We start from the raw sequence: 57,671 nt of genomic DNA, 5'->3' as shown, positions 1-57,671 counted from the left end.
TACCAGTTCGGCTTTGGACAGCTCGCCCTTGTTGATCACGGCGATGCGGTCGGCAATCTCGAAAATCTCATCAAGATCCTGAGAAATGACCAGTACGGCTGCGCCTTGGCGCGCCAGATCAAGAAGAGCCTGTCGAATAAGTGCAGCAGCACCTGCATCAACACCCCAGGTTGGTTGGGAAACGACAAGAAGAGTTGGCCCACGATCGATTTCTCGTCCGACCACAAACTTTTGCAGATTGCCACCGGAGAGGCTACCTGCGTTTGGGTCCGGTGCACCTTTGCGGACATCGAAGGTTTCGGAAATGCGCACTCCAAGCTCTCCGGCATGAGTGCGTTTCAAAAACAAGCCATTTTTCAGGGGTTTATCAGACCCATGACGAGTAAGTATAACATTTTCACTGAGTGGTAAATCTGGCACAGCTGCATGGCCCAGCCGTTCCTCCGGTACAAATGCAGCACCAAGGCTCCTGCGAGCTGTCACACCCTTATGGCCGCTTTCAATGTCATTGATGATGACCGCACCGGTAGCTGTGTCACGCTCGCCAGAAAGCGCATCAAACAATTCGGCCTGTCCATTGCCTGCAACACCTGCAATGGCAACAACCTCTCCCCCCCTGACATTGAGAGAGATATCTTTCAATGGTACTGCAAAAGGTCCGGATGGGGGCAAGCAAAGTTCATTCAGTCGCAAACGAACTGGTGCATCAGAGACATCAGCCTTGCTTCTCTCCACAGCCTGCACACTACTCCCCACCATAAGGCGCGCCAAGCTGGCTGCCGTCTCATCTGAAGGGGTGCAATGAGCAACCAGCTTGCCATGACGCAATATGGTCGCCGTATCACACATTTTCTGAACCTCTTCCAGACGGTGGGAGATATAGAGAATGGAGCGCCCCTCGCCGGATAGGCGTTCCAGAGTCTCGAATAGAAGATCGGCTTCTTGCGGGGTCAGCACAGAGGTAGGCTCATCCATGATGATAAGCTCGGGATTTTGCAATAAACAACGCACAATTTCGATGCGCTGTCTTTCGCCGACCGATAGGTCGGCAACCAGATTGTCGGCTTTTAATGGAAGGCCATATTCGCGAGAGACTTCTTCAACCCTTTTAGCCAATAGTCCCATCTTGGTATCTTTGGGCAAAGCCAGTGCGATATTCTCAACCACTGTCAGGGAGTCAAACAGGGAAAAATGCTGAAATACCATGCCCACGCCAAGCTTTCGGGCTTGCGCCGGGTCGGAGAGATTCACCTCCTCACCCTTCCAGAAAATCTGGCCCGAAGTTGGCTGAAGAGCACCGTAGAGCATTTTTACGAGCGTGGATTTACCCGCGCCATTCTCTCCCAACAATGCGTGGATTTCACCCGCTTGAACCACCAGATCCACAGCGTCATTGGCCTTCAAGCTGCCAAATTGTTTGGTCAGACTTTTTGCTTGCAGGAGCGGAGCGTTGGTCATTGCTGATCACTCTCGAACTGGTACCAGAACGAGGAAGTCGCTCGGGCAGATTAAGTTGGCAAGGCGGGTGCGAAAGACCCGGCTTCTTTAAGTAACTATTGCGTGACATGCCACACAAAAAGACATCATTAACCGTATTCTTGATGCTTTATTCAGCCCTTTTATGCAGATGCTATATTTTTGATCTTTTATTGAGATCGAAGCACGCCTCACCGCCCTCAATAAAAGATCATTTTTCTGTTTTTCCCCGCCCTTTGGCCGAACCAGTGTGACGGGTAGATTGATCAATCTCTCCTTCGAAACAGTCCTAGTTGTTTGGAAACAGATCAGCAAAATGCTGGCGGGCATGGCTGACGAACATGGCGGGAGCCAGCTTCAACTGCCGTTGGGCATGGGTGATGATGGCTAAGCGGTTTTTCGGCAAAGCTTCATCATTTAACGGCAAAAACACCATATCGGCTTCCTGCATCTGATCTTCAAGGCCAATCCGGGTCTGGAAGCAAACTCCCAGACCTTTTTGCGCGAGCTTGCGCATCATTTGCAAAGTGCTGACTTCAGCAAAAACTGATGCATCTGTATTGGAGAGCATCTTGTCCAATGCAGCGCGTAGCGAAAGTCCTTTCGCTGGAAGAATAATGGGATATTCGACGCAAGACGCGAAAGACACGGTATCCTGCGTTGCCAATGGATGGTTTTTCTTTACGACTGCGCCAATTTCAAAATCCCGTTCATATCCGATCGAAAGGGTATCATCAGATCCGGGGTCGAATGTGAAACCGATATCAACTTCGGAATCGGTCACCAGACGCGTGATCTTGTTGGCGTGAGTGACTGTGATTTTCAGTTGGATATCCGGATATGCTTCACCAAAGGATGCAGCTAAATCGGTAAGCAATTCGGTTGCGACGCTCTCTACGCTGGCTATGCGAACGATACCACGCTTCAGGCCCTTCAGCGCATCGATCTCGGAGGCTGTTTCCTCAAAATCCCGCAGAACATGGGTCACATGACGCAAAAGGATATCACCAGCTGGCGAGAGTTGCAGACGTCGCCCTACCCGCTCAAACAAAGGCACACCAAGGCTATCTTCCAACCAAAGAATTTGTCTGTTAACAGCAGAAGATGCAACGTTGAGTTCGCGGCTGGCAGCCCGAATGGCACCATGCTCAGCGACTGCGGCGAAATAACGCAAAGCTGGAGAATATAAGAGGCGAGCGCGGTCCAGGATCTTGCTCCTTTGTCTGGTCACTCAAACTTTGCATCGGTGGCTGCGGACTATATCAGGTCCCTTGCCCCCTCGTGAAGGTTGAGTTCAGGTTACCCAGTCACTTCCGAACCTGTCAAAGGTCCGGAACGGTGGAACTGTTTCAATCTTTTTTAGTAAAAGGGCTTTGATTTTCCATTCAAAGGAAAAAATGCGATTTTGGCCAAATTGTTGCCAGTTTGGCTTAGTTATTCAGTCCTTTGTTGCTCTTTCAGGCTTTTAAGCTTGGCTCTGCGTCGTTTATCGAGGCTCATGATATTAAGGAACTCGACTAGAACCGAAAAGCCCATCATCGCATAGATATATCCGCGCGGAATGTGCAAGCCAAAGCCGTCGCCCACCAACGCAAAGCCAATCAGCATCAAGAATGCCAGAGCAAGCATCTTCGTGGTCGTATGACGTTCGATGAAGCTGGCTATGGGACCGGATGCCACATACATGATGACCATGGCGATCACCATCGCTGTGACCATGACCTCAATATGCTCGGCCATGCCTATTGCAGTGACAATTGAGTCAATCGAGAAAACCAGGTCGATGGCAATGATCTGGGCAATCGCTGCCCCAAAGACATATTGTGTCTTACCGGTGCGGATCTTTGCTTCATCTTCTTCTGAAAATTCCAATTCCAGATGAATCTCGTTCAGGGCTTTATAGACCAGAAACAAACCACCCGTAATCATCAGGATATCGCGCCAGGAGAAACCGTGATTGAAGAACTCAAAAACCGGTTTCGTCAGACCAATCAGCCAAGTCAGAGCGAAGAGCAGAATGATACGGAAGACAAGTGCCAGCAAGATCCCGATCATGCGCGCGCGCTGAGCCATTTGTTCGGGTAGCTTACTGACCAGAACCGAGATAAAGACGACATTGTCGATACCAAGTACAATTTCCATGGCCGTCAATGTCAGGAGCGAAGCGAGAATTGTCGGGTCGAGAAAAAAGTCGAGCATCATGAATGTTCCGCACTATGGTTTGGCGAGCATTTTATGGACTGGCTTTGATGTCCGGTCGTAGGATTTGCAGCAATCCACCAACAATGAAGAAATATATTCCAGTCAGTGCCAGGATCCATTGATCCAACGGAGTTGTCTGCATTCCGGCCAGTGTGACTTTCACTGCAAATGCACTCCAGACCGCAACCATTGCCATTGTTATCCAGCGCCAACGCACAACACGAACCGGATGGATGAATTCCACTGGAATGAACTGTGCGAGTGCCAGCAGGCATATCAGCACAAAGCCAACGCCCGGTGTCGGGGTGAAAATGAAGTAATAGAACAGCACCCCGTTCCAGACCGCGGGAAAGCCGCGAAAAGCCTTCGAAGAGGTCTTCATTCGGCTGTCGGCGAAGTAAAGTCCGCCTGACATGACAATGATGGACGCAGCAATCGTACCCATTGTTCCTGGCATGAGGTCCGCATAGACGAGTACAAAAGCGGGCAGGAAGACGTAAGTAATGAAATCGATCACGAAATCCAGCGCATCACCACTCCAGTTCGGCAGGGTTTGACGTACTTGAAAATGCCGAGCAATTGGTCCGTCAATGCCATCAACGAACTGCGCTACGAGCAACCAAGCAAACAGCATTGTCCAGTCTTTCTGGACGGCTGCCAAAAGGGCTAAAAGTGCGAAAGCCCCACCAGATGAGGTGAGGATATGGATCATGAATGCTATTACTTTTTTCATGCCCCTTGCTAACCCATTCAGTCATGGGGGGCAATTGAAGATGAAGTCGCCAAGCCTACTTTTGGCCTAATCCCACCGGTATTTTTGCTCTGGAGTGCCTATCCAATGCCCAATAGAGTGCGTCCAGCATCTGATATGGTAAAGATCAACAATCCCCAGACAATCAGGAAGATCCCGATTCCTCTTGTTACCCAGATATTGGGAACCATCTTCTCGATACCCATCAGAACACCCAAAATGGCCATCCAGATGACATTCATGACCCCAACCGCAAACATCACGGCCATGATGGCCCAGGTGCAGCCAAGGCAGAAGATGCCCTGCTCCAGCCCCATGACATAGGATCCGGTGAAAGACTGGAAGAAGCCTTGTTTGGAGCGGCGGTTGAAATATGGGAACGGCAACTGACACCGAATAAGACAAGCCAACTTTGCGGGTGTGAATTGATAGATACCCGCAAGAACCAGAATAGACGCAGAGAACACCATTGAAGCAGGAGCCATGACAGGCGACATGGTTTGTGCTTCTGTCAGTCCCCATTGCACAAGGGTTGCCAGCAGACCAAAACCGATCCAAATGGTCAGATAGCCAAGTGCCAGCAAAAGAACAGAGAAAGCCGTGATCTTGTTGCCCTTGGCTTCCTGAAAATTTGCATAGCTTTTCAGGATTGGAGCAGCTGTTGGCAACATCATGGCGATTGCCATCATCGACCACATGGCAAAGACAATAGTCAGATCCTCAAAACCCCATGCACCGAAGCTTGGCATGCCGAAATGACCGATAGCGGCAGAAGGCGCGCAAACTGCAGCGATGAATGCACGAGTGGTTGGATCCAGATTTCCGAAGCTGTTGAAGATATTGAAGGCATCCATACCTGGCCCCATGGCCCGCATATCCATATCTGGCGCCATATCAACAACCATGGCGAATAGATAAGTCCAAGCAAACAACGACGCAATAGCAATGAAAAGCACCAACATTATTCTGGGTTTTCCAGATGCCGCAACGAGAGCCGCATCCTGGTTGAACAGCTCTTGCCCCTCAATATCGGCCTGATTGAAGATCTTCCCCATCATGGTAGGCTTCCCCGTTACATCCTGTGCGCCTGACGAACTACGCGTTTTCCCTGCATCACGCGACTTCTGGCACGACTTCTGGTCTCTATCAAGATTGGAAGGCTGGCTGCGGCTTTTTGGCACAAGTCTTGTCCCCGGTATGGTACGTATGTCTTTGACCCGGAAGCGAGACTGGATTATTGCATAAAGGACCGCACAGCCCCAAATATTGTTTCATTCTATAATGAGGGGCAATTTGTCCGATAAGTGAAAGGTAGGCCATGAGCGAGATCAAAACAGCCGATGTTGCCGTTGTCGGAAGCGGCCCTGCTGGTCATGTGGCGGCCATTCAGATGGCAAAGCTCGGACTGAAATGCGTTTTGATTGGTCCCGCTCATTCCGGCACCGACGGTCGAACCACCGCACTCTTGGGAAGTTCTGTCACATATCTGGAGCAATTGGGGCTTTGGAATCAGGTCAGAGCGCAAGGGCAAGCCCTTAGAGTGATGCGTCTTTTCGATGATACAGGCCGTTTGATCCGTGCACCAATCACCGAGTTTGACAGCTCCGAGATCGGGCTTGAATCCTTCGGGTATAACATCGACAACAATAAGCTGGTCAAAGCCTTGCATGAGGGCATTGGCGATCTTGAAGATTTGATTGAAGATCAGCAATTTGCAACTTCGGTAAAACTTGAAGACGATCACGCTCTCATTGATATGCAGGACGGTAGTCAATGGCAAGTAAAACTGGCCATTGCTGCTGACGGACGCAAAAGTCTGGTCAAGGAAGCTGCCGGTGTTGAGATGCGCAAATGGTCCTATCCGCAAGCTGCACTTGTTCTGAATCTGCATCACAAGAGCCATTCTCACAATAACAGTTCCACCGAGTTTCATACGCCAAGCGGTCCATTCACGCTTGTTCCCTATGAGAATGCCAACACATCCAGTCTTGTCTGTGTGGTGACACCTGAAGAAGCAGAAGAGTTGAAGGTACTGGATCGCGAGGCACTTGCACTGGAGCTGGAAAAGCGGGCGCATCATCTCTATGGCAAGTTTGAAATTCTGACGCAGCCGCAAATCTTCCCGCTTGCTGGCATGATAGCCAAACAATTCCATGGCCCACGTGCTGCTCTGATTGCCGAGAGCGCTCACGTCTTCCCGCCAATTGGCGCGCAAGGGCTTAATCTGAGCCTTCGAGATATTGAAGAACTCTCAAGCCAGATTGGGCAAGCGCTGGGAGCTGGCCAAAAAGACGTTGGTGCAGAGAGTATTCTGGAGGCATATGACAAAGCGCGTCGCACCGATATCTGGTCTCGTACCGCTGGGGTTCACATGCTCAATATGTCCTTGCTCTCTTCCATCCCGGTTCTACAAGGTTTACGTACAGCAGGCCTTGCAGCCGCGAAGAGCTTCTCCCCCTTGCGCAAGCTGCTTATGAAAGCTGGTCTGGATAGTCCATCGCGTTTTTCCAAAGTAGGCGAATAAGGCATAAATTCTCTGAGAAGATTGCGAGGCTTCCCGTTTATAATTCCGGGAAGCCTTTTGTTTTTGAGTTCTGATCGCGAAACTGAGGCATGATGGGAACCACGGCCGCGCCAATGGTTTCGCCATTGCTTTGCTCAATGCGATAGTCGAACAGACCACGTTCAATGAAGTGAGGATCGTTCAAGGCTTCGTCGAACTTCTTGACGAGTGATACACAGCAATCGGCTTTGTCGAAATGCTCCATCCATTCCGATGATGGTTTGGTTTTGATCAGTTCGGCGCATTTGGCTTTGGTTGTCTCAGGGTCTTTCCAATCCTGTTTCAGGTCGTCGTCCAAACCGATGATGTCGGTGAACTTGTCCCAGAATTTCTGTTCCAATGCGCCACAGGCGATAATACGGCCATCTGCTGCGGGATAGAGCTGATAGCGGGGTGAGGCTCCTGTGAGTAGCCAATCGCCATTGCCCGGATAAGTACCGGTCGCCTGCCCTGCGGCATGAAGAAAGGCCGCAAAGGTGAAGCTGTTGTCAGCCATAGAGATATCGAGATTGGTGCCCTCTCCCGTCTGATCGCGCATACGGAGTGCCAACAGAATGTTGATCACAGCAGGCATGGTTCCACCGCCGATATCGCCAACCAGAAATGGTGGCAATGATGGCTTGTCATCCAATCCGGTCGAGAAGCTGAGCACACCCGCCTCTGAGATGAAGTTCAAATCATGTCCAGCCTGAGTGGCTTTGGGGCCGGTTTGGCCATAGCTGGAGATAGAGCAATAGATAATGGCTGGATTGATCTTGCGGACTGCCTCATAATCCAACCCAAGACGAGCCATGACACCGGGTCGGAATTGTTCAATCAGGATATCTGCTTGTTCTAAATGTGGCCGTAGCTTCTCCAGAGCACCCTCTTCCCGCAGATCAATCTCAAGGCTTTGCTTCCCTCTATTCATGAAAGCGAAGGGAGCTGACTGCTCTCCCCATTTGGGAGGATAGTTGCGCAGATCCTCTCCACCCGGTCGCTCGACTTTCAAGATATCCGCGCCAGCCTCTGCCAACATCAAACTTGCGAGAGGTCCCGGCAGGAGTGTTGAGAAATCCAGAACTTTGATACCGGAAAGGGGTTGAGCAGCCATTTGAATTCCTTTTCCCTGTAATGGGTGATTGCTTGTTTTTGTCTTTATAGCGGCAATAAGCCCTTGGTTATGAGATAGAGAAAGGTCGTAACTGTAGCGACGGAAAGCAATGTACCAATCATCACTGCGCTCGAAGCTCGCTCGACATAAACGTCATATTGCTGAGCAACCACAAAAACATTGGCTGCGGGTGGCAAGCAGGCCATGAGGATGGCAGTATAAACCCAGCTGTCGGGGATACCGTCAATCCGGCTCAAAAGCAGATAAACCAGCACTGGGTGCACTATCAGCTTGATGATGAGAAGAACCGGCATCTCGGTCGGCACTCGGCGCACCTGACGCAGGGCAACGGCCACCCCCATAGCAAACAAAGCACAAGGCGCTGCAGCGTTGGAGAGATAGGTCAGCATCTTGTCGATCCAGCCAGGAGGTTGGAACTGAACGGCTGCGGCCAGCACACCAATGATGGTGGCAATGATGAAGGGATGCAGGAAAACCTTCCTGAGCACATATAGAATCGTCTGCTGCCAACTTAGTTTTTCTGTTCCAGACAATGCCATCATGACCGGAATCAGAGTGAACAGAAGAATGGAATCAAAACAGAAGATCAGCGCTGTTGGCACTGTTGCGGCTGGCCCGAGAGCTGCGATCGTCAGGCCGGGACCCATATAACCGATATTGGAATAACTCCCCACCAATCCTTGAATGGTCGCTTCTGCCATTTTGCCCCGTGTCATCCAAAGACCGAAGGCAAAGGCCAGCGCGAATGCACTGTAGGTGGTCAATGTGGTGGACATGACAAAGGACCAGTTTGTCAGTTCTTCCAAAGGGGTTTGAGAGATCAGTCGAAAGAATAGAGCTGGTAGAGAGATATAGACGACGAAGAAATTGAGCCAAGCCAGACCCGCTTCAGGCAGTTTGACAATTTTTCCAGAGAGGAAGCCTAGAAAGATCAGCCCGAAAAAGGGCAGAGCCAAGGTGAATACGTCTCCCATATTGCCTCCCCTCTTTCTGCACGATCACTTTAGATGATTTCGTCGTTGTATGGACACTGTCGATAATTGTGATTCTTACGTTTTCGACGGATATTGATACAGATTTTCAAATTTGCCCAATTGCTTCTACCGCAACAGTACGGAGAGATGCAGCAGGTCAGAGGAATGTCTAATGTCGTCTGATTGGTAGTGTGCTTTCCACACCGGCAAAGTGCCTACTGAGCGGGTTTTTCTTGCGCTTTTCACAAGCTTCTCTAAAACCAGACAGAGTTCTGAACAACTGACAGAGAAGAAATTTGTCCAGCCCACAAAAAAAGCCAAGAAAGATCACGTTTTCTCATCGTCTGGAATATGCCGGTGTGATGCTCGTTATCAGTATTCTGCGTATGATGCCATTGGAAATGTCTTCTGCTTTCATGGGCTGGTGTTGGCGAAAGGTTGCGCCAAAACTTTCCAGGCAGAAGCGAGCCATGGATCATCTCCGGCAAGCCTTTCCCGACAAGACAGATGAAGAACTGCATTTGATCACTCTGGATATGTGGGACAATCTGGGGCGCACCTTTGCTGAAGGTCTGCTGGTAGATCGGTTTGAGAAGGCAGCCGCGAAGTTTCATAAAGACGAGAATTTTGAGAATATCGAGGCTTTGGTGACTAAAAAGGGCGGCGTGCTGGTCTCCCTTCATTCCGGCAATTGGGAACTTGGCGGCATTATCGCGCATCAACATGGCGTCAAGCTCTCCACCGTTTATCAGAAACTGAAAAACCCACTTGTTGATGGTTATGTCGTTAAAATGCGCAATTCCTTCTTCAAAGGGGGCATTCACGCCAAGGGAAACCGGGCAGGCACCAAGATGATGGCCTGGGTGCGTGATGGCAATATTGCCGCCATCATGGGTGATTTGCGCGATGCCGGAGGGCTGAAAGTTCCCTTCTTCGGACGCCCTGCCCCAACCAATATCTTCCCCGCTCGTATGGCGAGAAATCTCAATGTTCCTCTTGTGGCTGGACGAATTGTACGGCGTAATGGGCTGGAGTTTGATCTGGAGTTTGAAGAGATCAATGTACCCTATACTGATGATGTTGACGCTGATGTGAATGAGGCAACGCGTCAGGTTCAAGCAATATTTGAAAATTGGGTCCGAGCACGCCCAGACCAATGGATGTGGGCCCACAAGCGCTGGGGGTGAGCACTAGAACGACCATTATCATCCATATTTCAATCACCCATTCACAAAAATCATGCTGTCTTCACCTTCTTGCCTATTGCGCCGCAGCAATTTTTGCGGTGCGATATACCCAAATCACTTTTGCTGGCCGTGACGGATCACATAATATGATGGCCAGAGGACAAAACAGGAGGCGGGCATGAAGACCCCACGCGCATTTTTCAAACCCCTGGCCATTGGCGCCCCCGAGCCATTCAAGGAATTGCCAACCCGTGTCGAGCGGATGATTCATTTCGTCCCGCCTCATATCGAGAAGATGCGTGCCAAGGTTCCTGATCTCATCAAGAAGGTCGATGTGGTTCTGGGCAATCTGGAAGACGCCATTCCTGCCGACAATAAAGAAGAAGCCCGCGCTGGTTTCATTCAGATGGCCAAAGATAACGACTTTGGTGAAACCGGTCTCTGGACACGCGTCAACTGCCTGAACTCCCCCTGGTTGCTGGATGATATCACCGAGATTGTTTCGCAAGTTGGCGACAAGCTTGATGTGATCATGCTTCCAAAAGTGGAAGGCCCCTGGGACATTCATTATCTTGATCAATTGCTGGCGCAGCTGGAAGCCAAGCATGACGTGAAGAAACCAATTCTCATTCATGCAATTCTGGAGACTGCTGAAGGCGTGAACAATGTTGAGGCGATTTGTGGTGCTTCGCCGCGTATGCATGGTATTTCGCTTGGCCCAGCCGATCTGGCGGCCTCTCGAGGTATGAAAACCACGCGTGTAGGCGGGGGACATCCCGGCTATCGTGTTCTGTCCGATATGGAAGAAGGCAAAACCCGCTCCATTTACCAGCAGGATCTATGGCATTTCACTATTGCCAAGATGGTCGATGCTTGTATGGCTCATGGTTTGAAAGCCTTCTATGGCCCGTTCGGCGATTTTGCTGATCTGGAAGCATGCGAAGCTCAGTTCCAGAACAGCTTTCTTCTTGGCTGCATGGGCGCATGGTCTCTGCATCCAACCCAGATTGATATTGCCAAGCGAGTTTTCTCCCCTGAGGTTGATGAAGTAAAAATGGCGTTGCGCATTCTGGAAGCGATGCCAGATGGCACAGGAGCCGTCATGATTGATGGTAAAATGCAGGATGATGCTACCTGGAAGCAGGCCAAGGTGATCGTGGATTTGGCCAAACAAGTCGCAGCCAAAGACCCTGAGATGGCGGAAAAATATGGCCTCCAGGCGTGAACAGCTAACTGCGCAGTTTTTTAGCTTGACAAATTGGCCCCCTCATGGCCTCTAGCGCTTCTGCAATCAGCCTGTTTGGGCTGATTGCCTTGAATTCAAGTGAGCGGAGCCAGAACCATGACAGAGATGAAAAGAGCCAAGTTTCAGATTGGTCAGGTCGTCAAGCATCGCGTCTATTCTTTTCGCGGTGTCATTTTTGATGTCGATCCGGAATTTGATAATAGCGAAGAATGGTATGACGCTATTCCAGAAGATGTGCGTCCGCGTAAAGATCAGCCCTTTTATCATCTTTTCGCCGAGAATGATGAAACAGAATATGTAGCCTATGTCTCCGAGCAGAATTTGCTCGAAGATGATAGCAATGAACCCGTCCGTCATCCCCAGGTGCGACAGATCTTCAAGGGCCGAAAAAGCGGCATCTATCAACCAATCGACGATTTGTTGAATTGACGCTCTGATAGCGAAACAATGTACCAATCGTTCAGATACGCTCGAAAAACAAAACCCCGCTCAGAAATCAATCTGGCGGGGTTTTTGATTTTTGATCAGGATAGCTAGACAGACTTAGTTGCCGTCTGCCTTCTTTTTCTGTTCCAGCAGTTTCTTGCGTTGCTCTTCGGCGCGCTTGCGCAGTTCGCTCTGCAATTGTTCCTGCTCGCTGACAGCTTTTGCAGGATCCAGAGATGGACCATCATAGGCAGCTGTAAAACCAGAAAGGGTCATGTCAAAACGTACCGGCTGAGCCTGCTGGTTCAGGGTGGTCAAAGAAAGCTTGGAGCCCTTTTTCATCTGAGCGATGTAATTGGCATCAACAACAATCTCCGCGTAACAAGCATTCGGGAAGCAAATGCCATAAGCACCTTTGTTCTGTTTACCCTTGTCAATCTGAACAGAAAGACCAGGCTGCAGCAGCATGCCTGGCGTGATCGCAATGACCACGCTTTTGCGCTTTTTGCCTTCAATCTCCCGAACTGCGACAGATGCCAGAAACTGACCGGTTTCCGCGCGCAACTCCTGTGCGATCATGCAGAGGTTTTTCTTGCTTTTGGGATCTGGTGAGCAGATTTTGACCCAAGTTTTTGCAGCTTGTTCAAGCGCTTTGGTTTCGGTTTGAGCTTGGGCTGGAGCTGTAGCAGCAAAAAGAATGGTTGCCAGCGCACCGAAAGCAAATGGCCTGAGCAGCTTTGAGGCCTTGTCAATCATGACCATGAATTGAAATCCCGTATGTGTTTCAATGTTTCAGGAAGAGGTTAGCCCAATTCCGTTATATCTTATCTAAGCCCACCATCTGAGATGATTTGGGCAGAATAGTGGCTCTTTGGGCTCTGTTCTACAAGGTGCGTACGAAAAATTCCAGTATGTAGACATCACATAGACACTGAGGGGTGGATATTCCAATCTATGATAGTGTCAATCGACGATTCGAGGCCTTGATCAGCTCGTCATACAAATAGGATAAAGGTGCCCAAATGTTGAGCGAAATGTGTCCAGCTGTTCTGTCTCAGCTGAAGTTGTTCTTACTTTCAGCAAAAGGGCAATTTTCCCCTCACCTATCGGTTAATGACAAATCCTTGAAGCACAGATTTAGACATGCCTGTTTGGGATTTTTATTGCTTATGTCAAGCGGAACCTATGTTGCGGCAGAGCCCAGCCACGGCATTGCCATGCATGGAATTCCAAAATATAATAAAAGTTTCAGCCACTTATCTTATGTAAACCCGGACGCCCCCAAAGGAGGTCGTATTTCCTATGGCTCGCATGGTAGCTTCGATAGTCTTAATCCGTTTTTGCTGAAAGGCGTTGCACCGCGTGGTCTCTGGGATGTCGAGTATGGCCGCAACGTTTATGAATCCCTTCTTACTCGCGCCGATGATGAGCCATTTTCCTTATATGGTCTTTTGGCAGAGTGGGTAGACCTTCCGGAAGATCGCTCTTCAATTGCTTTTAAAATTCGTGATGAAGCGGAATTTTCCGACGGCCATCCAATAGACGCCGACGATGTGTTGTTCACAATCGATCTCCTGCGAGAACACGGCCGTCCCAATTACAAAAACCTGATCAAACGAATCAAAAATATTGAACGCGTGTCCGATAGTCAGATTCGATTTGTATTCAATGATGGAGGTGATCGAGAGCTCCCACTATTAATTGGTTTGTTTCCTGTTCTACCAAAGCATGCAATAGACCCCGAAAAATTTGCAAAATCCGGTCAATATCAATTCATTGGTTCCGGTCCCTATCTGATAGATCGGGTTGATCCTGGAACAAGATTGCTTCTGAAGCGAAACCCTAACTATTGGGCGCAAGACCTTCCGATCAAACGTGGCATGGACAACTTCGATGAAATCAGCATTGAGTATTTCCGTGATAACACGGCCATGTTCGAGGCCTTCAAGAAAGGTGCATTCGATATGCTGCCGGAATCAGATCCTGCACGCTGGGCCAAACAATATGATTTCACAGCCGCCAAAGAAGGCAAGGTGCTTCAAAAGACATTTGTATCGCGTCTCCCCAAAGGAATGTCCGGTTTCGTTTTCAATACCCGTAGGGATGTTTTCTCCGATCGTCGAGTAAGACGGGCATTGGCAAGTCTTTTCGATTTTGAATGGGTCAACAAGAACCTTTATCATGGCCTGTTCCGTCGCTCCGGTAGCTATTTTCAAAATTCCGACTTATCAGCTTTGGGATTGGCAACCAGCGCCCTGGAAAATACACTTCTTGGTCCCTTCAAGTCAGAATTCGACACGGATATTCTGGATGGCAGCTATATGCCTGTCTCTGCCAAAGACAGCCGAGAAATGCGAAAAGTTATGGGGATTGCCCTCAAGCAGTTAAATGAGGCCGGTTATAGTCTTGTCGACGGAGTGATGAAATCTGCAAAAGATGGAAAGCCACTTGCATTCGAATTTTTGGCGACAACAAAAGAACAGGAACGTCTCGCTCTTGCTTATAGCCGCATATTGGAACGGTTAGGCATTACCATGTCCATTCGAACGGTCGATAGTGCGCAATATTGGGAGCGACGCAAAACCATGGATTTCGATATGATGAAAATGTCTTGGTCCGCCTCTCTCTCCCCTGGAAATGAACAATATTCCCGCTGGCATTCTTCTCAGCGTAACAAGGATGGTTGGTTCAATCAGGCAGGCGCCGATGATCCGGCAGTAGACGCCATGATTGATGCACTACTCGCAGCCAAGTCGTCTGAAGAGTTTACTTCGGCTGTCCGTGCCTTTGACCGCAGCTTGATGAACGGATATTATGTAGTACCGCTCTTTTATAAGGCAGACAGCTGGCTCGGTGTCTGGTCTCATATCGGTATCCCGAAAGGCAAACCGCTTGGTGGTTATGCCTCGAAAACATGGTGGGACAAACGAGCTGAATAAACCTAAAATTTGCGTTCTTCAAAGGGTTTATCCAAATCTTTGACATTCGATTTGGCCTTGGTTCGTGTATTGGGACGGGAATCAGCTACACTGATTATAGATAGTTAACAAAATATGTTTGCGACCTGGGTTTCGTGAGGTGGATTGATGCTGCTGTCTAGTCAGGAAGAACGTGATAAGTACCGATCAAATGGCGTCTGGCAAGATTCCCGTCTTGACCAGATCTTGCTGTCTCATGCGCAAACGAGGCCGGACAGTCTGGCTTTTATTGACGACCCTGAGCTCCCAACGGTGAATGGTAGGCAGCCTCAATGTCTTACTTATCTTCAAGCTTCCAAGAAACTCCTCAGCCTTTGTGATTTTCTCTCCGGCATGGGTCTGAAGCGCGACACCGTGGTGGCCATGATGCTCCCCCCCGGGGTCGATGGGGCTCTGATCGTTCTTGCAGCCAGCCATCTGGGGTTGATTATCGCCCCCTTACCTTTGACACTGGGCGAAACAGACCTTCTGGAACGTTTTGAGGATATTGGCGCAAAAGCTGTCATCTGTACCAGTCATTATGAGAAGGATCCGGTCGGCGAACGGGTCCGTAATGTCGCTGCTACCATGTTCTCGATCCGGTTTGTCTTTTGCCTTGGTGAAGATGTTCCTGATGGTCTGGTTGATCTTGGCCCCGTCATGGATGAGTTGGATGACAATATCGAGATTTCCGAAGAACAATTCGTCTCTTCAGGCGATGCAGCGGATGAACTTCATAATATTGTCTGGAGTACGGCCAATAATCATCCATCCATGCCCATTGCTCGCAATCATAATCAGTTGCTCTCTGTCGCAAGACACCATATTTCGCAAACGGGTCTAGGCGCAGATGAATGCGTTCTCATGAGCCATCACTGGTCTGGGCTCCCCGGACTTGGTGCCAGTTTTGCGGCAGCCCTTCTTCAAGGTGCGCGACTTCAGTTTCATCACTTCCAGACCTATCAACGTCTTGAATCCTGTTTGGCAGAATATGGCGTGCAACATGCGATGATTCCAGCACATGGCTGGGAAATCTTTCACTCCCTTTTGTCGGCTCAGGTGCGCGAACAATTGCTCAGCATATCATTGATTTGGGTGCGCTATCATACCGGCGTAGAAGTCTACCGGAATAATGAAACAGCTGCACGCCTGATAGATGTTACCAATTTCAATGAGTTAGCCTTGCACTCACAGATCAGACGTGAGCCAGGACAAATCGGCAGCATCCTGTTAGGTGAAATTGCATCAACTCAAACCGACGGATCCAAGCTCGTCTGGTTGGAAAGCGATTTGTTCGGCCTTGAAGAAGCAAAGGCCCAATTTGATTCCTCATTGGTAGGTGGGGAACTTTGTGTTTCGGGTCCCATGGTTCCAAACCTCGCCTTCCCTGTTGCAGGCAGCCAGGACGGGCGTATATTGCCAAGCAACCGAAACGGGTTCATCCATACCGATATTGGATGCCGTGTCACCGAACAAGTTGAAGAGCAGATATTTTTTGTACCCTTGGGGGATTTGAGCGATATCCTGCCTCTGGGCGCCCTGTCGGTTCAGGCAAGTGAATTGGATAATCTTTATCAATCTTGTGATGGCATCGAGGATGCCGCAGCCTTTGTGCGACCTGCCCAATATGGTGGTAATGAACTGATGGTGGCTGTTGTTGCGGACGATACCTATAGCCTTGATCAACTGCATTCGGAACTCGAAAACAAATCGGTTTCCGCTCACAAAATACCATTGGGACTGGTGCATGTTGCATCCATTCCTCGCCAAGGAGATGGCAAGGTGCATCGCAGCGGGCTGATGAACCAAAGTGATGATAAAAAAGTTGCCTGAACAAGGCCTCGATTTGCAGGTAACAAATACCTCTGTCGGACTTCAAAAAGAGATAAGTTGAATGGGAAAGCAAGCGCTCATCTTGACCGAGCAGGATTATGGTTTTGATATTCCTGATTGGGCCGGGTTGCTGATACAAAAAGAATTCGAAGTCTGGTCCCATAGTATTTTGGGAACCGAGAACCCTTCCAAGGTTGAGTTGCAAGCAGATATCATCCTGCTTGATCTTCTGGATGTCGCTGCAAGCGATATTGATATTTTGATTGAACGGTCTGTTGCCCTGCGCGCCAAACACGGACTGGATCATGCAAGGGTGCCGATGGTTGCTATTGCAAGCCCATCCGTGCATTTGACGGAAGATCAACTCCTTCATTTCAGCGATATTTTGCAACCTCCTCTCACGGGAGATTTGATCAGCAATCGCTTGATATCCCTTATGCGGTTAGCAACCATGCGGCGCGAGGCAGAGAGACGAGCGCTCACCTTCAAGCGTTTTGGGGTTGGCCTGCCCGTCGTGCCACCACCCAGCGATTTGGCTGAGCAAAAGCTACTCTTTCTCGGGTCGGGCATGGCTTTTTTACCAGTACAAAGCGCATTGCCCGACAGCATTGATATTGTTGCTTCTCTAACGCCACAAATGGCGGAAGATATGCTGGAAGCACAGAAATTCGACGCCTTGATCATCGAGCTAAGCGATTACAATGCTCATCTTGTTGAGTTCACGAATGCGTTACGCCGTAATCCCAGTTACTTCTCACTCCCCATCATTCTGGTTTGCCATAAGAAGGCGACTGAAGATGGCTTGGCCGCATTGGCAGCAGGCGCCAATGATATTGTCTCGTTCCCTTTCTCAGAGCGGTTCTTTGAAAACAGAATCGATATCCTAGTTCGAGAGGAGAGATATAGACAACAGCTTCGAAAAATCTTTTCCGAAGCCCGTCTGCTGATGCCAACGGACGAAATTACTCGCCTATATTCCGAGAAATTTTTAAAAGCTCATTTGGAGGCCTTAGAGGGAGATACCGGTGCCACTTCAATGAGCTTTGCAGGGATTGATATCAGTTTTGACGTTATAGGCGACAATCAAGGACACAAGATCCATGAAAACAGTCTTTTGTCCCGGGTTGGTCGACTGATTTCGTCCTTGATGCGGGCAGAAGATTTGCTCGCACGACTTGATAATGGCCGGTTCGTTGCACTGTTCCCGGATACGGATCTTTATGAAACCCGCTCGGCTTTACGCCGCATTCGATCGATCATTCAGCTCTCACCCTTTATTGAGCAGAGCTCACAGAAAGGCGTGAAAGTATCTCTGGATTTCTCATTGCACTATAGCGATACCAAGAGTGAGATCACAGATGTAGATAAGATCCTGAAAGATTTATTTGAAAATCCGGTCATCCGATTCTAGGACTGCTCAAAGAACAACACGATGAGGGGCTGGATAGCGTTTGACAAATGCGTCTGCCCTCTTCTCTGCATCGTGCAGATATTGACGTGCTCCTAGCATATTGCGCTCGTTCAAGTTGGTAGTATCAAGCAGATCGAATTTGACCTCAACCAACTTAAAATCCCAACCTTCGTATCTCGCTTTCCAGCCAATCATCAGATGATTGAGCAAGCATTTCTTGTGGCAATATCCATGATGATCGAATGCAAGATCACCTTGCGCGACAAAGATATGATTGCCGTAATATCCCTCGTTTGGCTGGATCCAATGAGCCTTGAAGCCTTGATCTGGATATAGTTTCAGGAAAGCACCTGCCAGAATATGACAGGCTCCGTAGCCAAAGAAACAGCGGTCTTGTCTCGCCCATCGCCTGACCGGATCGCGTTTTGTTTCGGGATCTGGCCAATAGAGACGACCCACCATGATCAGGATGCAGCCAGTTTGGCTAGCTGGGTCATGATGATAGCAGTTCCCTTCAAGCGATCCATCGGTCTATCCCAATTGCGTATCAGGACTATTTTTTGATCCGGACGAATTTTTGCCAAAACACCCTGTTCCGTCAGATAGCCGACCAGTGCTGCTGGATTGGGGAACTCATTGTTGCGGAATGCGATGACAGCACCCTTTGGCCCTGCATCGATTTTCTCGACATTGGCTTTACGACAAAGACCTTTGATGAAGACGATTTTGAGTAGATGTTTGACTTCATCAGGTTGCGGACCAAAGCGATCAATCAGTTCTGCGCCAAATTCATCGATCTCGTCGGCTTCGACCAGATCTGCAAGGCGACGATAGAGACTGAGACGCAGTTGAAGATCTGCCACATAGCTATCAGGAATGAGTACTGGCGTGCCGATAGAAATCTGCGGCGACCATTTGTCTTCCATGACAGACATATCGCCGGATTTCAGGGAAGCGACCGCTTCTTCCAGCATCTGCTGATAGAGCTCGTAACCTACCTCCTTGACGTGACCGGATTGCTCCTCACCAAGCAGATTGCCTGCGCCGCGAATATCCAGATCGTGACTGGCAAGCTGGAAACCAGCGCCAAGGGTATCCAGGCTTTGCAGTACTTTCAATCTACGCTCGGCAGTAGCAGTCAAAACTTTCTTCGCCGGAACTGTGAAGAGTGCATAGGCACGCGTTTTTGAGCGCCCTACCCGGCCGCGGAGCTGATAAAGCTGCGATAAGCCAAACATATCTGAACGATGAACAATCAGCGTATTAGCCGTCGGTACGTCAATGCCCGATTCCACAATAGTGGTGGAGAGCAGAACATCATATTGGCCGTCATAAAAGGCCGTCATGATGTCATCGAGATGTCCTGCTGGCATCTGGCCATGGGCGACAGCGACTTTGACTTCTGGCACGTGCTCTTCGAGGAAGGCGTGGATTTCAGCAATATCAGAAACGCGTGGACAGACATAGAAGCTCTGACCGCCACGATATCGTTCTCGCAGAAGTGCTTCACGTATGGTCAGCGCATCGAATGGTGAAATGAAGGTACGAACTGCCAACCGATCCACTGGAGGGGTTGCGATCAGTGAAAGTTCCCGCACGCCAGTCAGTGCCAGTTGCAGCGTGCGCGGGATTGGCGTTGCGGAAAGGGTCAACACATGAACATCGGCGCGTAGCTCTTTCAGGCGTTCTTTATGCTTCACACCGAAATGCTGCTCTTCATCGATGATCAAGAGGCCCAGGTCACGGAAATCGACGCTTTTACCCAGCAAGGCATGGGTGCCAACCACGATGTCAACTGTGCCTTCTTTTATATCTCTCTTGGTCTGGTTCAACTCTTTGCCCGAAACAAGACGCGAAGCTTGCGCGACATTCAGCGGAAATCCTGCGAAGCGTTCAGCAAAGGTTTTGTAGTGCTGACGGGCGAGAAGCGTTGTTGGTACGACAACAGCAACTTGCTTGCTATTCATCGCTGCAATGAAGGCGGCGCGTAATGCAACTTCCGTTTTGCCAAAGCCAACATCGCCACAGATAAGGCGATCCATCGGACGACCGGATCCCATATCATCGAAGACCTGTTCAATGGCATTGAACTGATCATCGGTTTCATCATACGGGAAGCGTGCGGAGAATTCGTCATAGAGCCCATCTGGAGGTGTGATCCGTTCAGCCGTGCGCAACTCACGCTCTGCGGCAACCTTGATAAGGGCATCCGCCATCATGCGGATGCGGGCCTTCATCTTGGATTTACGCGCTTGCCAGGCAACACCGCCCAGCTTGTCGAGTACAGCTTCCGTATCCGCATTACCATAGCGCGAGAGCAGCTCGATATTCTCTACCGGCAAGAAAAGCTTGTCGCCGCCATGATAGTGGATCTCGAGGCAGTCGTGAGGTGCGCCGGCAGCATCCACCGTGTTCAGTCCTTCGAAGCGACCGATACCATGTTCGATATGAACGACTATGTCACCTTGTGACAGGCTGGTGGCTTCCGTCAGGAAATCGGAGCTTTTCTTACGGCGACGCTTATTACGGATCAGACGATCACCAAGGATATCCTGCTCGCCAATGACAGCGTCTTTTTCGGTCTCAAAGCCGCTTTCAAGCTCCAGAACCGTAATGCCAACTTGTTTCTGTGTGATGACCTGACGAGCTTGCCATGTCTCATAGGGAACGAGGCCTGTCAGACCATGGTCAGTCAGAACCTGATGCATGCGCTCTGCAGCACCCTTTGACCAGCAGGCGATGGTGACGCGTTTCCTACTCTCTTTCAGCTCTGCGATATGTTGAATGAGAGCGTCGAAAATATTGATGGCCCCAGAACTGCGCTCAGCTGCAAAGTTACGGCCTTGCTTTCCGCCGCAATCAACAAGTTCACCAAGCTGCGAATCTGGCCGATCGAAGGGAGACAGACGAATGCGTTTCAGGATGCCCAGTTGTCCTGACCACTCTTCTTCATCAAGATAGAGTAGTTTCGGCTCGATTGGTTTGTATGGAACACCGTGTTCAAGATCGCTCTCAAATGCTTCCTTGCGGCTTTCATAATGATCCTGAATGAGATCAATGCGCTCCTTTATGGCCTCGTCGGCAAGATGGTCCATAACGATGGGTGCTTCACCAGTGAAATCAGGGATGGTTTCCAGATCATCATTGAAGAGCGGCATCCAGTGCTCCAACCCTTGATAACGGCGCTTCTCACTGATGGCTTGATACAGCATGTCTTCGCGGTTGGCTGCACCAAAGGACGCAATATATTTGCTTCGAAATGACGAGATCGCATCGTCGGTCAGCACCACTTCGCTGGCGGAGACCAATTCAATAGACTTTTTCTGCCCAATGGATCTCTGGCTTTCAGTCTCAAAAGATCGGATGCTCTCCAATGTGTCGCCAAAGAAATCCAGACGCAGTGGTTCTTCCTGTCCTGGTGCGAACAGATCGACGATGCCACCACGCACAGCATATTCGCCTTGCTCTCGTACTGTTGGTGTACGCAAGAAGCCATTGGTTTCCAGCCAGATAACCAATGCATCCATATCCACAACCTGGCCGGGCTTGGCGGCCCAGCTTTGCCGTTTCATGCTGGCACGGCTTGGTACGCGCTGCAGAATAGCATTGATGGTCGTGAGGACAATAACCGGCTTGTCGAACGTGCTATAGGCCAGTTGCGAGAGCGCTGTCATACGACGTGCTGAAATCTCGGCATTGGGCGAAACCCGATCATAGGGCACGCAATCCCAAGCCGGAATGGACAGACACTCATATTTGGGCGCGAAAAAGCGCAAAGCCTGCTCCATGGAGACCATGCGCTGATAATCGCGCGCGATATAGAGCGCGGCAATCTTGTTTTCGGATCCCTTTTTTGTGGCCAGATCTGCCACCTCGCCCAGCGCAAAACCTTCCAGTCCGTCCGGGACATGGCTGTAATGCAGCATCATGGAATCGCTAAACGCTTGGCTGAGTGAGGACATGAGAAGGCCTTGGGAGGGAATGGGAGAAAAGGGAGATGTCAGTTCTGATCAGAACGTTTCGTGATAGGTCTTGATGCGCTGAAAGATCTTGCAGTCGAACTCTTCTGGAACAGGCACTTCATCGGTAAACCACTGGATCAGGTCGCGATCGTGCTGGTCCATGATCATTTCCAACTCATCCAGTTCCTGATCGGTCAGCTTGTCCAGCTCGCCATCAACGAAGCGACCAAACATCAGGTCCATTTCCTTGATACCGCGATGCCAGGCGCGCATGAGAATTTTCTTGCGGCGAACATCCAGCCCCTCGCTACTGCGGGTGGTTCCATGTGACATGCGGTCCTCTCCATTGCTTGACGCTGATCGGCGTGTAGATTGATGCCCTTCTATAGCGACTTGCAAGGGATTTGTCAGCGTCTGAGGGAGTAATCAACATAAAACAAATCAAGAACATCGCTTGACCTGTCAGTCATGAGAAGGCATGGTTCCATGCAATGTTAGATATCAGGAATCATGGTGTCATGCGTTCAACTCAACTCAATCCACTTTTTGCGTCCCTTAGAGGCATCAAAGGCGTTGGCCCCAAGCTGTCACATGCATTCGGCAAGCTGCTTCGTGGTGATGAAAATCTGGAAGCACGCAAGATCGATCTATTATTGCATATGCCGCACTCCCTGATTGATCGAAGCCTGCAGCCGGGTCTGGCCTATGCACCCGATGGCGTGATTGTCACTATCCGGGCGACGATCGACAAACACCTCCCGCCACCACGCAACAACCGACGTGTGCCCTATCGCATTCAGGCTCATGATGAGACCGGGGAACTAACCCTTGTCTTCTTTCATGCCAAAGGAAGCTACTTGGAGCAGCAAATGCCGGTGGGAGAAGAACGCTATATCTCCGGACGTCTGGAGCGTTTCAAAGGCGAGGCCCAGATTGCCCATCCTGACCATGTGGTAACAGAGGAAGAGTTTGCCTCCATGGCTCTTTTGGAGCCGGTCTATCCACTCACCGCCGGTCTTTCAGGGAAGGTTCTCCATCGAACTGTGATAGCTGCCCTTGAAGAGTTGCCTGAGTTGGCAGAGTGGCAAGATGGTCCGTGGCTCGCGCAAAATAGCTGGTCGTCTTTTCATGAAGCTTTGCAACGTGTTCATATGCCCTTGGAAACGGAAGACATCGACCCGCTTTCCAAATTCCGACAACGGCTTGCCTATGATGAATGTCTGGCCAGTCAACTTGCACTTTCACTTGTCCGCAAAAGTGTGAAGAAAGAAGCGGGGGTTGCCCGTCGCTGGCAAGGAAAGCTAGCTGAAGCACTGACGGCTGCCCTACCCTTTTCTCTGACCGGCAGCCAGACCAAGGCGATTGATGACATTTCAAATGATCTAACCACACCGGAGCGCATGTTGCGTCTAATTCAAGGCGATGTGGGCTCTGGTAAAACCATGGTGGCGCTGTTCGCTGCGGCCAATGTGATTGAATCTGGTTCGCAGGCAGCGATGATGGCACCGACCGAGCTTCTGGCCCGTCAGCATCTGCAATCCATCAAGCCACTCTGTGATGCAGTCGGCATTCGCGTTGCCAGTCTCACCGGGAAAGATGGTGCAGCGTCAAAACGAGAGAAGCTGAAGGCTTTGAAAGATGGTGACATTGATTTCCTGATTGGGACGCACGCACTGTTTCAAGATAAGGTCGAGTTTGCCGATCTCGGCCTTGCCATTGTTGATGAGCAGCATCGCTTTGGGGTGCATCAGCGATTGATGCTGTCTTCCAAAGGGCGTGCAACAGATCTGCTGGTCATGACGGCAACACCCATTCCACGCACTCTGGTGCTGACCTATTTCGGTGATATGGATGTCTCACTCCTGACCGAAAAGCCTGCTGGGCGCAAACCCATTGCCACTCGCACCATGTCCATGGATCGTTTGGGTGAATTGGTGCATGGGCTACAACGCGCTTTGCAAACTGGGGCGAAGGTCTATTGGGTTTGTCCCTTGGTGGAAGAATCCGAAGTGCTGGACGTAACGTCAGCCGAAGACCGGTTCTCCAGTCTCAAAGAAGTGTTTGGCAATCGAGTAGAGCTTGTTCATGGCCGTATGACGCCGGATGAAAAATCTGCAGCCATGTATAATTTCAAGGATGGTGAAGCGGATATTCTGGTTGCCACCACCGTGATTGAAGTTGGCGTTGATGTGCCCGATGCCACCATCATCGTGATTGAACATGCTGAGCGCTTTGGTCTTGCTCAGCTTCATCAGTTGCGTGGTCGCGTGGGGCGTGGTGACAAGGCCTCCTCTTGCATCTTGCTGTTCAAAGGCCCGCTGGGGGAAGTCTCCAAGGCACGTCTTGCGATCATGCGCGAAACAGAAGATGGCTTCCGCATAGCAGAAGAAGATCTGCGTCTTCGTGGTGAAGGTGATTTGCTGGGCACCAAACAGTCCGGCACGCCTGGTTTCAAACTGGCTCAGATGGAAATTCATCAGCAATTGATGGAAGCAGCGCGAGATGATGCACGATTGATCATCGAAAACGATCCCGCCTTGCAAAGCCCACGCGGACAGGCCTTGCGGAATTTGCTCTATCTCTTTGGTCGGGATGAGGCTATTCAACTATTGAAAGCGGGATAGTGCTTCAAATTCCTTTGGAACAGTCATACCGGTTGATCAAGCTTGCTCCAAAAGATTCTTTGCCTTTTCCTTGTCTTCTTCGACTGCATTTTCTGCCACGAAACCCGGGGTCACCAAGCCTGCCGAGATGACCAGTTTGGCAGCATCTTCGACGGACATGTCGAGCAAGATCACGTCTTGGCGTGGAACGAAGAGCAAGAAACCCGAGGTTGGATTGGGCGTGGTTGGCAGGAAGACGCTCAAATGACCTTCTTGAGACATGTCTGGATAATTTTTTGCGATCCTGTGCTCCACTTCTCCCGTGGTTTCTGTCGCGACGAAAGCCAGTGCCCAGATGCCTCTGCGGGGATATTCCACCACCGCTGCTTTGGTAAAGGTCTGGCCCTTTTGAGAAAGGGCTGTCTCGAAAATTTGCTTCAGCGCACGATAGAGATTACGGACCAGAGGCATACGCCCCAACATCACCTCACCGAAATTGATAAAGGAACGACCAACAATATTCGCAGTCAGGAACCCCAGAATGGTGATGATGACCAACGAGAAGATCAGCCCGACACCCGGCACGGAAAATGGCAGATAATTATCCGGGTTATAGACTGTTGGGATGTAAGGTTTGACCCAACCATCGACCCATTGAATGAAGGACCAGGAAATGAAAATCGTGATCCCGATTGGGGCGGTGATGACAAGACCGGTGAAGAAATAGTTCCGTAATCGTGCACCAAAAGTGAGGCGGGGTATTTCTTGTCCCTCATTATCTTTGTTCTTTTTCATTCTCGCCTCAATCTTTTGTAAGCCAAAGGATTGGCCTTTGACGCATATCTGCCTTCTTTTAACAGATAATGCGTCATCATGGTGGTGAAAAGGGTTTAATATGACCTTCTCGCACTATTTTTGTTCAGTATAATGATGCCTCTGACCAGAAATTTCCATTAGGCGAAGGACCACGCTGCGAAAGCAGGAGATTTGTATGAAACAATTGGAACGTGGCCTTTATCTCGCCCTCGGTCTTGTCATGACGGGCATTGGCATTCTTGGTGCCTTTTTGCCGGTCATGCCGTCGACCATCTTCTTCATGGCTGCCGTCTTTTTCTTTGCCCGCTCATCTCCACGTATGGAGAAATGGTTGCTGGAACACCCTCTTTTTGGACCGCCAGTTATTGCATGGCGAGACCATCAAGCTATTCCCCGCAAAGCAAAATATACAGCCTTTACAGGAATGGCATTTGGGTTTGTCAGTTTTCTGTATTTCGCTCAACCGGGTTGGCAACTCCTACTGCCTGTACTCGCCTTTTTCGCATATAGCGCCTGGTATGTAGGCTCTCGGCCAGAAGGACCAGAGGGGTAATCACCAGTTTTAGCGCTTGGCAGCTGTTGCCGATTGAGGCAGCATGAAAGAGGCCAGCCCGGAAATGAGCAACACCGAAATCCCTACGAGTGCCAGAGCGTCCGGATAAGCACCGAATAGCATAATTCCAAATACTGTCGCGGCGACGAGCTGGACATAGACCAGTGGAGCCGAGCGAGAGGCTTGCATTTTCTGATAGGCCAAGATCAAAAAGAGATTGCCGATAGCCGAACCAAGCGCGCTCATGAGGGTAAAGCTGGCAATTGTTCCCGTAATTTCAGGGATATCACTGACGCCGAATGGGGCCAGTATGAGTGTCCCGATGGAAAGCTGAGAGAAGAGCATCATCTTTCCTGACGCCAGTGTCGCCAACCATCGACTGGCAACAAGGAATGCGCCGTAGAAGCATCCTGCTAATATTGCGAACATCATTCCAGCGGACAAATTCAGTCCGGGTTTCACGACCAGAAGCACTCCAATAAAGCCAATCAGAAGCAAAATCGTCCGTCCAAGCGTGATCGGCTCTTTCAATAGAAAGCCCGAAACAAAATAGGACAAGATTGGCCCGATGAAGAAAGCCGCAAAGACATTTGCGATTGGTTCGGTTCTAAGCGCGGTCAAAATGCTGGTGATTCCACCAATGATGAAAAGCGCGCGAAGCCAGATGCGCCAATCCTTGAACAGATAGAGCTGGATGGATCCCGGTTTCATCAGACATGATATGAAGATCGCCCCAATCAGGAATCGGCTCCATGCAATGAAAAGCGGTTGCACGGACAACTCATTGCTTAGCACCTTGCCGGCTGCATCCCCTGCAGGGATGCAAACCATTGCCAATATCATGAGTGCAATTGCATAGAGAGGTTTATCGCTGGCCATGATCCTGAACCACTTCATTTCAAGAAAATGCACCATAGGGTCATCCGACCTACAGCTGTAGAGCAATTCTACTGAAGCCAAACCAAATCGTGGTCTTCTGTGTTGAAGCGACCTGACAATAGATCAGGCAAGACAGCACACTACCGACTTGCCTGTGGTTACGCTCAATAGACCCGACTGCATCAAGCAGCCCTTGGCTTACTTTTTGCCGGGTGTTCCATCGAATTTCTTCTCAAGCGATGTCCAGCAATCAATATAATCGTCCTGTAACGGCGCTTCATTGGCTGCAAAGTCGGTCAAATGCTGAGGGAAACGCGTTTCGAACATGAAAGACATGGTGCTTTCCAGCTTTTCCGGTCCGAGATTGGAGTTGGATGCCTTTTCAAATGCAGCCTTATCCGGGCCGTGAGGCAGCATCATGTTATGAAGACTGATACCACCAGGAACAAAGCCCTGTGGTTTCGCATCATATTGGCCATAAATGTTGCCCATCAGCTCGGACATGATGTTCTTGTGATACCAAGGCGGACGGAAGGTGTCTTCCATTACCATCCAACGCTCCCGGAAGAGCACAAAGTCGATATTGGCTGTGCCCGGTTGACCGGATGGGGCTGTCAGAACCGTAAAAATAGACGGATCCGGGTGATCGAACAGGATGGACCCTACTGGGCAATAGGTGCGCAAATCATACTTGTATGGCGCGTAATTGCCATGCCAGGCAACGACATCCAACGGGCTTTGACCGATCTCGGTGACATGGAATTGCCCACACCATTTTACAGTAACTTCCGATGGAACCTCACGATCTTCGAATGCTGCGACTGGTGCTTTGAAATCACGTGGATTTGCCATGCAATTGGCACCAATTGGTCCGCGACCAGGGAGTTCAAACTTCTGACCATAATTCTCGCAGACAAAGCCACGGCAAGGCCCTTCCAGAACCTCAACGCGATAGACAAGACCACGTGGAATGATGGCAATTTCCTGCGGCTCCAGATCAATGATGCCGAGCTCGGTTGCAAAGCGCAAGCGTCCTTCTTGTGGGACAACCAGCAGCTCGCTATCTGCCGAGAAGAAATAGCTATCGACCATGGAATCGGTGACCAGATAAACATGACTGGCCATGCCTACCTGAGTGTTGACATCACCCGCCGTAGTGATGGTCCGCATTCCGGTCAACCAGGTTGTACCCTGACTGGAATGAGGTACAGGATCCCAGCGATATTGACCCAATGAAATAACGTCCGGATCGACATTTGGTGCGGACTTCCAATATGGAAGGTCAATCTTCTCATATCGGTGCGAGTGTTTTACCGATGGGCGAATACGATAGCACCAGGTCCGCTCAGGCGGATTTGCAGTGAAGGCAGTGCCGCTGAGCTGCTCACCATAAAGGCCATAGTTGCATTTCTGCGGGCTATTCATGCCCTGAGGCAATGCTCCCGGCAGTGCTTCAGTTTCAAAGTCATTGCCAAAGCCCGGCATATAGCCTTGGGTGGTCCCAACAGATGTTTCTGCCAGTGTCAGCCCAGAGGTTTTGGATTGATCATTCATTGGTCTATTCCCCTCGCGCCCATGATTTGCGGGACATGTCAGCATTGCAAGCAATCATAACACTTCATCGATATCACATAGGGAGGCATGCTCCGCTATAGGTGTTTCGCCGCATCTTCAATGCATGTCAGAACTAATTTAACATCATTTGTTTCACTTGCAACTAAAAGACTCAATTTCGCCAAAAATAGCTCTGATTTGTCAGGCCCGACCCGATCAACCATCTCGGCAATGACTTCGTAAACTCTTTCTACTTGTTGGTTTGTCATAGGGAAATCCTCACTGGAATGTCACGAGGCGATAGGTATCAAGTATGGTGGTGACATCTGTATCTTTCCACTTGGCTGCGATGTGAAGATCTGGCCGAATGAGATAGGCAGTGCCTTCTACCGCACCATAATAACTGGAAGCTGACGAGGAAGTAGAGAGACCAACTATCGTGATATAGTCTTTATCATTTGATGCCTTCTCAAGCTCCGTCTTCAGTGCCTCACCAAAACAAAGGATGGTAAAACCGTCTCCCAATTGATCGGACAGAAATTGTCCGTTCAATGCAACATCCTGAATGACTGCTCCCACTTTCGGGCCTTGCTCAAATGCATCTTGCGACGGAACAACTGCCAAGCTATCTGCATAAGTATAGGCGGTCATTTGGCGTGGATTGGCCAACTGGCCTGCAAACGGATGATCCAAAGCGAGAGACAGGGCAGCATCACGCATCAATTTCCAGCCATGACTATTCGGCGTCATGAAACGCGCGCTTTTTGATGCATTTGCAAAGACATCCAATGTGGCTCCACGACGTTCCGGCGAATAGCTGTCGAGCAGTTTGGGCCCTGCCTTGCCGTTCAGAACCCACCCCAGTTTCCAACCGATATTGGCAGCGTCCGCCAGTCCATTATTCAAGCCGCGCACACCAAAAATGGGAACGATATGAGCACTGTCGCCGATATAGAAAACACGGCCGTCGCGATAATCATCGAGCGCAAGTGTATTGGCGGAATAGACACTCCACCATTCCAGCTCCCATGGGCCTTTATGGCCGATGTCGGCCAGAACCGCTTCAACACTTGCCCGCACCTTGGCTTCCTGAATGGCATCATCGATCGCTTCGTGATCTTCAAGCTGATAATCGATGCGCCAGATATTATCCGGTTGACGATGAATGAGGACAGTTCCACCGGGGCGACATGTTGGGTCAAACAGAGCGCGGCGAATGGTCGGATAGTCATGATCCATCTGCACGTCAGCGATCACATAGCGTCCTTCGAAATTCTGCCCTTGCAGGCGTAAACCTCGCTTGGAACGTGTCGTGCTGCGGGCGCCATCGCAGGCCAGCAGCCATTCAGCATCGATTTGGTATTCTCCTGCCGGGTCTTTCACTGTCAGGCAAACGCCATTTTCGATATCCTTGATATCTTCGAGGGAACTTTGCCAGCGGGTCTCGATCAGATCATTCTCAGCAATAACCTCCCAAAGATATTGCTCGATATATTGCTGCTGTAGATTATACATCGGACGATATTTCTCATCCGAACTGTCTGGCATTTCAAATTCCAGGATTTGTTTGCCGCGATAGAAGGAACGCCCTTTGGTCCAGCCCAGAGATTTCTCGACGAATGGATCGGCAATACCAAGGCTTTCGAGGATATAGTAGCTTGGTCGTGCGATACAGATAGCGCGGCTGCCGTCGTTGAAGGTATCTTTATTGTCAAACAGGATGCTTGCAATGCCTTCTCTTGCCAGAGCAAGCGCAGCCGTCATTCCGACCGGCCCTGCCCCAACGATAGCAACCGTTGTTGCTTGCTTGCCTTCACGGGCTTCGGGTTCGGGTGCTTCAAATTTTGGATATTGGAAATAAAGTGAGTCAGTCTCACTCCGTCCTGCTGGTCTCATAATTCTCCTCCCAGATTTGCGAATTATGACAAGCTTACGGATGAATGCTGAGACGATCTGCCACCCCGAACGGGTGACAGCTTCAGGGCGTTTTGCAAAGCGCGAAAAGGGCTGTTTTGGAATTGATGCCCAGCTTCGCATAAGCACGTTTGCGGTAGGTTTTGACGGTATTGAGAGAGATATCCAGTCGCCAAGCAATGGCGTCGGATGTGAGACCATCCAGCACAGCCTGACAGATATCTTTTTCCCGTTTAGATAGAGAATTCAAAGGGCTTTGCAAGTCAGGGCCTTCGTTATCTGCAAAATGCATCAGGGCGAGCTGAGAGATGGTTTCCCAAAAGGGTTTTAATAGCTCATCATCATCAATCTGGAATGATCCATTTTCCTCAAAGCGATAGAAACTGATAAGAAGAACCTCTGATTTTCGCGCAGCTATGATGGATATCTTGTCACCTATTCCGCAGGATCTGAAGAAGGCTTCAAAATAGCTATCAGACATTCCCTCTTTCAAACCCGATAGCTCGACAATTTGTGTCTCTCCATTGTTGCGCACAACATCAACGGTCGAACGCAAAGGATCATTCCGAAAGCCGTCTCTGAGATACTTTTGTGCCAGATTGAGCGCCGTTTTCTTTTGTCTCTTGCTGTGAGACAGATAGCATTTCGGTCGATCCTCCTTGAAGGAGAAGATCATGCTCTGGTCGGCGCGGATTACATTTTCAATGAGGTCCTGAAAACTGCCGTTGAAACGTTCGCTTCCCACTGCTTTCAGACATTCCGCCAAAGACTGCAGATATCCATTGGCACTTGGTTCGAGAAAGTAACGCTCCAATGGCGCGTCTTCAGGATCGAATGCCATAAATATTTGCTCCAAGTCTGAATGCGTTTGAAGTAAATCCAAGCGTGTAGTGTCGATTCTATTCGCAGTCTTTCCAAAACAAAAGACGAAAGGCCCTTATGAACCTCCCGCCTTCATATCACCTAATATGAAATCATCTTGCTAAAGCTTGATCCAGGCAGCTTTGAGGTTTTCATATTTTTCAAAGGCATGGAGGGAGCGATCAACGCCATTGCCTGACTGGCGGACACCTCCTAGAGGGGCTGTAACATCTGCGCCGCTGAAACAATTCACCTGAACCATGCCCGATTTGATGCGAGATATCGCTCGATGTGCTCGGGAAATATCCTTCGTCCAGATGACGGATGAGAGGCCATAGACGGTCTCATTGGCAAAGGAGATGGCTTCGTCTTCTGTGGTGAAGGATCGTGCCGCCAGAACGGGTCCAAAGACCTCTTGCTGAACCACATCCATTTCGCCTGTGACATTGGCCAGAACCGTTGGCTGATGGAAGTATCCGCCGCTCTCAGAATGAAGTGCTTCACCGCCAGTGCGCAAATCAGCACCCTGTTGCTGAGCTTGCGAAATTGCGGCTTTTGTCTTTTCCAGCTGCATTGCATTGGCAAGAGCACCGGTATTGTTCTCCAAAGACAGTGGATCCCCAATGCGCAGATTTTCGGCATGTTTGCAGACGGCTTTCACGAAACCATCATAGATCGGCTCTTCCACCATCAAACGAGATGCAGCAACGCAGACCTGACCATTGTTACGAAAGATCGAAGCAGCGGTTTCTGCCGCCGCTTGCTCCAGATCTGGGGCGTCAGCGAAGACCAGATTGGGTGACTTGCCACCTAGCTCCAAATAAACGCGTTTCATATTGGAGCGGGCGGAATATTCCAGCAGCTTGGCACCGACGCCACCGGATCCGGTAAAGGCCAGAACTTCGACATCCATATGCAATGCCAAGGCCTCACCAACGCTTGCCCCGCGCCCCGTGACCACATTGAGAATACCTGCAGGCAGGCCTGCTTCGGCCGCCAGTTCCACGATGCGCAAAGTCGAGAGAGTTGCTTCTTCGGATGGCTTGAGGACCAAGGAATTACCGGCTGCCAAGGCAGGCGCCAGTTTCCAGGCACCAATCATCAAAGGGAAATTCCAAGGAATGATGATGCCGACAACGCCAACGGGCTCCTTATGGATGAGGGACAACACATCCTTGCTGGTAGGCGTAATCTCACCATTTCGCTTATCTACGGCTTCGGCATAGAAGCGAATGGTGCTGGCGGCCATCAAAGGCTCACCCTTATAAGCCATGCGGATGTCAGTGCCATTGTCCCGAACACCGGTCACGGCAATTTCAAGCGCATTTTGTTCGATCAAATCCGCCCATTTGAGCATGATCTTCTTTCGCTCTGACGGGGCCATATGTGACCATGTACCAGCCTCAAAAGTGGAGCGGGCTGCCTCGACGGCCATGTCGATGTCGGCTTTATCTGAGTCCGCCAGGCTTGTGAGAACCGAGCCATCAATCGGGCTGGTCACATCCATGGTCGCACCGGACTGGGCATCACACCATTTGTTATTGATGAAATTGCGCGCAGCTGACAGCGGCTTCACCCGCAAAGCATCAATATCTTGCTGAAGAAGACTCATACGCATTCTCCGTCAAGTTTGGAGAGAATTGGGTTTCCCGGATTGGAAAATCGAAGATCAATACCAAGGCGTTTCAAGGCCTCGTTGAACACATCTTGCGGATTGAACACGTCCAAATGAAGCGCTTGAATGCCGACGGCATTACCCCCCTTCACATTGCGCATCTGATCATCGATGAAGACGCAATCCTCAGGATTCAGACCCAGTTCATCAAGGCAGAGCTGATAGGCTTCCGGCTTGGGCTTGAGAATTCGGGTATAGGTCGCATCCGTGATGACATCAAAGTCCTTCAGGAATTCCAGCTGTTCGCGCAAGTCCTTGCCGAAAAATAGATCCAGTTCATTGGAAAGGATAGCAAGTTTTTTGCCTGCCTTTTTCACCGCATCAATGAGCATGGGCGTTTCAGGGCGAATGATCTCGTGCGGGTTCTTGCCTCTGGCGCGTCTGACAAATTGGGACATCTCCGTCCAGTCTTCTCCCAGAAGTTTGCCAACTTCCTTCGTACGTGCCAGCCAATAGTCGCGCTCTGTCATTTCATCGCGCTGCATGGCGGACCAAAGCTCATCCTGTTCTGGATCAAAAGGCCCCATCCAGGTCAGACTGCCCTCAGGCAAACCAAGGGATTTTTCCGACATGCGATGGGTTTCGAACATTGTCAGCGTCACAACACTGCCGAAATCCAGAAGAAGAGCTTCGGCTGGTTTTTTAATAGTTTGCCCAGTCATCAATGGCCCTTTCTGCTTTTTCTCCGGGAAACTCGATGTCCAATCTCTCGTAGGATGCTTTGATGTCTGCCTCTTCCGCTTCGATCACCTCGACAGGGACAGGCCGTTCATAGGCCGACCCCTTTACTTCATAGAGTTGATCGATATCTAGGATGGAATAGTTGCGGAAACGCAGAAGGTTCAGGAAAACCTCGCGATAGATTTCCGGATCATAAATTGAATCTCGTTTGGCATCAGACTCGATTCCATTCTGCTGATTGTAGATCTGGCGTACAGATTGCCATTCAGCTTGAACGATATAGAGCGGTGCATCCTTGGCTTCCAACTCATGACGTGGATTGGTGATGGTTTCCTGCCGCACATTCTCGATTGCCGCCCTCACCTCAACGCTCGGGATTGGCGTGAACATGATGACCTGATCACTGGCCAACAAGTTTTCCGCTTCATCATCATGTTGTTGCATCAATTCCACAAAACGACCGCCCATAACGGGCAGCTCAACGATGAGAGTATTTGCAGGATCTGGATTAGCTGCATGCCATTTGACGACTGCATTGCGAACCCAATATCCAACAGCTTTGCGGATTGCGGGGTGCGTGAGATTATCAACCTCAGGAAAGCGAGCAAGAGCCTCTTCTGTCTCGAATGAGCGGCGCGCATCATCCCATTGCAGAGAATAGACCTTGCGGCCCTCTATGCCTGCCATGATAGTCAGCTGCTGCAGGATGAAGCTTTTGCCAGCACTCGGCAGGCCAGCCACGAACACCATGCGTCGTGACTTGACCGCTTCCATCATCTGGCTTCCGACAGAGGATGAGACATCAATGACAATAGATTCTTCAAGCATGACATCCCCCTATCTGAACTGATCGACACTCGGCATATCGCCGATTGGAATTTCAATGACAGTTGGAACGTCTACTGTCTGTGCCTTGCGAATGGCAGCTCGCACTTCTTCCGGACCATTTGCCAGGATACCTTGAGCGCCAAAGCTTTCGGCCATTTTCACAAAATCCGGATTATGCAGATCAGTGGCAATGACACGACCGCCATAATTGTTTTTCTGCATCTGCTGAACATTGCCATATTGGTTGTTGTTGAACAGCAGCACGATCAAAGGAATTTTGTGCTGAACAGCAGTTGCCAGTTCCTGTACACCAAACATGAAGCCACCATCTCCGGTAACGGAAATGACCGGCACATCTGGTCTTGCGACCTTCACACCCAAGGCAGTCGGGAAGCCATATCCCAATGTACCCTGATAGCCGGTGGAGATGTAAGTTCTCGGATTATAGACAGGATAGCAAATCCGGCTGACAAAACCGACCTGGGTCAGTTCGTCAACAAAAATGCCATCTTCGCCTAGTTCTTCGCGGATGACTTTGAGATAACTAAGCTGAGGTTCCAGTACAGAGGAACGTTTTGCCCAATCGGCTTTCGCTGCAAGAAACTCATCTTCGCGAGATACGCGCTTGTCATTTTCCACGCCCAGACGATTGATCAGCACAGGCAGTGCCTGCTCCGCACGAGCGGTGATCGCCAGTTTGGGCTCATAGAACTTGTTGTGGGACGTCTCATCCACATCAATGCGAATGATGTCCGGCAGATGTTTCTTGGACCATTTGCGAGCTGGAACGCGCATATTGGTGCCGATTGCCAGTACGACATCAGCTTTCATCCAAAGATCTTTGGCGGCTGGCTGGTGCAGCGAATATGGACTGCGGGCATCAACAACGCCCATACCGGTGCGATAACCGATCACCGGAGCTTGTAGCATTTCAGCCAGCAAACGCACCTCGCTGCTACAGCCTTGGGCGCCAGACCCGACAAAGATCATCGGATTTTTGGCCTTACCCAGAAGCTTGACCGCATCTCTGACTGCGTCCTCGTCAAGTTCTGGATAGCTCGGAGATACCGCATCGAAATCTACAGCAACTTCACCTTGCGCTGCCAAGATATCCATTGGAACTTCCAGCCCCACCGGACGGGCACGACCGGACAACATTTGCTGGAAGGATTCGCGCATCAGACCTGGAATTTCAGCAGGGCTGTTACCGCGTTCGGCCCATTTGGTCAGAGAGCGAATGATTTCCAGCTGATTGTTGATCTCGTGTAGTTCGCCGAAATCCTTGCCGATGGTCTTTGAATTGATCTGACCAGTCAGGCACATCAGTTTGGCATTCAGCGCATAGGCAGTCGACATGGCGGCAGTTGCATTCAGAAGACCCGGACCCGGCACAACATTGAAAACAGTTGGCTTGTCTGAGGCTAATGCATGGCCCATGCCCATATAGGCAGCACCCTGTTCATGGCGGGTATGAATGATGCGAAAATCATCACGATGATCGTAGAAGGCATTGTAAAGCCAGTCATTTTGAACACCCGGCAAACCAAAGATGGTATCAATACCAAGCTTGGTGAGGGATTTCACAACGGCTTCGCCGCCAGTCATTGTTGTTGGCTTTGTCATGATAGCTGTCTTAAGTCCTGGCTGGTTATTTCAAGATATCGGAGAGCGCTGCAAGCATGCGAGCATTCTCGTCAGGCTTGCCAATCGTGGCGCGAATATGGGTTGTAAGATCAAAAGCAGGTCGCACCATGACTCCTACGGCCACCAGCTTGGTAGTCAGTTCTTTGGCTGAGAGATCGTAGGGGCATTGGAACATGACGAAATTCGACTGGCTTGGCGCAACCTTCAAACCCAGCTGTTTCAGACCTTGAGAGACACGAACCCGCTCCAGGGTGTTATTGCTAACGGTTTGGGATAAATGCTCTTCGTCATTAATCGCAGCCAGTGCCGCCGCCATGGAAACGGAATTGACATGGAAGCTACGCTTCTTGCCCCGGATCTTTTTGATAATATCTGCAGGGCCGATGCCATATCCGATGCGCATGCCAGCAAGGCCATAGGCTTTGGAGAAGCTATGGACGATGACAATGTTGCGACCATCACGAACATGCTTTTGTGCATCTGGCAGATCAAACTCGGTCGCAAATTGATAATAGACTTCGTCATAAATCAGAGTGACATGGTCTGGCAGACCGTCAAGAACCGCGTCCAGAATGTCCTGACCGAAGAACGTTCCGGTCGGATTGTTCGGATTGCACAGATAGACCAGTCTTGTGTCTTCAGTGACGGCAGAAAGGATTCCCTCGACATCCACCTCATAGTGATCCCCTTTCAAGGGTACCGCATCAATGAGGGCGTCTCGATTGCCGAGGGATGAGCGATACGCACCAAAACAAGGGGGGCAGATGATGGCTCGCTCTTTTGGGTTGATCAGTGCCTCTTCAATCAAAGCCAGTGTTTCAACGCCACTATTTGCAGAGAAGAAGTTTTCTTCGCTCAATCCGTTGCCGTGAAAAGCAGCGAGGGCTTCGCGGATTTTGGCATCATCCCGCTCAGGATATGAATTGACCTGAGCCAGCGTTTCCTGCGCTGCCGCAATCGCTTTCGGGGATGGACCGAACGGATTTTCGTTTGATGAGAGTTTGATTATCGGATTGTCACCTGCAAGGTTGGCGACTTCAGCGGCAGATAGACCGGCTTGATATGTCCCTTGTGTCGCTTGTCCCATGATCTGTATGTCCCTCCCTGTCGGACCGCTCAATTGAGAACGGAAATGCCCAAATGGGCGCAAATGTTGATCTGTTGCCCCTATTCTAGAAAAATCGTCAGAAAAAGATGCCCTCTGGAAAAGGGGACAGACCTGTAACGGGCAAATCGGGATAAAACGCACCTTAGAAAATGGCGGGATTGAGAGTTTCGAGACTATCAAATCTTGAAAAGTTAATATGTTAATTGTTACATTAAATCTTGATACTTGTCGCAACTTTCATGAATGAGACAGACCAGATCGAACCAGAGAAGAAAAGATCGCATCATGACACTTGAATGGCACTTGCAGGGTGAAGGGTCACCGGATTTCATTGATATCGTCCTCAAATGCATGAAGGCGGCGGGCAAGGACCATTTCAACAGGGATTTTCTGTCGGTCATTGAGAAAGTCATTCAGGCTGATCAATGTATGATCTATTCCTTTCGGACGGAAACGCCGGACTGCTATCTATCCTTCAACAACAACCATCAGAAAACCGCTCTGCTCCTGGCGCAGAAATATCTAAGCGATGGTTACAAGAGTGACCCACTTCGCTCTGTTATTGATACTTGCCGCCATCAGGATGGAGTGCAGTTGCGCAACCTTGCGGATCTGCGGCCTCAGATGTCGGAGCTGTTTTACAAGACCTATTTCGCCGATCCAGGCATTGTCGATGTCATCTCTGTCGTTGCCAGCAGTTATGGTGACACTATTTTGATGAATTTCTATCGCTACAAGGAGAGCGGCCTCTTTTCTGTCAGTGAGCAAAAAATACGTCATCTCTTCTGGGACATGATCGCCCAGATTGTGTTGCTGCACTATTCCAAGGAGCAGACCGAGTCCCATAAAAGCCCGCTCAATACACTGTCCAGCCGAGAGCAGGAAGTCTGCAAGCTTGTCCTCAAAGGCCTGACGACAGAAGCAATCGCCTGGCAACTGGGCCTCGCCGCCAATACGGTTACGACTTATCGCAAGCGCTCTTATGAGAAATTGGGTATCAACTCCAAGTCCGCCCTCTTTGCGCTTTGTAATACCAACGAAAACTAAGCAAGCAAGAAACTCTTTCATTATCAATGAATTGAACCTATCGAGTTGCCGCGTCATCTTGTCCCATTAAGCAGGGGACATACAGGTCCCCCGCCCCGAGCCTAAAATCAGTCCCTAACGAGAGGAGTGATTGAATGGCAATCAAGAATATTCTTGTCGCTTATAATGGTGGCGAAGCTTCCGATGCCGCACTCCATATGGGCGTGCAGATGGCCAACAAATATGATGCGCATCTTACCGGCATCATGGCTCATGGTGCATCCAACATCACACGCAGCATACCCAAATGGCTTCTTGGTTCCGTTCAAGATTCCATCTCCGATATCGTTCTGAAGCGCACCGATGAAGTGGCTGAAAAATTTCAGTCATTCATGGATGGTGAATTGCCCTCCGAGCGCATCCACTGGATTGATGTGAAAGCCAATCCTGATCTCGCAGTCTCTCGTTATGCGCGCCTGTTTGATGTAACGGTCGTCGGCCAATATGAAAATCTTCTGGCTGCTGACGAGCTGGAACTCCATCCAGACAGAATTGCCTATTCATCTGGCCGCCCAATCATCGTGGCACCAAAGAGCCATGCGCCTGCCAGCCATGCAGCGGGCTCAATCAATGAAAAGGCCGTTGTTGCGTGGGATGGAAGACGGACAGCTTCGCGTGCATTTTTTGATGCGATGCATATTCTCGAAACCAAGTCCGATGTCACCATCGTGACCATTGGTGGTCCGAAAACCGGAAAGAAACAAGATCAGATTGATCTTCAAACAATAATGAAACGGCATGGTGTCGACGCCAAGCATCTCTTCCTGCCCAGAACAGAAAAATCCATTGCAACGACCCTATTGGACGTTTGCAAACAGGAGGATGCAGGGCTGCTGGTAATGGGAGCTTATGAGCATTCCAAACTGGCAGAAGACATATGGGGCGGCGTGACGTCTCAGGTGCTTGCAGAGACACATTTGCCGGTATTTCTATCACACTAAGGGTTCATGAGGGAGGATAACCATGACCTTGATGAAAAAAGTGACCACACTTGCAGCCGCTGTGATGCTGGGCTGTCTTCCAGTGGCAGCTGCCGACTGGAAACCATCTGGGCCAGTCACCATTCAGGTTGGATTTGGCTCCGGTGGTTCGACTGACAGTCTTGGCCGTGCCATTGCTGCTGAGATGGAAAAGCAGACCGGATGGGATGTGATCGTTGAGAACAAACCAGGCGGTGGCGGTGTTGCTATGTTCTCCGGTCTGGTTCGTGCCAAGCCAGATGGTCGCAAGATCGGCATGGGTGTTACCATTCCAACCCTGATGAATTTGGCCCTTCGTGGCGACAAGTTGCCATTCAAGGTCGACAGCTTCGATTATCTTGCAACTGTTGTGCTGGCACCTCTTGCGATCGTTGCACCGAAAGAAGCGCCCTATAACACATTTGCTGAGTTCGTTGCCCATGCCAAGAAAAATGGCGGCGGTCTGATTGGCTTTGATGCAAAGCCTCAGGAAATGATGATGCGTGCCGTAAACCAGACCGAACAAGCTGGTTTTGAATATGTCTCTCACAAGAGTGGCGCTGAGATCATTCAAGGCCTGTTGGGTGGCCATATTCAGATTGGTTTCGGCGCTGGTGCTCACATCAAATATGTGAAATCCGGTCAGCTGAAGATGCTTGCTGTCGCGACCCAGACTAGACAGGATTATTCTCCTGATACGGAATCTCTTATCGAACAGGGCTATCCTTATTCTGTAGAGCCATATTTCTATCTGGCAGCTCCAAAGGGTCTGTCTGGCGAAGCCAAGGAAGCATTGTCTGCGGCTCTGGACAAAGCCATCAATTCCGATGCACTGGCTGAGCTGATCACCAATGTGATGTTCACTGTTCCAACCAACCTTGGTGCTGAAGGTACCAGTGACAAGCTCAAGTCCGGCCTGCATTCAGTTGAAGAGCTGGTTGCAGCGACGAAGTAAGCAGAAGCTACAGCATCACCCATTTCTCTGGGTGGTGCTTTTTCGCTTTGGGAGGAGCGCATGAATGCAGAACGCTGGATTTCAGCTTTTCTATTACTCTCCGGACTGATCTTGCTGGTCGCTATTATCCCGAGCCAGGTCGAAGAAGTTGATTATGGGCGGATTGGCCCAGGCACCCTGCCCCGCGCCATCGCCATCATCATGATCATCGCTGCGGCGATTCAGTTGATTTCCAGTCGCGAGAAAATCCAATTTGTGCCGCTGGTCATTCTTCGCAGCATTGTTTTTTTCTCACTGATCATCAGCTGCGTCTATCTGATGTCACTGGCCGGATTTGAATATATTGCCCCATTGCTTGCTCTGGGTGTCATGCTTCTGATTGGCGAGCGTCGCTGGTATTGGCTGATTGCTGGATGTCTGGTTATCCCGATTGGTAGCTGGTTGATTGTCGAGCAAGCTTTGAACCGGGTTTTGCCCTAGCTTTTCATATTCACACATCTCCATCGTGATGAGCGCCTTTTTCCATAGGCAAGCTCTCCGAGAGATGTCATATCAAGGGGAGGAAAAATGCCAGACTTATCCGTAGTTTTTGCCGGCTTGTCAGATGCATTCACCCTTACCAATATCCTGTTTGTTCTGTGTGGGATTATCGTCGGGCAATTTGTTGGTGCCATGCCAGGCATTGGTCCGGTCATGACGATGGCCATCGCCATACCCTTTACCTTTGTTCTCAATCCCTTGCCCGCAATCGGTTTTCTGGTTGGAGTGAATAAAGGCGGACTGATTGGTGGTGCAATCCCGGCCATTCTGATCAACACTCCCGGCACACCCGATGCAGCGGCAACCGCATTGGATGGTTATCCTTTATCAAAAAAGGGAAAGCCGCTCAAAGCCATGAAGATGGCGCTTTTTTCTTCGGTGACCGGCGACACATTCAGCGATCTTGTTCTGATCACCATCGCAGCCCCGCTGGCCATCATCGCATTGAATATGGGACCGGTCGAGATTTTCGCTCTGATGGTTTTCGCCTTTGCGGTTATTTCAGGCCTGATCGGGTCTTCTGTCACAAAAGGAATAATAGCAGCGGCTTTTGGGCTTCTGTGCGCCTCCGTTGGGCTGGATCCGGAACATTCCACTCCCCGTTTCATCTTCGGTTTCTTTGATCTGTATGACGGCTTCCCAATCGCCTCAGTCGCTATCGGGTCCCTCGCTGTATCCGAGATTATTGCAAGACTAGCTGCCATGCGCGGCGAAGTGCGACCTGCGGTGAATATTCCTCGCGACCAACCGGCGGAAGATCGCAACGTCAGTTGGAGTGAATATTGGGGCTGTCGTTTCACATTGTTGCGTGGGGCAAGCATTGGAACGCTTATTGGCGCAATTCCTGGCATGGGATCTACCGCTGCCGCCTTCATGAGCTACGCCTCCACCAAACAGGCCTCGAAAAACCCTGAGAATTTCGGCAAGGGTGATTTGCGCGGCATTGCAGCAACTGAATCTGCCAACAGTTCCGTTGCCGGTGCGGATTTCATTCCTCTGCTCACCTTGGGTCTACCGGGTAGTGCATCGGCCGCTCTTTTGATCAGCGCCTTTCTGATCCAGGGGATCCAGCCGGGCCCATTGTTGTTCGCAGAACAGGGGCAGCTGATCTATGGTCTCTTCGGCGCTATGGTGATAGCCAATATCTGCAATCTGTTCTGCGGTTTGTTTGGTCTGCGCCTTTGGGCAAAGCTGATTTCAGCCCCAGAATCCATTGTCTTTGCATCTGCGCTCATCTTGTGTGTGATCGGTGTCTATCTTTCTACGGGCGGTGTCTTCGGTGTCTATACCATGCTGCTCTTTGCTTGCATTGGTCTGGGCATGAATGCAATGGGCTATCCGGTTGTGGTGTTTATCATCACCTTTTTCCTGGGACCGCGTTTCGAGCTGTCCCTTGGTCAAAGCCTGACGATTTTGAAAGGTGACTGGACCAATCTCATCAATCACCCCATCGCATTGACATTGCTGCTGTTATCGGTTGGTGTCGTATATTGGCTTGGCATTGTGAATCGGAATCCGGAAACAGATTTGTGATCGCGGACAACCAAGTATTTCTGTAAGGATCGGGAATAATATCGAATGAAAAATGTACTCTTCATCATGTGCGACCAGCTTCGCTTTGATTATCTTGGTTGCGCCGGACACCCGACCTTGCAGACCCCCAATATCGACAAGCTGGCTGCTCGCGGGGTGCGCTTCGATAAAGCCTATGTGCAGTCCCCAATCTGCGGCCCAAGTCGCATGAGCTTCTATACGGGCCGTTATGTGCGCAGCCATGGTTCTACCTGGAACAAGTTTCCTTTGCGTGTTGGAGAAATGACGCTCGGTGATCACTTGTCTAAGTTGGATGTCCGAACTGTTCTCTGCGGCAAAACCCACATGGCCGCTGACACAGAGGGTATGAAACGTCTCGGCATCAATCCGAACTCTGCCATTGGTGTGCACATTTCCGAATGCGGATTTGAAGTCTGGGACCGTCTGGACGGTCTTCATCCCGATGGGGCGCAAGAGCCAAGCCATTACAATGATTATCTTCGTGGTCTTGATTATGGCGGCCCAAACCCGTGGGAACAGTGGGCGAACTCCGCTCAAGGGGAAAAGGATGATGAAATCCTCTCTGGCTGGCTCATGTCCCATGCCGACAAACCCGCCCGGATTGAGGAAGAAGATTCCGAGACCCCTTACACTACCAGCCGTGCCATTGAGTTCATGGAGCAATCAAAGGATAAATCCTGGTGTCTCCATCTTTCCTACATCAAGCCGCATTGGCCTTATATCGTGCCGGCTCCTTACCATGACATGTATGACAAGGATGATGTGATACCGGTTCTTCGTGATGAAGTGGAACGCGAGGATCCGCACCCGCTACTCGAAGCTTATCATCAGCATCGTTTCTCCAAGGTCTTTTGCCGCGATGACGTTCGAGAGCGCGTCATCCCAGCCTATATGGGCCTGATCAAGCAAATTGATGATCAGATTGGTCGTCTCATGAGCTATCTCGAGGAAAGCGGACAGTTGGATGAAACCCTGATTGTGTTCACGTCCGATCATGGTGATTATCTGGGCGATCATTGGCTCGGGGAGAAAGAGCTGTTCCATGAACAGTCAGTGAAAATCCCACTCATTATTGTCGATCCATCCAAGGACGCTGATCAAAGCCGTGGAAGTGTCAGCGATGCTCTGATTGAATCCATTGATCTGGCTCCAACCTTTGTCGATTTCTTTGGCGGTTACGTTCCTGATCATATTCTGGAAGGTAAATCCTTGTTGCCGCATATTCGCCAGAACACAGCAGTCGAACGTGATTTCGTGATTTCGGAATATGACTATTCCTCCCGATTGGCTCGAAGCCTTCTGAAGAAAAGCGTCAAGGATTGCCGACTGACAATGGTCTATGACGGGCGCTACAAGCTTATTCATGTGGAAGGCTATCGCCCAATGCTCTACGACCTGAATGAAGATCCGCAAGAATTTCATGATCTTGGTGCATCAGCAGAGCATGCAGGCATTCGGGAAAACCTGTTATCCCACTTGTTTGATTGGGCTCGTCAACATCATAACCGCGTGACGATATCTGACGATGAAATCGACAAGCGTGCAGGCATGGAATTCTTCCGTGGCATCCAGATTGGTTTCTGGGACCAAGAGGAAGTCAATCAGGCTCACAAAGAAGGCCGCGGCGGCAATTAGCTCACCAGACTGCATGATTTTCTATCCTAGGTGATCTGCATCCACATTTAAAGCTAAACACTCCTGGTGCAGATCACTTTCCATGCAGAAATAGTCTGCTCAATCTTTGCTGAATTTCACGTTCAGCCCGAGTTCTCCCGCCACTTTCCAACCCTCAGCCTCCCCGAGAACCATCAACGCAGTAGCCCAGGCATCTGCTTGCATGCAGCTTTCACAGAATACGGTAACCGAGGAAGTACCAGTCATAGCAGGCTTCAAACTCCTTCCATCCATTGTGTGCGACACGATGAGGTTGCCGATCTGACGTAGATGGCGATACGACCCGGACGTCGCCACTGCAATATCGCAGATTTCCAGATATTCCCCAGCCGCGCGCCGCAATGGATCTGATGTTTCGACAGCAATACACCAAGGTGCACCATCTTCGCGGCATCCAGCGGTGCGTAACTCACCATCAATGGAAACCAAATAGTCCTGGATCCCGAATTGCTCGACAATCTCGGCCATCAAATCCACTGCATAGCCTTTGGCAATGCCTGAAAGATCAAGTTGTCGTGGCAATAGCCGTCGAGCACGATAGCCATCAGCATCAAGTTCAAAAGCAGGTTCCCGTCTCACAGGAACAGATATTTTCCCCTGCTCCTTGATGGCTTTCAAATCTAGCTCTGGCCCTTGTGCGCCAAAGCCCCAGGCATTGACGACATCACCAATACCGATATCGAACGCCCCGTTTGAGAGGCCTTGAATTTCCAAAGCATCATCAAGAACCTCAAACAATTGAACGGGTATGGGCACCCAATGCTCAAGGGGGGTTCTATTCAATCGCATCAGATCAGAGTGAGGTTTCCAGGTCGACATCTGTCCATCAACCAACGAGACCACCCGCTCCAGCTGCTTCTCCAGATTCTCGATATCCAAAGACGTGCTCCCACACACGATTGCTGAATAACATGTCCCCATGGTTGGACCATTGATCACATAACGTTCCAAATCTGTCATGGTCGCCGCCTGCATGCATTTAATAGACATCTTCAAGATACCTTCTGGATTGTTTGAGCGTTTCGACATTGAGGCCAAGCGGGCGCAATATCTCTTCCAAGGTGGCGCGCACATCCCTTGCCATGGCTTGTCCGCCACAAATCAGGATCTGGCCCCCGGAAAGAACAAGCGATTGAATGAGACTACTATCCTCGCGGATCTTGTCCTGCACATATTGGCGATGGGAAAAGCGCGAAAATGCAGTCCTCAATCCGGCGAGGCGTCCATCCTGCCGACAGGACATCAGATCATCGCGAAACAGAAAATCTGACTGAGGATGGCGCCCCCCCCAATAGAGATGGGTATCACGCCCGATCTGACCGGCACGGGCAAACCCGGCCAAAGGCGCAATCCCCGTACCCGCACCAATCAAGATCTTCGGAACCGGGGCCTCACTTGGTTTGAAGGCGGGATTTTCCTTGATGAATCCATCAATTTGATCGCCAACTCGCAGGGAATGGAGGTAAGTGGAGCAAATCCCACGGCGATGACGTTTGACGCAAACCTCCAGATATCCCTCTTTGCTGGAGGAAGCGAGCGAATAATAACGCGGAGCAACACCAGGAGCCGCCACAATGCCAATCAGATCTCCTGTGGCATAGGTTTGGTGCAAGAGGCCCGCTGGTGGGACCAATCGCAAAATGATAGTCGGCTCTGAAAATTCGGATCCATATACCTTACGGCTAATCACCTGCCATGCCGTAGTCATCGGGACATGTTGCTTATGCTCGAAAACCAGCTCCTGCCCCAAGGCCTTGCCAACTTGATCGGCCCATTTGCCAAAGTCAGTGAGAGATCGCTTATTGACCAATCCTAATGGAGTCAGAGATCGCGCACCCAATCGAGTCAAATGTTGATCTACATCCTTCGCAAACTGGCAATAATGCGCAAATGCCTCATCGCCAAAACCCAGAACAGAAATGGATCTGGCATTCTGCACCTGCAAGTTTTTCATACGGTTCAGGAAAATATCCGCAGAGGCCGGAGACTGCCCATCGCCATAGGTAGAGGTCAGAATGAAAACATGCTTGTCGGCCAAATGCAGATCACTGACATCATTCATTTTCGCGCAATGCACCACATTGCCATGCGCCCCAAGAGCCGTTTTCAAACTGTCCGCAAAAGACCAGGTGCTATTGCCCTCACTACCGACCAGAATGACAAATCCTGCGTCACTCAGATCAGTTTCCCCTATGTTGGCTGCACCGCTTGCTCGTTTGTGCCACATCCAAAGACCGGTCAAAGACAAGGCGGGAACAGATAAAGAGGAAAGCCCCAACAGCACTCCGAGCCACCACATACCCTGCCCACTATGCAGCGAATAGATAAACTCATATATCTGCTGAGAAACAGAGAAAGCCGCGAAAGAATGAGTCTTGCCTGATACCGGATCGATGTAAGCCATACCCTGATCTGTGGTCAGCGTGTAAGGATCACTTAAATCACCGGGAAAGGGAAAGATCAGCTCCCGAAAATTCTCAAGCTTGATTGTTTGCAAGCTGGAAAGATCTGATACCGGGACAACTTCACCTTGCTCCATTTGCTCCGGGAAAGCCGGCATTGCCGTCTGTCCTGTTGAAACCAGTTCAAAACTGGCCAATGACAGATAAAGTGCTGTAAACGACGTCAACAACAAGCCAGGCAACGCCAACCGGCTAACCTCGACATGCAAGCGGCTGACCCCTTCCCCTTTTGCCGGGCGCAGCAATTGTGACCAACTACCGCATCTACGTTTCAGAAGAAAAAGGCCCGAGACGGACAGCAACAGCATCGTCCCGGCTCCGAAACCTGCCAGCATACGACCTGCATCTCCGATAAACATTTCACGATGAAGCTCGGCTAACATGCCGAAAAAACCGGAAGCCTCATTGGGACCGATGACCACTCCAGTTTCCGGATTGATCACCAGTACCAAGGGGCCCTCGTCAGTATTCGCATGAGCAAGGATTTGACCGCTTGCCTTGCGCTCTATGCGTTCCACTTGAGGCACCTGTTCCGAGATCAATCCTGCCAATACAGCAACATCGCCTGCCCCGGTTCCATCCACGACAGATGAGGCATCCAGTGCCGGTTGCAATGATAGAAGGGCGCCTGTGATAGCCAAGAAACAGGCCAAAATCACCCCACCCAAACCAAGATAGGAATGCAGTAATCGCATGACATGCACTCCTATTTCACACGAACGGCAAGAGATTTCACAATGCCACGTCCACGAACAGAGGTAGCACTGCCAGCACCTTTGAGCGGAACCACAGCATCACTGCGATAATCGCCGCGCTCTTCAACCGAGGTATCGACGTGAATTTTATAGCCAGCCTCGATCAGGGCATCGGCAATGTCGGTAGTGACCGTCATCGTGCGACCACCACCGACACTAGCTCCAGTTACTCCATCGACACGACCTCCAGCTCTGGAAACGCCGCGATACCAGCCACGCAAATGCGGATAATATTTGGATTTGCTGCCTGATATGGCAATCGTGGAATGATAGGCTCCATTTGGCTTGGTCAGATACACCGCCATGTAGGCAGCGGGGCCCCGATATTTCTTCAATTGGGTTTGAATTTCAATCGCCCTTGCCTCAGCCGTGTCTGACATTGCGAAAAGGGCGATGAGCGATGAAGAAACCAAAAGTGTCGCAAGCAGTTTTTTCATGATGAACTCTCCGTATTGATCAGCAGATGCCACAAAAGAAGCAAAGCAAGCTGACAGCAAACTGAACGACAAGAAGAAATACGTTCAGCTTCCTGTCAGGAAAGTAGACTATTCATCAACCAAGGAACGTGCCAAAAGGGTACGAACAGCCCCTAAGGCCACGAGGTAAAACAGTGCGAATATTGCTGGTGGAAGATGATTATGTTTTGGGCGCTGCGGTCCGTGATCATATGGCAGCAGAAGGCCACAGCGTGGACTGGATGCAGCGCTTGGACGATACGCGCCTAGCCCTCGAAACTGTGGACTATGAAACCCTGCTGCTTGATCTGGGACTGCCGGACGGGCGTGGACTTGATCTTCTGCGGTCCTTGCGCGACAGCGGCAGCGAAATACCCGTCATCATCCTGACCGCTCAAGACCAGATTGCCGTGCGCATTGAGGGCCTAAATTCCGGTGCAGATGATTATCTGGTCAAGCCCTTTGATCTATTGGAGCTCAGTGCGCGCCTGTCGGCCGTGACCCGCCGCTATTCGGGGCAGTCCAATCCCGCACTCGTCATTGACGATGTCTCGATAGACCTAAGCCGAAAGATTGTCACCAAGACCGACAAGCCTGTCACACTAACGGCACGAGAATTTGCAATCCTCGAACGCCTGTGCAGGAATCTAGGGGCCATTGTCACCACTGCCGAGATCGAAGATTCGCTCTATCAGTTTGGATCAGAAGTCGAGAGCAATGCCGTACAGGTTTTCGTCTCTCGCTTGCGCAAGAAACTCGGCAAGAATGTCATCACCACGGTCCGGGGCATCGGCTACAAGATGAGTGTTGAGAGATGAAACAGAAATCCATAGTTCGTCATCTCGTCGTCAGCCTCATTCCTGCGGTAGCATTGCTCTGGCTGCTGGCAACAGGCATATCGGGATACATCATTCAAGAAGAGCTGAATGAGAGCTTTGATAATGCCCTACAACAAACAGCACAAAGACTACTTCCCCTTGCTCTTGATGATCTTCATGAGATTGAGGAAGGCGAAGAACGCCGCATTCCAAAGCTTGATCTGGAAGAAACCTATATCTCTTATTATGTGCGTAATGCATCAGATGCACCGATCATCATCTCCGATGACACACCGAATGCGGTGATCATTCCCGCATTGCCAGAGGGCTTCTCCAGTCAGCGAGGCCAACGATATTTTGTCCTGACTGATCGCGAGACCGGTTATTCCATCGTCACCATTGAGTTGAATGAACACCGCAATGAGGTTTTCTGGGAAAGCCTTTCCGCATTGCTGCTGCCTCTCATCATTCTTCTGCCTCTGATGGGTTTCTGGATCTGGCATATAGTACGCCGGGCCATGCAGCCAGTTGACGATCTGAGGCAGGATATTGCCAGCCGAGATGGTCATAACCTCACCCCAACCACGACCGATGGCTACCCGGAAGAAATTGCTCCCATCGCCCATGCTGTGGCAGACCTGATTGAGCGCCTACGTGCTGCCCTTAATGCAGAACGCGCCTTTGCGGCCAGTTCAGCACATGAACTTAGAACGCCAATTGCTGGCGCATTGGCGCAAGTTCAGCGTCTATCCATTGAATTGGGTGATCATCCGGCGGCTCAAAGAACTGAAAATATCAATTTTGCTCTGCGCCACCTTGCCAACTTGTCCGAGCAATTGCTGCAATTATCAAGACTGGAAGCTGGCTTCGCTCGCTCGGAGACCCACAATGATTTGCTCCCAGTGTTGCAACTGGTTCTACGCGATATGGCCTCCGACAAAGCAAATGCGGATCGACTGAACATAGATTTGCCAAAAGATAGGCCTTTGCGAGGCCCGATAGAATTGGATGCCTTTGCTGTCATCATCCGCAACCTGATAGAGAATGCACTCAAACATGGCAGCAAATCAGCACCTATCGATATTTTCCTTGATGCAAAGGGACATCTGCACATCACCAATGATGGCCCGGTAATTCAAAAAAACAGTCTGGCCCGTCTGAGCGAACCATTCGAGCGGGGCGAGACAAAAGCGGAAGGAACCGGGCTCGGCCTTTCCATCGTTCAGACCATCATGAACCAGACCGATGGTGAGATGCTGTTGCAATCACCTCGCCATGGTTCTAACCAAGGCTTCGAAGCCATTTTGACCTTTGAGACAAAATAGACCATAACCAGCGCTCTTACTGGTCACCGGACCACCGATCAAGAAAGAAGAGCGAAACAAACAGGACCATATCATGAAGGCGACTGGACTTATCCTTCTCCTGGCGGCCATTCTTGCGCCCCTTTATTGGTTTGTACCAATGCTGGCAACACATAGTACCGAGGCTGTCATCAGCCAATATATCGGTTGTGCAGCCTTGATTGCCATGGGCATGACCCAATTGATGGCAACCCGATTTCGTTGGCTGGAACTCCTGTTTGGCAGCCTGGATCGGATTTATGTAGTTCATAAATGGACCGGCATTGGTGCCATTGTCGCCGTGTTGCTCCATGATACTCTGGATGCAGAGGTCAAAGGTCTTGGTGGCGAAACCGCGCTCACCGATCTGGCCGAAACGATGGGTGAGTTCAGCTATTATGGTTTGCTGGTTCTTGTAGGCATCACGATCGCTACCTTCATTCCCTATCATTGGTGGCGCTGGACACACAAACTCATGGGCGCATTCTTTGCTCTCGGGGCCTTCCACTATGTCTTCATGCTCAAGCCCTTCTCGATCTGGGATCCACTGGGGCTCTATGTGAGTGCGTTCTGTGCGTTAGGCATTCTTTGCTATCTTTATACCTTGCTACCCTTTGGTTTCCTGCACGGTCGATTTGGTTATCGCATCAATGAAATCAAACAGAGTGGTGATGCTCTGGCCGTAAGCCTTGAGCCGGAAAAATCTGGTCTGAGTCACCACGCGGGCCAATTCGCCTTCATCCGCTTTGAAGGTCAGGGCAAAAGCGAGGTTCACCCTTTCACCATCTCGAAAGCCCCAGATGCATCCAAGAGCCTTCGTTTCACCATCAAGCCACTAGGTGATGATACAAGGCATTTTGCGAGCAAACTGAATGCAGGAGATCGCGCCTCTGTCTCACCAGCCTTTGGCCATTTTGCCCGCACCAATGGCAAGCGCCCGGAAATCTGGCTGGCAGGCGGTGTCGGCGTGACCCCATTTGCAGCCTTTGCGCAGACTGTTACCCAAGATAGCGCACCAGTCCACTTTTTCTATTGTACGCCCAACCGTCGACGGGCCAGCCATGTCGAAGAGTTCGAGGCGTTGGCCAAAACAAACAACAATTTCCATTTCCATTTGATTGAAACGGAAAGCCAAGGACGGTTGAATGCTGATAAGATTGAAGCCGCACTGGATTTCCCGATTTCCAAGGCAACGGCTTTCTTCTGTGGTCCGGAAGCCATGCGTGAAAGTCTGAAATCTGCCCTTCGTTCCAAAGGCCTTGCCGCTCGCCGCTTCAAATATGAGGAATTCGAAATCCGTTCCGGAATCGGACTGGAGCCCATCTTCAAAATTCTCCTCAAACTGATTGGTGCAGCGTTTGATCGCTATCAGACCAGCCGACAAACAAGATGAGCTAACTTAACATCACAGGATCGGGTGAAGTTTCATAACTCGATCCTGCTCCTTTCTGCGCAATCTTTCTGACCTATTTAAATCAACACCTGCAAATAAAAACTGATCGAAGATATCGACATCTATCTCAACATCTTAACGTGTAGCCAGTTTTATTTTATCGGACGATATCAAACATCATATTGAACAGATATGAATTTCTACGCACACAAATTTCTCAGTTTTTCTTCTCTGTCTACCAAGGCCTTGTCATTCAAGGAATTATGCGCTTAATATGAAACATGAATCAACCGTCATGTTTGTAATATTGTGAGGCGAACGCATATGGCCAAAGCATCCTCTGCCCCCCGCACATCTCGTGGTGAGAAAACCCACCGGCGCCTGCTTGACGCGGCACGTATAGAGATTGGCAGCAAAGGATTTGCTGAAGCCTCTGTGTCGTCCATCACCCGGCAGGCAGGTGTTGGCCAAGGTACATTCTACATCTATTTCGAAAGCAAAGAAGAGATAATGCGGACGCTTGTCCTGGAGATGGGCCGTGATCTGCGTCAGCAGCTTAGTGACATAAACAGTTCCGCGCCCAATCGCATGGCAGCAGAGCGAGCGGGTCTTCGCCACTTCATCGCCTTTGCGCGAGAAAATCCCGATCTCTACCGGATTGTTCAAGAAGCACAATTTGTCGATGACAAGGTCTATCGCGCCTATTTCGAGGAATTCGCCTCTGGCTATCGCAAAGCTCTGGAACTGGCCGTTGAAGCGGGTGAAATGTCCAAAGGTGATCTCGAGGTTCGAGCTTGGCTTTTATTGGGAATTGGCCGCTCCATGGGCGAGGTTTACGGTCTTTGGCGGACTGATGTCGACATTGATTACGTGGTCGATATCATCATGGACATTCTTGAGAATGGCGTGAAGGCGCATGGGAGCTGATGGAATGTCACAACTCGTGCTTCTTGAGGAAACAGAGGCCTCTGCCAAACTTACATTGAACCGTCCAGATCAGCATAATGCGCTGGTTCCTGATCTTCTTGCAGAGCTAAATACTCATTTGGCTACGCTATCAAATCGTACAGATTTGGAATCAGTCGTTCTCGCTGCGAATGGGCGTAGCTTTTCCACTGGTGGCGATGTTCGTGGTTTTTGGCAAGCGGAAGATCGTGTTGTTTATTCTCAATCAATCGTTGGCGCACTTCATGATGCGATCCTATCCTTAATGGCTCTACCCTGCCCGGTTCTAGCAAGCATTCATGGCCCTATCACCGGTGGCTCATTTGGTTTGATGCTAGCAGCCGACCTCGTGGCGATTACAGAGCGTACCTTCGCTCAACCTTATTACTCAGTCGTTGGCTTTGCTCCTGATGGTGGCTGGACAGCCATCCTGCCCGACCGGATTGGAGCTCGCCAGGCAGGACGAATTCTGTCTCTGAATGAACGTCTTGATGCTCAAACACTTCTCTCTCTTGGATTGGCTGATGCGCTGTGCAAGGAACCAGAACAGCAGATTGCGACGTGGCTCGAAAGCCTGAATGGAATGGCAAAAGGCAGTTCCCAGACAATCAAAAGGCTTTTGCAAGAGGACAGACTTAGCCGCTATCGGCAAGGTTTGGATCGTGAGCGAGATGCATTTATTGAACGCATCACTCGAGCTGAAGTGACCGAAGGAATGAAGAAATTCCTGGCATTATAAATGGTGGGTCATACCTGAGCTCTGGGAGGAGAGCAAAATGGATCTGATACCTGATATGACGATGAAACGGGCGGAATTGTCTCCAAACAAGGTCGCCTTCGAGATGAATGGCTCTGGTGAGACACGCACGTTCGCGCAAGTTCACAACCGCGCCCAGCGAGCCGCTCATTTGCTTCAGTCTCAAGGCCTGAAGTCTGGCGACCGGATAGCAATCTTGTGCCTGAACCGGCCGGATTTCTTTGAGATACTCTTTGCCTGTGCCAAGACTGGCTGCATTCTTGTGCCACTCAATTGGCGCCAACCGGTTGCAGAACTGATCCCGATTGTTGAGGATTGCGCACCATCTCTTTTATTCTTTGATGATCATTTCAGTGAGACAGCTGAAAACCTGTCAAACACTTGCTCGCTCAACGTCATCAATCTTGATGGAAATTATGAAGAGCGTTTAGAAGGCTGTTCTGTTGATGCTATTCCAACTCTAGCTTGGGATGGTAATCAAGTTTGGTATTTGCTTTACACCAGTGGCACGACAGGCAAACCCAAAGCTGTCATTCAAACACCGAAGATGGCTTGGGCTAATGCTGTCAATATTGGTCAGTCGATGGACATATCCCGCGATGATGTGACGGTCAATTATCTGCCGCTCTTTCATACCGCGGGCATCAATCTGATTTCCCTGCCCGTCTTTCTGTTTGGCGGCACCAATATCGTCATGCCGAAGTTCGAAGCAGGCGATCTGCTTGCTTTGATCCATCAGGGCCGTGTGAACTCCATTCTTGCCGTACCAGCGGTTTACCAGGTGCTGCATCTGCATCCCGATTTTGCCAATACCGACCTTAGCAAGATGAAGTCTTGGGGCGCCGGTGGTGCACCCCTTCCCATCCCATTGCTCAAAGCATTTGCCGAACGAGATGCCCATATCTGTCTTGGCTTTGGCATGACGGAAACCGGCCCCACAGTGTTCTTGATGGATAAGAATGCAGTGATCGAGAAAGCTGGTTCTTGCGGCAAGGCACAGATGCTCACCGAAGTCCGTATAGCCTCCCCTGATGGCAAGGTAATGGGTAACAATGAGCAAGGCGAGTTGCAAATTCGCGGACCCAATATTACGCCCGGCTACTACAATAATCCTGAGGCGACCGAGGCCAGTTTCACTGATGATGGTTGGTTGAAAACAGGCGATGTCGCACTGAGGGACGACGATGGATATTATTTCATTGTTGACCGGATCAAGGACATGTTCATTTCCGGTGGCGAGAATGTCTATCCGGCTGAAGTAGAGAAAGTTCTCAATACGCATCCCGCCATTTTGGAGGCAGCCGTCATTGGTGTTGCTGATGAGAAGTGGGGGGAAGTCGGTCATGCGAAACTGACCAACCGTCCCGGTCAGACAATAGATATCAGCGAGTTGGGACCTTGGTGCCGTGACAAGCTGGCGGCCTACAAAATCCCAAAATATTTCTCGGTGGTAAAAGATTTTCCGCGCACTGCCGCTGGCAAAGTTCAAAAACATATTCTCAAGCAACAGGGATAAGCATTTCATGACCAATGCATCGATTGTTGTGTCACCAGATATTGGTGAAACGCACACGAAAGAGCATTGCTTTACGCAAGCTGAGTTCAATGCCTTTGCCGATCTCTCCGGTGACGACAACCCTATCCATGTTGACCCTGTTTTTTCGGCTCGAACACGGTTTGGCAGAACCGTCTCGCACGGCATGCTGCTCTATTCTCACTTATGGAGCATGATCCAATCTGCTTACCCCGGTGCAGTTCAGCTCGAGCAATCCATAAAATTTCCTGCTCCTACCTTCACCGATGAAAATGTGTTGTTCGAGATTGAAGTCACAGGCGTTGACCAGAATGGACACATTCATCTCAAAACCCAGGCAAGCAGCCTTCGCCGCCAAACTGTAGGGCTTGAAGGCGCAACAATCATCGAATGGAGTGAGAATTCCAATGCTTGAAGTCAGCCAAAGCGCCAGCATCTCCAGAACATATAATTCATCAGACTTGGGTGCATTTTCGCACCTGACCGGCGAAAAGGTCGATGGCTCCGTTCCTGAGCCACTGATTGCGGCACTCTTTTCCTATTTGCTCGGCGTCAAGCTTCCTGGTCGTGGAACCAATTATCTCAAGCAAAGCTTGAACTTTATCAAGCCAGCACCACTAGATCAGGAATTGACGGCTCGTGTGACCATTACTGAGCTGCGCTCTGAAAAGCATCTCGTTGATCTTAGAACTGAATGTTTGGATGCAAACGGGGAAATGATTTGTGATGGTCGTGCCTTGGTGCTGGCCAAAGATGTCAGCAATGCTTTTGAATAAAGCTGGTCACCAGATCTGCAAAGATCTCAGGCTGTTCTAGATGGGGGGCATGCCCTGCCCCCTTAATCCTATGAACACTCCCATTTTTCAGCATATGCTCATACCAGTCTGCCAATTCTGGCTTATAAACATGACTGTTTGCGCCCATGAGAGCCAGCACCGGGCAGTCCAAATTTCTGATCAATGAGCGCGCATCCAATGCCATCAAACTTTGCCAGGCACTCGCCATTGGACGTTCTCTATTGTCCAGGAAAGTTTCGAATAACACATCGTCTTCGAATTTTCTGGCAATTTGAGGCGTGGCAAAGGTAGCGCACCAGACGCGACGTCCATATCGTTGCCACCCTGACCTTATATGGCCAAGGGTCACTTCAACATCTTCTGCGCGATATCCGCTGGCGATGCCCAGATCCCAGTCTTCATCATTGAGGGGTTTGGGAGCCATATCTTCGATGAGTAGTCCAGCAATTTGCTCGCTGCCGAACTTTTCAAGATAGCTGAATGCCGCGGCTGCTCCCATGGACCAGCCAAGTAGAAAAATTCGCCGCCGCTGATATTGCACCGTAAGCTCATTGATCTGGTCGGCCAACATTGACAACTCAACGACCTCGATCTGCTTTTGCGTCCCATGACCCACAAAATCCGGGGCAACGACATCACAAATTTCGGTCAGCCGTCTGGCCAAATCATCAAAAAAGCAACCGCGCGCTCCCCAACCATGGAGGGCTATGAGGAGAGGTCTTGTTTCTTCGCTCACGTAGCAGTTTCCTTGCGACGCACAGCATGTTCACGCAAACGGCCGACCACCCCGGTGGGAAAGAAATAGACCGAGAGGATGAAGAGAAGACCAAGCCACAGCAGCCAACGATCTGGATGCAATAATTCTGAGAGGATCGGAATACCCTCGGTTACCTCCCCCGCAACAGCCAAGGCATTTTGCAGATAATTCTGCGCCAAAATGAAAATGGTTGCGCCGACAATTGCACCATACATGGTGCCCATGCCGCCAATGACGACCATCAGCAAAATATCGACCATAATCTCCATGGACAGCGTAGTGTCCGGCCCTGTGTAGCGGAGCCAAAGCGCCATCATTGCACCTGCCAGTGCCGCAAAGATTGCTGCCAACACATTGGTCGCTGTCTGGTAGCGTACTGTCCGATATCCGATGGCTTCTGCACGGAAGGCATTCTCACGAATAGCCTGCAACACTCGGCCAAATGGGCTGTTGACCATACGCAGCATGGTGAGAAACAGCAAAATGCTGACAATCACGATGGAATAATACATCACGATCTTGCCGGAGATGCGCACACCAAAAATCTTGTCATCGAACAACTTGAAGGCCGGCGTGAATTCACGTGGAATCTTATAGGAAAGCCCATCCTCACCACCGGTAAAATCTGAGAGTTGGGAAACCAGAACCGCAAAGGCTGAGGCTACAGCCAGCGTTACCATTGCAAAGAAAATTGCTTTCACTCGCAATGAAAAGAGCCCTATGACCAAAGCAAGCAGGCCAGCACAGACAACCCCTGCCAGCGCACCTAGTGGTATGGCAGCCCAGCTTGGGCCCATAGCATTGAGTGTTAGAGCCACCCCATAGGCACCGATGCCAAAGAACATGGTATGGGCGAATGAGACGATGCCGGTATAGCCTAGCAACAGATCATAGGATGCGATCAGAACGATAAAAATGCAAATCCGTGCAGCAGTATTGAGTGAACGCGTTCCAGGAAAAATGAAAGGTGCAAAGACCAGCCCCAGTACGATCACGATCAAAAGCACCGTCAGGATACGGCTACGCGGGAAGTCATCTGAAAGAATATGCTTCAACATTCCGGCCGCTCCTATTTCGCCTTGACCACTGGGAACAATCCCTGTGGCCGCCACATCAAAATTGCGACCATCAGGCCGATATTGGAAACAAGTGCAAATTTGGGCGCCAGATAGGCACCGTAATTGGCAAGCAGCCCGACAAGAAGCGCACCAATGAAACATCCCTCAATTGAGCCGAGACCGCCGATGATCACGACAATGAAAACAAGGATCATGATTTCGTTGCCCATATGGGCGGTGATGACTTCCTGATAGAGGCCCCACATCACGCCACCAAGCCCGGCAAGAGCAGAACCGGCCATGAAGACCAGCACGAAGAGACGGCGAATGTTATAACCAAGCGCTTCAACCATCTCGCCATTCTCGACCCCTGCCCGTACCAGAAGTCCGATTTTGGTGCCATTCAGTACCCAGCGCATAAGCGCAAATAGAGCAACACCAATTCCAACGGCCACCAGACGGTAACGCTCAATTGATGCACCAAATAGCTCGATTGAACCTTTCAGGCTTTCTGGCCGAGCGATGAAAATCTCATCTGGTCCCCAGAACACATGGATCAATTGCTGCACGATGATCAGACCACCCATCGTGACGAGGATCTGTTTCAGGTG

General features: G+C 50.3%; 51 protein-coding genes (2 of these 51 running past the window's edge). 23 read left to right on the top strand and 28 right to left on the bottom strand.

Annotation, left to right across the window (positions count from 1 at the left end; translation table 11 throughout):
• The 5 genes from CRO57_RS05915 to CRO57_RS05895 form a co-directional block, all read right to left on the bottom strand.
• Positions 1-1,458, bottom strand: partial view of an ABC transporter ATP-binding protein gene (locus CRO57_RS05915; protein ID WP_097152400.1) — the 5' portion only. It extends 99 nt beyond the left edge of the window; only the first 1,458 of its 1,557 coding nucleotides appear in the window; the start codon lies at positions 1,456-1,458; its stop codon lies beyond the left edge, outside the window.
• 307 nt (positions 1,459-1,765) lie between these two features.
• The gene (locus tag CRO57_RS05910) at positions 1,766-2,707 is read right to left on the bottom strand and encodes a LysR family transcriptional regulator (RefSeq protein WP_210200764.1); all 942 of its coding nucleotides are present in this window, start codon (positions 2,705-2,707) and stop codon (positions 1,766-1,768) included.
• A gap of 203 nt (positions 2,708-2,910) precedes the next feature.
• A complete protein-coding gene (locus tag CRO57_RS05905; RefSeq protein ID WP_097153230.1) occupies positions 2,911-3,675 on the bottom strand; it encodes a TerC family protein in 765 nt (254 codons plus the stop codon).
• Between the two features lie 34 nt (positions 3,676-3,709).
• Entirely contained in the window at positions 3,710-4,411 is a 702-nt protein-coding gene (locus tag CRO57_RS05900; protein ID WP_097152399.1) for a CDP-alcohol phosphatidyltransferase family protein, read from the bottom strand.
• A 98-nt stretch (positions 4,412-4,509) separates the two neighbouring features.
• Positions 4,510-5,487, bottom strand: coding sequence for a DUF2182 domain-containing protein (locus tag CRO57_RS05895; protein ID WP_210200763.1), 978 nt, complete (start codon positions 5,485-5,487; stop codon positions 4,510-4,512).
• Between the two features lie 260 nt (positions 5,488-5,747).
• On the opposite strand from CRO57_RS05895, the gene CRO57_RS05890 reads away from it, so the two are divergent.
• The gene (locus CRO57_RS05890) at positions 5,748-6,953 is read left to right on the top strand and encodes a UbiH/UbiF family hydroxylase (protein WP_097152398.1); all 1,206 of its coding nucleotides are present in this window, start codon (positions 5,748-5,750) and stop codon (positions 6,951-6,953) included.
• Between the two features lie 37 nt (positions 6,954-6,990).
• Here the strand turns inward: CRO57_RS05890 and CRO57_RS05885 are convergent, their stop codons facing one another.
• Entirely contained in the window at positions 6,991-8,085 is a 1,095-nt protein-coding gene (locus CRO57_RS05885; protein ID WP_097152397.1) for a CaiB/BaiF CoA transferase family protein, read from the bottom strand.
• A 44-nt stretch (positions 8,086-8,129) separates the two neighbouring features.
• Positions 8,130-9,080 (bottom strand): AEC family transporter, encoded by a 951-nt coding sequence (locus CRO57_RS05880; protein WP_097152396.1) that lies wholly within the window; start codon positions 9,078-9,080, stop codon positions 8,130-8,132.
• Between the two features lie 296 nt (positions 9,081-9,376).
• Here CRO57_RS05880 and CRO57_RS05875 point away from each other — a divergent pair, with 296 nt between their 5' ends.
• The 3 genes from CRO57_RS05875 to hspQ all read left to right on the top strand — a co-directional run bounded on the left by CRO57_RS05875 (position 9,377) and on the right by hspQ (position 11,942).
• Entirely contained in the window at positions 9,377-10,267 is an 891-nt protein-coding gene (locus tag CRO57_RS05875) for a lysophospholipid acyltransferase family protein (protein ID WP_097152395.1), read from the top strand.
• Between the two features lie 178 nt (positions 10,268-10,445).
• Entirely contained in the window at positions 10,446-11,492 is a 1,047-nt protein-coding gene (locus CRO57_RS05870; RefSeq protein WP_097152394.1) for an HpcH/HpaI aldolase/citrate lyase family protein, read from the top strand.
• 117 nt (positions 11,493-11,609) lie between these two features.
• Complete coding sequence (gene hspQ / locus CRO57_RS05865) at positions 11,610-11,942, top strand: heat shock protein HspQ (protein WP_170955965.1); 333 nt, start codon at positions 11,610-11,612, stop codon at positions 11,940-11,942.
• 114 nt (positions 11,943-12,056) lie between these two features.
• On the opposite strand, the gene CRO57_RS05860 is transcribed toward hspQ, so the two are convergent.
• Positions 12,057-12,701: an invasion associated locus B family protein gene (locus CRO57_RS05860; RefSeq protein ID WP_244580019.1), complete on the bottom strand. Its 645-nt coding sequence runs from the start codon at positions 12,699-12,701 to the stop codon at positions 12,057-12,059.
• Between the two features lie 407 nt (positions 12,702-13,108).
• Here CRO57_RS05860 and CRO57_RS05855 point away from each other — a divergent pair, with 407 nt between their 5' ends.
• From CRO57_RS05855 to CRO57_RS05845, 3 genes are all read left to right on the top strand, one after another.
• A complete protein-coding gene (locus CRO57_RS05855; RefSeq protein WP_244580018.1) occupies positions 13,109-14,878 on the top strand; it encodes an extracellular solute-binding protein in 1,770 nt (589 codons plus the stop codon).
• Between the two features lie 147 nt (positions 14,879-15,025).
• Positions 15,026-16,729 (top strand): AMP-binding protein, encoded by a 1,704-nt coding sequence (locus CRO57_RS05850; protein ID WP_097152393.1) that lies wholly within the window; start codon positions 15,026-15,028, stop codon positions 16,727-16,729.
• Between the two features lie 61 nt (positions 16,730-16,790).
• Complete coding sequence (locus tag CRO57_RS05845) at positions 16,791-18,140, top strand: diguanylate cyclase domain-containing protein (RefSeq protein ID WP_097152392.1); 1,350 nt, start codon at positions 16,791-16,793, stop codon at positions 18,138-18,140.
• A gap of 6 nt (positions 18,141-18,146) precedes the next feature.
• Here the strand turns inward: CRO57_RS05845 and CRO57_RS05840 are convergent, their stop codons facing one another.
• Genes CRO57_RS05840 through CRO57_RS05830 form a run of 3 tightly spaced genes read right to left on the bottom strand, consistent with a single transcriptional unit; the run spans position 18,147 to position 22,435 of the window.
• Positions 18,147-18,602 carry a hypothetical protein gene (locus CRO57_RS05840; protein ID WP_097152391.1) on the bottom strand — a complete coding sequence of 152 codons (456 nt, stop codon included), beginning with the start codon at positions 18,600-18,602 and terminating at the stop codon, positions 18,147-18,149.
• Between the two features lie 2 nt (positions 18,603-18,604).
• Entirely contained in the window at positions 18,605-22,102 is a 3,498-nt protein-coding gene (gene mfd, locus CRO57_RS05835) for a transcription-repair coupling factor (RefSeq protein ID WP_170955964.1), read from the bottom strand.
• 48 nt (positions 22,103-22,150) lie between these two features.
• Positions 22,151-22,435, bottom strand: coding sequence for an FAD assembly factor SdhE (locus CRO57_RS05830; RefSeq protein WP_097152389.1), 285 nt, complete (start codon positions 22,433-22,435; stop codon positions 22,151-22,153).
• 185 nt (positions 22,436-22,620) lie between these two features.
• On the opposite strand from CRO57_RS05830, the gene recG reads away from it, so the two are divergent.
• On the top strand, positions 22,621-24,726 hold the full coding sequence (gene recG / locus CRO57_RS05825; RefSeq protein WP_097153225.1) for an ATP-dependent DNA helicase RecG: 2,106 nt from the start codon (positions 22,621-22,623) through the stop codon (positions 24,724-24,726).
• Between the two features lie 36 nt (positions 24,727-24,762).
• Here the strand turns inward: recG and CRO57_RS05820 are convergent, their stop codons facing one another.
• On the bottom strand, positions 24,763-25,500 hold the full coding sequence (locus CRO57_RS05820; protein WP_097152388.1) for a DUF502 domain-containing protein: 738 nt from the start codon (positions 25,498-25,500) through the stop codon (positions 24,763-24,765).
• Between the two features lie 196 nt (positions 25,501-25,696).
• On the opposite strand from CRO57_RS05820, the gene CRO57_RS05815 reads away from it, so the two are divergent.
• Positions 25,697-26,074: a YbaN family protein gene (locus CRO57_RS05815; protein WP_097152387.1), complete on the top strand. Its 378-nt coding sequence runs from the start codon at positions 25,697-25,699 to the stop codon at positions 26,072-26,074.
• 9 nt (positions 26,075-26,083) lie between these two features.
• On the opposite strand, the gene CRO57_RS05810 is transcribed toward CRO57_RS05815, so the two are convergent.
• From CRO57_RS05810 to CRO57_RS05765, 10 genes are all read right to left on the bottom strand, one after another.
• The gene (locus tag CRO57_RS05810; RefSeq protein ID WP_210200762.1) at positions 26,084-26,989 is read right to left on the bottom strand and encodes a DMT family transporter; all 906 of its coding nucleotides are present in this window, start codon (positions 26,987-26,989) and stop codon (positions 26,084-26,086) included.
• A 162-nt stretch (positions 26,990-27,151) separates the two neighbouring features.
• The gene (gene hmgA, locus CRO57_RS05805) at positions 27,152-28,507 is read right to left on the bottom strand and encodes a homogentisate 1,2-dioxygenase (RefSeq protein WP_097152385.1); all 1,356 of its coding nucleotides are present in this window, start codon (positions 28,505-28,507) and stop codon (positions 27,152-27,154) included.
• Between the two features lie 95 nt (positions 28,508-28,602).
• Positions 28,603-28,776, bottom strand: a complete 174-nt coding sequence (locus CRO57_RS05800; RefSeq protein ID WP_097152384.1) for a DUF2783 domain-containing protein — start codon at positions 28,774-28,776, stop codon at positions 28,603-28,605.
• Between the two features lie 10 nt (positions 28,777-28,786).
• The gene (locus tag CRO57_RS05795; protein ID WP_097152383.1) at positions 28,787-30,403 is read right to left on the bottom strand and encodes an FAD-dependent monooxygenase; all 1,617 of its coding nucleotides are present in this window, start codon (positions 30,401-30,403) and stop codon (positions 28,787-28,789) included.
• An 82-nt stretch (positions 30,404-30,485) separates the two neighbouring features.
• Positions 30,486-31,262: a helix-turn-helix transcriptional regulator gene (locus tag CRO57_RS05790; RefSeq protein ID WP_097152382.1), complete on the bottom strand. Its 777-nt coding sequence runs from the start codon at positions 31,260-31,262 to the stop codon at positions 30,486-30,488.
• A gap of 141 nt (positions 31,263-31,403) precedes the next feature.
• Complete coding sequence (locus tag CRO57_RS05785) at positions 31,404-32,894, bottom strand: aldehyde dehydrogenase family protein (protein WP_097152381.1); 1,491 nt, start codon at positions 32,892-32,894, stop codon at positions 31,404-31,406.
• Positions 32,891-33,619: an HAD-IA family hydrolase gene (locus CRO57_RS05780; RefSeq protein ID WP_097152380.1), complete on the bottom strand. Its 729-nt coding sequence runs from the start codon at positions 33,617-33,619 to the stop codon at positions 32,891-32,893. The genes CRO57_RS05785 and CRO57_RS05780 overlap by 4 nt, the downstream gene beginning before the upstream one ends.
• On the bottom strand, positions 33,600-34,466 hold the full coding sequence (locus tag CRO57_RS05775; protein ID WP_097152379.1) for an ATP-binding protein: 867 nt from the start codon (positions 34,464-34,466) through the stop codon (positions 33,600-33,602). Before CRO57_RS05775 ends, CRO57_RS05780 begins: the two co-directional genes overlap by 20 nt.
• 9 nt (positions 34,467-34,475) lie before the next feature.
• Entirely contained in the window at positions 34,476-36,089 is a 1,614-nt protein-coding gene (locus tag CRO57_RS05770; protein WP_210200761.1) for a thiamine pyrophosphate-dependent enzyme, read from the bottom strand.
• 25 nt (positions 36,090-36,114) lie between these two features.
• Positions 36,115-37,197: a pyridoxal phosphate-dependent aminotransferase gene (locus CRO57_RS05765; protein ID WP_097152378.1), complete on the bottom strand. Its 1,083-nt coding sequence runs from the start codon at positions 37,195-37,197 to the stop codon at positions 36,115-36,117.
• A 306-nt stretch (positions 37,198-37,503) separates the two neighbouring features.
• Here CRO57_RS05765 and CRO57_RS05760 point away from each other — a divergent pair, with 306 nt between their 5' ends.
• The 6 genes from CRO57_RS05760 (at position 37,504) to CRO57_RS05735 (ending at position 43,947) form a co-directional block, all read left to right on the top strand.
• On the top strand, positions 37,504-38,265 hold the full coding sequence (locus CRO57_RS05760; RefSeq protein WP_170955963.1) for a helix-turn-helix transcriptional regulator: 762 nt from the start codon (positions 37,504-37,506) through the stop codon (positions 38,263-38,265).
• Positions 38,266-38,399: 134 nt separating this feature from the next.
• A complete protein-coding gene (locus CRO57_RS05755; RefSeq protein WP_097152376.1) occupies positions 38,400-39,245 on the top strand; it encodes a universal stress protein in 846 nt (281 codons plus the stop codon).
• A gap of 22 nt (positions 39,246-39,267) precedes the next feature.
• Complete coding sequence (locus CRO57_RS05750) at positions 39,268-40,218, top strand: tripartite tricarboxylate transporter substrate binding protein (protein WP_097152375.1); 951 nt, start codon at positions 39,268-39,270, stop codon at positions 40,216-40,218.
• Between the two features lie 60 nt (positions 40,219-40,278).
• A complete protein-coding gene (locus CRO57_RS05745) occupies positions 40,279-40,698 on the top strand; it encodes a tripartite tricarboxylate transporter TctB family protein (protein WP_097152374.1) in 420 nt (139 codons plus the stop codon).
• Between the two features lie 87 nt (positions 40,699-40,785).
• Positions 40,786-42,291, top strand: a complete 1,506-nt coding sequence (locus CRO57_RS05740; protein ID WP_097152373.1) for a tripartite tricarboxylate transporter permease — start codon at positions 40,786-40,788, stop codon at positions 42,289-42,291.
• A gap of 45 nt (positions 42,292-42,336) precedes the next feature.
• The gene (locus CRO57_RS05735) at positions 42,337-43,947 is read left to right on the top strand and encodes an alkaline phosphatase family protein (protein ID WP_097152372.1); all 1,611 of its coding nucleotides are present in this window, start codon (positions 42,337-42,339) and stop codon (positions 43,945-43,947) included.
• A gap of 99 nt (positions 43,948-44,046) precedes the next feature.
• On the opposite strand, the gene CRO57_RS05730 is transcribed toward CRO57_RS05735, so the two are convergent.
• From CRO57_RS05730 to CRO57_RS05720, 3 genes are read right to left on the bottom strand one after another with little or no spacing between them, the layout of a single operon-like run.
• Complete coding sequence (locus CRO57_RS05730) at positions 44,047-44,946, bottom strand: FAD:protein FMN transferase (protein ID WP_170955962.1); 900 nt, start codon at positions 44,944-44,946, stop codon at positions 44,047-44,049.
• A gap of 19 nt (positions 44,947-44,965) precedes the next feature.
• Complete coding sequence (locus CRO57_RS05725) at positions 44,966-47,143, bottom strand: PepSY domain-containing protein (protein ID WP_141401194.1); 2,178 nt, start codon at positions 47,141-47,143, stop codon at positions 44,966-44,968.
• Between the two features lie 11 nt (positions 47,144-47,154).
• On the bottom strand, positions 47,155-47,640 hold the full coding sequence (locus tag CRO57_RS05720) for a DUF2271 domain-containing protein (RefSeq protein ID WP_097153222.1): 486 nt from the start codon (positions 47,638-47,640) through the stop codon (positions 47,155-47,157).
• 173 nt (positions 47,641-47,813) lie between these two features.
• On the opposite strand from CRO57_RS05720, the gene CRO57_RS05715 reads away from it, so the two are divergent.
• The 8 genes from CRO57_RS05715 (at position 47,814) to CRO57_RS05680 (ending at position 55,224) form a co-directional block, all read left to right on the top strand.
• The gene (locus tag CRO57_RS05715) at positions 47,814-48,476 is read left to right on the top strand and encodes a response regulator (RefSeq protein ID WP_097152370.1); all 663 of its coding nucleotides are present in this window, start codon (positions 47,814-47,816) and stop codon (positions 48,474-48,476) included.
• Positions 48,473-49,801, top strand: coding sequence for a sensor histidine kinase (locus CRO57_RS05710; protein ID WP_097152369.1), 1,329 nt, complete (start codon positions 48,473-48,475; stop codon positions 49,799-49,801). Before CRO57_RS05715 ends, CRO57_RS05710 begins: the two co-directional genes overlap by 4 nt.
• A gap of 73 nt (positions 49,802-49,874) precedes the next feature.
• Positions 49,875-51,212, top strand: a complete 1,338-nt coding sequence (locus CRO57_RS05705) for a ferredoxin reductase family protein (protein ID WP_097152368.1) — start codon at positions 49,875-49,877, stop codon at positions 51,210-51,212.
• Between the two features lie 324 nt (positions 51,213-51,536).
• Positions 51,537-52,139 carry a TetR/AcrR family transcriptional regulator gene (locus CRO57_RS05700; RefSeq protein ID WP_097152367.1) on the top strand — a complete coding sequence of 201 codons (603 nt, stop codon included), beginning with the start codon at positions 51,537-51,539 and terminating at the stop codon, positions 52,137-52,139.
• 4 nt (positions 52,140-52,143) lie between these two features.
• A complete protein-coding gene (locus CRO57_RS05695) occupies positions 52,144-52,896 on the top strand; it encodes an enoyl-CoA hydratase/isomerase family protein (RefSeq protein WP_170955961.1) in 753 nt (250 codons plus the stop codon).
• 37 nt (positions 52,897-52,933) lie between these two features.
• Positions 52,934-54,430, top strand: a complete 1,497-nt coding sequence (locus CRO57_RS05690) for an acyl-CoA synthetase (protein ID WP_097152365.1) — start codon at positions 52,934-52,936, stop codon at positions 54,428-54,430.
• Positions 54,431-54,437: 7 nt separating this feature from the next.
• Positions 54,438-54,863, top strand: coding sequence for a MaoC/PaaZ C-terminal domain-containing protein (locus tag CRO57_RS05685; protein ID WP_097152364.1), 426 nt, complete (start codon positions 54,438-54,440; stop codon positions 54,861-54,863).
• Positions 54,856-55,224, top strand: a complete 369-nt coding sequence (locus tag CRO57_RS05680) for a hotdog family protein (protein ID WP_097152363.1) — start codon at positions 54,856-54,858, stop codon at positions 55,222-55,224. Before CRO57_RS05685 ends, CRO57_RS05680 begins: the two co-directional genes overlap by 8 nt.
• Here CRO57_RS05680 and CRO57_RS05675 read toward each other — a convergent pair.
• The 3 genes in view from CRO57_RS05675 to CRO57_RS05665 are tightly spaced (at most 11 nt apart) and all read right to left on the bottom strand, a layout consistent with a single transcriptional unit that may run on beyond the window.
• The gene (locus CRO57_RS05675) at positions 55,205-55,981 is read right to left on the bottom strand and encodes an alpha/beta fold hydrolase (RefSeq protein WP_097152362.1); all 777 of its coding nucleotides are present in this window, start codon (positions 55,979-55,981) and stop codon (positions 55,205-55,207) included. The two genes, CRO57_RS05680 and CRO57_RS05675, sit on opposite strands and share 20 nt — an antisense overlap.
• Positions 55,978-57,060: a branched-chain amino acid ABC transporter permease gene (locus CRO57_RS05670; protein ID WP_097152361.1), complete on the bottom strand. Its 1,083-nt coding sequence runs from the start codon at positions 57,058-57,060 to the stop codon at positions 55,978-55,980. Before CRO57_RS05670 ends, CRO57_RS05675 begins: the two co-directional genes overlap by 4 nt.
• Before the next feature lie 11 nt (positions 57,061-57,071).
• Positions 57,072-57,671: the 3' portion of a branched-chain amino acid ABC transporter permease gene (locus CRO57_RS05665; RefSeq protein ID WP_097153221.1), read on the bottom strand. 420 nt of this gene lie beyond the right edge of the window; 600 of the gene's 1,020 nt are visible here — the last part of the coding sequence; its start codon lies beyond the right edge, outside the window; it ends in the stop codon at positions 57,072-57,074.

This window comes from Cohaesibacter gelatinilyticus (assembly GCF_900215605.1).
GTDB classification, from domain to species: Bacteria; Pseudomonadota; Alphaproteobacteria; order Rhizobiales; family Cohaesibacteraceae; genus Cohaesibacter; species Cohaesibacter gelatinilyticus.
The sequence above is the reverse complement of the archived record's forward strand: the minus strand, read 5'-3'. Positions and strand labels throughout refer to the sequence as shown.

Coding starts and splice junctions, on each gene's coding strand:
- CRO57_RS05905 (WP_097153230.1), bottom strand. CDS start 3,675: ATGCTCGACTTTTTTCTCGACCCGACAATTCTCGCTTCGCTCCTGACA.
- CRO57_RS05900 (WP_097152399.1), bottom strand. CDS start 4,411: ATGAAAAAAGTAATAGCATTCATGATCCATATCCTCACCTCATCTGGT.
- CRO57_RS05895 (WP_210200763.1), bottom strand. CDS start 5,487: ATGATGGGGAAGATCTTCAATCAGGCCGATATTGAGGGGCAAGAGCTG.
- CRO57_RS05890 (WP_097152398.1), top strand. CDS start 5,748: ATGAGCGAGATCAAAACAGCCGATGTTGCCGTTGTCGGAAGCGGCCCT.
- CRO57_RS05885 (WP_097152397.1), bottom strand. CDS start 8,085: ATGGCTGCTCAACCCCTTTCCGGTATCAAAGTTCTGGATTTCTCAACA.
- CRO57_RS05880 (WP_097152396.1), bottom strand. CDS start 9,080: ATGGGAGACGTATTCACCTTGGCTCTGCCCTTTTTCGGGCTGATCTTT.
- CRO57_RS05870 (WP_097152394.1), top strand. CDS start 10,446: ATGAAGACCCCACGCGCATTTTTCAAACCCCTGGCCATTGGCGCCCCC.
- hspQ (WP_170955965.1), top strand. CDS start 11,610: ATGACAGAGATGAAAAGAGCCAAGTTTCAGATTGGTCAGGTCGTCAAG.
- CRO57_RS05860 (WP_244580019.1), bottom strand. CDS start 12,701: ATGGTCATGATTGACAAGGCCTCAAAGCTGCTCAGGCCATTTGCTTTC.
- CRO57_RS05855 (WP_244580018.1), top strand. CDS start 13,109: ATGTCAAGCGGAACCTATGTTGCGGCAGAGCCCAGCCACGGCATTGCC.
- CRO57_RS05850 (WP_097152393.1), top strand. CDS start 15,026: ATGCTGCTGTCTAGTCAGGAAGAACGTGATAAGTACCGATCAAATGGC.
- CRO57_RS05845 (WP_097152392.1), top strand. CDS start 16,791: ATGGGAAAGCAAGCGCTCATCTTGACCGAGCAGGATTATGGTTTTGAT.
- CRO57_RS05840 (WP_097152391.1), bottom strand. CDS start 18,602: ATGGTGGGTCGTCTCTATTGGCCAGATCCCGAAACAAAACGCGATCCG.
- mfd (WP_170955964.1), bottom strand. CDS start 22,102: ATGTCCTCACTCAGCCAAGCGTTTAGCGATTCCATGATGCTGCATTAC.
- CRO57_RS05830 (WP_097152389.1), bottom strand. CDS start 22,435: ATGTCACATGGAACCACCCGCAGTAGCGAGGGGCTGGATGTTCGCCGC.
- recG (WP_097153225.1), top strand. CDS start 22,621: ATGCGTTCAACTCAACTCAATCCACTTTTTGCGTCCCTTAGAGGCATC.
- CRO57_RS05820 (WP_097152388.1), bottom strand. CDS start 25,500: ATGAAAAAGAACAAAGATAATGAGGGACAAGAAATACCCCGCCTCACT.
- CRO57_RS05815 (WP_097152387.1), top strand. CDS start 25,697: ATGAAACAATTGGAACGTGGCCTTTATCTCGCCCTCGGTCTTGTCATG.
- CRO57_RS05810 (WP_210200762.1), bottom strand. CDS start 26,989: ATGGTGCATTTTCTTGAAATGAAGTGGTTCAGGATCATGGCCAGCGAT.
- hmgA (WP_097152385.1), bottom strand. CDS start 28,507: ATGAATGATCAATCCAAAACCTCTGGGCTGACACTGGCAGAAACATCT.
- CRO57_RS05800 (WP_097152384.1), bottom strand. CDS start 28,776: ATGACAAACCAACAAGTAGAAAGAGTTTACGAAGTCATTGCCGAGATG.
- CRO57_RS05795 (WP_097152383.1), bottom strand. CDS start 30,403: ATGAGACCAGCAGGACGGAGTGAGACTGACTCACTTTATTTCCAATAT.
- CRO57_RS05790 (WP_097152382.1), bottom strand. CDS start 31,262: ATGGCATTCGATCCTGAAGACGCGCCATTGGAGCGTTACTTTCTCGAA.
- CRO57_RS05785 (WP_097152381.1), bottom strand. CDS start 32,894: ATGAGTCTTCTTCAGCAAGATATTGATGCTTTGCGGGTGAAGCCGCTG.
- CRO57_RS05780 (WP_097152380.1), bottom strand. CDS start 33,619: ATGACTGGGCAAACTATTAAAAAACCAGCCGAAGCTCTTCTTCTGGAT.
- CRO57_RS05775 (WP_097152379.1), bottom strand. CDS start 34,466: ATGCTTGAAGAATCTATTGTCATTGATGTCTCATCCTCTGTCGGAAGC.
- CRO57_RS05770 (WP_210200761.1), bottom strand. CDS start 36,089: ATGACAAAGCCAACAACAATGACTGGCGGCGAAGCCGTTGTGAAATCC.
- CRO57_RS05765 (WP_097152378.1), bottom strand. CDS start 37,197: ATGGGACAAGCGACACAAGGGACATATCAAGCCGGTCTATCTGCCGCT.
- CRO57_RS05760 (WP_170955963.1), top strand. CDS start 37,504: ATGACACTTGAATGGCACTTGCAGGGTGAAGGGTCACCGGATTTCATT.
- CRO57_RS05755 (WP_097152376.1), top strand. CDS start 38,400: ATGGCAATCAAGAATATTCTTGTCGCTTATAATGGTGGCGAAGCTTCC.
- CRO57_RS05750 (WP_097152375.1), top strand. CDS start 39,268: ATGACCTTGATGAAAAAAGTGACCACACTTGCAGCCGCTGTGATGCTG.
- CRO57_RS05745 (WP_097152374.1), top strand. CDS start 40,279: ATGAATGCAGAACGCTGGATTTCAGCTTTTCTATTACTCTCCGGACTG.
- CRO57_RS05740 (WP_097152373.1), top strand. CDS start 40,786: ATGCCAGACTTATCCGTAGTTTTTGCCGGCTTGTCAGATGCATTCACC.
- CRO57_RS05735 (WP_097152372.1), top strand. CDS start 42,337: ATGAAAAATGTACTCTTCATCATGTGCGACCAGCTTCGCTTTGATTAT.
- CRO57_RS05730 (WP_170955962.1), bottom strand. CDS start 44,946: ATGACAGATTTGGAACGTTATGTGATCAATGGTCCAACCATGGGGACA.
- CRO57_RS05725 (WP_141401194.1), bottom strand. CDS start 47,143: ATGCGATTACTGCATTCCTATCTTGGTTTGGGTGGGGTGATTTTGGCC.
- CRO57_RS05720 (WP_097153222.1), bottom strand. CDS start 47,640: ATGAAAAAACTGCTTGCGACACTTTTGGTTTCTTCATCGCTCATCGCC.
- CRO57_RS05710 (WP_097152369.1), top strand. CDS start 48,473: ATGAAACAGAAATCCATAGTTCGTCATCTCGTCGTCAGCCTCATTCCT.
- CRO57_RS05705 (WP_097152368.1), top strand. CDS start 49,875: ATGAAGGCGACTGGACTTATCCTTCTCCTGGCGGCCATTCTTGCGCCC.
- CRO57_RS05700 (WP_097152367.1), top strand. CDS start 51,537: ATGGCCAAAGCATCCTCTGCCCCCCGCACATCTCGTGGTGAGAAAACC.
- CRO57_RS05695 (WP_170955961.1), top strand. CDS start 52,144: ATGTCACAACTCGTGCTTCTTGAGGAAACAGAGGCCTCTGCCAAACTT.
- CRO57_RS05690 (WP_097152365.1), top strand. CDS start 52,934: ATGGATCTGATACCTGATATGACGATGAAACGGGCGGAATTGTCTCCA.
- CRO57_RS05685 (WP_097152364.1), top strand. CDS start 54,438: ATGACCAATGCATCGATTGTTGTGTCACCAGATATTGGTGAAACGCAC.
- CRO57_RS05680 (WP_097152363.1), top strand. CDS start 54,856: ATGCTTGAAGTCAGCCAAAGCGCCAGCATCTCCAGAACATATAATTCA.
- CRO57_RS05670 (WP_097152361.1), bottom strand. CDS start 57,060: ATGTTGAAGCATATTCTTTCAGATGACTTCCCGCGTAGCCGTATCCTG.